The organism is Actinomadura rugatobispora, assembly GCF_055379765.1.
Genome location: NZ_AP029191.1, coordinates 9,429,780 through 9,484,613, shown reverse-complemented (window position 1 = coordinate 9,484,613; position 54,834 = coordinate 9,429,780). Strand labels below are relative to the sequence as shown.

Annotated in this window: 53 protein-coding genes (2 of these 53 running past the window's edge); 21 read left to right on the top strand and 32 right to left on the bottom strand. The window is 75.2% G+C overall.

The window, feature by feature from the left end:
- Both ACZ466_RS42710 and ACZ466_RS42705 read left to right on the top strand, forming a co-directional pair.
- Window positions 1-1,025 carry the 3' portion of a sensor histidine kinase gene (locus ACZ466_RS42710; protein WP_378282351.1) on the top strand. The gene continues 274 nt to the left of window position 1, outside the view, so the window shows 1,025 of its 1,299 coding nt (coding positions 275-1,299); its start codon lies beyond the left edge, outside the window; the stop codon is at window positions 1,023-1,025.
- Between the two features lie 41 nt (window positions 1,026-1,066).
- Window positions 1,067-1,747: a response regulator gene (locus ACZ466_RS42705; protein ID WP_378282352.1), complete on the top strand. Its 681-nt coding sequence runs from the start codon at window positions 1,067-1,069 to the stop codon at window positions 1,745-1,747.
- Between the two features lie 54 nt (window positions 1,748-1,801).
- On the opposite strand, the gene ACZ466_RS42700 is transcribed toward ACZ466_RS42705, so the two are convergent.
- Together ACZ466_RS42700 and ACZ466_RS42695 are read right to left on the bottom strand one after the other, a co-directional pair.
- Window positions 1,802-2,758, bottom strand: coding sequence for a quinone oxidoreductase family protein (locus ACZ466_RS42700; protein WP_378282353.1), 957 nt, complete (start codon window positions 2,756-2,758; stop codon window positions 1,802-1,804).
- 46 nt (window positions 2,759-2,804) lie between these two features.
- Window positions 2,805-3,551: an SDR family oxidoreductase gene (locus ACZ466_RS42695; protein WP_378282354.1), complete on the bottom strand. Its 747-nt coding sequence runs from the start codon at window positions 3,549-3,551 to the stop codon at window positions 2,805-2,807.
- A 47-nt stretch (window positions 3,552-3,598) separates the two neighbouring features.
- On the opposite strand from ACZ466_RS42695, the gene ACZ466_RS42690 reads away from it, so the two are divergent.
- From ACZ466_RS42690 to ACZ466_RS42680, 3 genes are all read left to right on the top strand, one after another.
- The gene (locus ACZ466_RS42690; RefSeq protein ID WP_378282355.1) at window positions 3,599-4,822 is read left to right on the top strand and encodes an acyl-CoA dehydrogenase family protein; all 1,224 of its coding nucleotides are present in this window, start codon (window positions 3,599-3,601) and stop codon (window positions 4,820-4,822) included.
- On the top strand, window positions 4,819-5,505 hold the full coding sequence (locus ACZ466_RS42685; protein ID WP_378282356.1) for a TetR/AcrR family transcriptional regulator: 687 nt from the start codon (window positions 4,819-4,821) through the stop codon (window positions 5,503-5,505). Before ACZ466_RS42690 ends, ACZ466_RS42685 begins: the two co-directional genes overlap by 4 nt.
- 190 nt (window positions 5,506-5,695) lie before the next feature.
- The gene (locus ACZ466_RS42680) at window positions 5,696-6,229 is read left to right on the top strand and encodes a luciferase domain-containing protein (protein ID WP_378282357.1); all 534 of its coding nucleotides are present in this window, start codon (window positions 5,696-5,698) and stop codon (window positions 6,227-6,229) included.
- Window positions 6,230-6,252: 23 nt separating this feature from the next.
- Here ACZ466_RS42680 and ACZ466_RS42675 read toward each other — a convergent pair whose 3' ends face one another.
- Both ACZ466_RS42675 and ACZ466_RS42670 read right to left on the bottom strand, forming a co-directional pair.
- Window positions 6,253-6,900, bottom strand: coding sequence for a response regulator (locus ACZ466_RS42675; RefSeq protein ID WP_378282358.1), 648 nt, complete (start codon window positions 6,898-6,900; stop codon window positions 6,253-6,255).
- Window positions 6,897-8,099 (bottom strand): sensor histidine kinase, encoded by a 1,203-nt coding sequence (locus ACZ466_RS42670; RefSeq protein WP_378282359.1) that lies wholly within the window; start codon window positions 8,097-8,099, stop codon window positions 6,897-6,899. The genes ACZ466_RS42675 and ACZ466_RS42670 overlap by 4 nt, the downstream gene beginning before the upstream one ends.
- A gap of 175 nt (window positions 8,100-8,274) precedes the next feature.
- Between ACZ466_RS42670 and ACZ466_RS42665 the strand changes: the two genes are divergently transcribed.
- Window positions 8,275-8,640, top strand: a complete 366-nt coding sequence (locus tag ACZ466_RS42665; RefSeq protein WP_378282360.1) for a hypothetical protein — start codon at window positions 8,275-8,277, stop codon at window positions 8,638-8,640.
- On the opposite strand, the gene ACZ466_RS42660 is transcribed toward ACZ466_RS42665, so the two are convergent.
- From ACZ466_RS42660 to ACZ466_RS42625, 8 genes are read right to left on the bottom strand one after another with little or no spacing between them, the layout of a single operon-like run.
- Window positions 8,607-10,139, bottom strand: a complete 1,533-nt coding sequence (locus ACZ466_RS42660; RefSeq protein ID WP_378282361.1) for a PucR family transcriptional regulator — start codon at window positions 10,137-10,139, stop codon at window positions 8,607-8,609. The genes ACZ466_RS42665 and ACZ466_RS42660 overlap by 34 nt on opposite strands.
- 52 nt (window positions 10,140-10,191) lie before the next feature.
- Window positions 10,192-11,502, bottom strand: a complete 1,311-nt coding sequence (kynU, locus tag ACZ466_RS42655; RefSeq protein WP_378282362.1) for a kynureninase — start codon at window positions 11,500-11,502, stop codon at window positions 10,192-10,194.
- The gene (locus ACZ466_RS42650; protein ID WP_378282363.1) at window positions 11,499-12,515 is read right to left on the bottom strand and encodes an amidohydrolase family protein; all 1,017 of its coding nucleotides are present in this window, start codon (window positions 12,513-12,515) and stop codon (window positions 11,499-11,501) included. Before ACZ466_RS42650 ends, kynU begins: the two co-directional genes overlap by 4 nt.
- Window positions 12,512-13,084, bottom strand: coding sequence for a 3-hydroxyanthranilate 3,4-dioxygenase (locus ACZ466_RS42645; protein WP_378282364.1), 573 nt, complete (start codon window positions 13,082-13,084; stop codon window positions 12,512-12,514). The genes ACZ466_RS42650 and ACZ466_RS42645 overlap by 4 nt, the downstream gene beginning before the upstream one ends.
- Window positions 13,081-13,557, bottom strand: a complete 477-nt coding sequence (locus tag ACZ466_RS42640) for a RidA family protein (RefSeq protein ID WP_378282365.1) — start codon at window positions 13,555-13,557, stop codon at window positions 13,081-13,083. Before ACZ466_RS42640 ends, ACZ466_RS42645 begins: the two co-directional genes overlap by 4 nt.
- Window positions 13,554-14,339 (bottom strand): 2-keto-4-pentenoate hydratase, encoded by a 786-nt coding sequence (locus ACZ466_RS42635; RefSeq protein WP_464041903.1) that lies wholly within the window; start codon window positions 14,337-14,339, stop codon window positions 13,554-13,556. The genes ACZ466_RS42640 and ACZ466_RS42635 overlap by 4 nt, the downstream gene beginning before the upstream one ends.
- Window positions 14,336-15,127 carry a 2-keto-4-pentenoate hydratase gene (locus tag ACZ466_RS42630; RefSeq protein ID WP_378282367.1) on the bottom strand — a complete coding sequence of 264 codons (792 nt, stop codon included), beginning with the start codon at window positions 15,125-15,127 and terminating at the stop codon, window positions 14,336-14,338. The genes ACZ466_RS42635 and ACZ466_RS42630 overlap by 4 nt, the downstream gene beginning before the upstream one ends.
- Window positions 15,128-15,134: 7 nt before the next feature.
- The gene (locus ACZ466_RS42625; RefSeq protein WP_378282368.1) at window positions 15,135-16,583 is read right to left on the bottom strand and encodes a 2-hydroxymuconic semialdehyde dehydrogenase; all 1,449 of its coding nucleotides are present in this window, start codon (window positions 16,581-16,583) and stop codon (window positions 15,135-15,137) included.
- Between the two features lie 129 nt (window positions 16,584-16,712).
- Here ACZ466_RS42625 and ACZ466_RS42620 point away from each other — a divergent pair, with 129 nt between their 5' ends.
- The gene (locus ACZ466_RS42620; RefSeq protein WP_378282369.1) at window positions 16,713-17,696 is read left to right on the top strand and encodes a LysR substrate-binding domain-containing protein; all 984 of its coding nucleotides are present in this window, start codon (window positions 16,713-16,715) and stop codon (window positions 17,694-17,696) included.
- Here the strand turns inward: ACZ466_RS42620 and ACZ466_RS42615 are convergent.
- The gene (locus ACZ466_RS42615; RefSeq protein WP_378282370.1) at window positions 17,652-18,542 is read right to left on the bottom strand and encodes an alpha/beta hydrolase; all 891 of its coding nucleotides are present in this window, start codon (window positions 18,540-18,542) and stop codon (window positions 17,652-17,654) included. The genes ACZ466_RS42620 and ACZ466_RS42615 overlap by 45 nt on opposite strands.
- A 26-nt stretch (window positions 18,543-18,568) precedes the next feature.
- Window positions 18,569-20,170 (bottom strand): ABC-F family ATP-binding cassette domain-containing protein, encoded by a 1,602-nt coding sequence (locus ACZ466_RS42610; protein ID WP_378282371.1) that lies wholly within the window; start codon window positions 20,168-20,170, stop codon window positions 18,569-18,571.
- A 76-nt stretch (window positions 20,171-20,246) separates the two neighbouring features.
- Here ACZ466_RS42610 and ACZ466_RS42605 point away from each other — a divergent pair, with 76 nt between their 5' ends.
- Window positions 20,247-20,930, top strand: coding sequence for a TetR/AcrR family transcriptional regulator (locus ACZ466_RS42605; protein WP_378282372.1), 684 nt, complete (start codon window positions 20,247-20,249; stop codon window positions 20,928-20,930).
- Here the strand turns inward: ACZ466_RS42605 and ACZ466_RS42600 are convergent.
- The gene (locus ACZ466_RS42600; RefSeq protein ID WP_378282373.1) at window positions 20,920-21,558 is read right to left on the bottom strand and encodes a LuxR C-terminal-related transcriptional regulator; all 639 of its coding nucleotides are present in this window, start codon (window positions 21,556-21,558) and stop codon (window positions 20,920-20,922) included. The genes ACZ466_RS42605 and ACZ466_RS42600 overlap by 11 nt on opposite strands.
- Window positions 21,546-22,775, bottom strand: coding sequence for a sensor histidine kinase (locus ACZ466_RS42595; RefSeq protein WP_378282374.1), 1,230 nt, complete (start codon window positions 22,773-22,775; stop codon window positions 21,546-21,548). The genes ACZ466_RS42600 and ACZ466_RS42595 overlap by 13 nt, the downstream gene beginning before the upstream one ends.
- A 181-nt stretch (window positions 22,776-22,956) precedes the next feature.
- On the opposite strand from ACZ466_RS42595, the gene ACZ466_RS42590 reads away from it, so the two are divergent.
- The 4 genes from ACZ466_RS42590 to ACZ466_RS42575 all read left to right on the top strand — a co-directional run bounded on the left by ACZ466_RS42590 (window position 22,957) and on the right by ACZ466_RS42575 (window position 28,533).
- Window positions 22,957-23,682, top strand: a complete 726-nt coding sequence (locus ACZ466_RS42590; protein ID WP_378282412.1) for an ABC transporter ATP-binding protein — start codon at window positions 22,957-22,959, stop codon at window positions 23,680-23,682.
- Window positions 23,679-26,081, top strand: a complete 2,403-nt coding sequence (locus ACZ466_RS42585) for an ABC transporter permease (protein WP_378282375.1) — start codon at window positions 23,679-23,681, stop codon at window positions 26,079-26,081. Before ACZ466_RS42590 ends, ACZ466_RS42585 begins: the two co-directional genes overlap by 4 nt.
- A gap of 161 nt (window positions 26,082-26,242) precedes the next feature.
- Complete coding sequence (locus ACZ466_RS42580; protein WP_378282376.1) at window positions 26,243-27,073, top strand: DUF4253 domain-containing protein; 831 nt, start codon at window positions 26,243-26,245, stop codon at window positions 27,071-27,073.
- 257 nt (window positions 27,074-27,330) lie between these two features.
- The gene (locus ACZ466_RS42575) at window positions 27,331-28,533 is read left to right on the top strand and encodes a hypothetical protein (protein WP_378282377.1); all 1,203 of its coding nucleotides are present in this window, start codon (window positions 27,331-27,333) and stop codon (window positions 28,531-28,533) included.
- 27 nt (window positions 28,534-28,560) lie between these two features.
- Here the strand turns inward: ACZ466_RS42575 and ACZ466_RS42570 are convergent, their stop codons facing one another.
- From ACZ466_RS42570 to ACZ466_RS42540, 7 genes are all read right to left on the bottom strand, one after another.
- Window positions 28,561-30,564: an ATP-binding SpoIIE family protein phosphatase gene (locus ACZ466_RS42570; protein WP_378282378.1), complete on the bottom strand. Its 2,004-nt coding sequence runs from the start codon at window positions 30,562-30,564 to the stop codon at window positions 28,561-28,563.
- Window positions 30,565-30,951: 387 nt separating this feature from the next.
- The gene (locus ACZ466_RS42565) at window positions 30,952-31,851 is read right to left on the bottom strand and encodes a spermidine synthase (protein WP_378282379.1); all 900 of its coding nucleotides are present in this window, start codon (window positions 31,849-31,851) and stop codon (window positions 30,952-30,954) included.
- Between the two features lie 38 nt (window positions 31,852-31,889).
- Window positions 31,890-32,924, bottom strand: a complete 1,035-nt coding sequence (locus ACZ466_RS42560; protein ID WP_378282380.1) for an ABC transporter ATP-binding protein — start codon at window positions 32,922-32,924, stop codon at window positions 31,890-31,892.
- Window positions 32,917-33,939: an ABC transporter ATP-binding protein gene (locus tag ACZ466_RS42555; protein WP_378282381.1), complete on the bottom strand. Its 1,023-nt coding sequence runs from the start codon at window positions 33,937-33,939 to the stop codon at window positions 32,917-32,919. Before ACZ466_RS42555 ends, ACZ466_RS42560 begins: the two co-directional genes overlap by 8 nt.
- Complete coding sequence (locus tag ACZ466_RS42550) at window positions 33,939-34,883, bottom strand: ABC transporter permease (protein WP_378282382.1); 945 nt, start codon at window positions 34,881-34,883, stop codon at window positions 33,939-33,941. Before ACZ466_RS42550 ends, ACZ466_RS42555 begins: the two co-directional genes overlap by 1 nt.
- Before the next feature lie 25 nt (window positions 34,884-34,908).
- Complete coding sequence (locus tag ACZ466_RS42545) at window positions 34,909-35,835, bottom strand: ABC transporter permease (protein ID WP_378282383.1); 927 nt, start codon at window positions 35,833-35,835, stop codon at window positions 34,909-34,911.
- Window positions 35,836-35,841: 6 nt separating this feature from the next.
- Window positions 35,842-37,458 (bottom strand): peptide ABC transporter substrate-binding protein, encoded by a 1,617-nt coding sequence (locus ACZ466_RS42540; RefSeq protein WP_378282384.1) that lies wholly within the window; start codon window positions 37,456-37,458, stop codon window positions 35,842-35,844.
- A 217-nt stretch (window positions 37,459-37,675) separates the two neighbouring features.
- Here ACZ466_RS42540 and ACZ466_RS42535 point away from each other — a divergent pair, with 217 nt between their 5' ends.
- Window positions 37,676-39,016, top strand: a complete 1,341-nt coding sequence (locus ACZ466_RS42535) for a M20/M25/M40 family metallo-hydrolase (RefSeq protein ID WP_378282385.1) — start codon at window positions 37,676-37,678, stop codon at window positions 39,014-39,016.
- Between the two features lie 40 nt (window positions 39,017-39,056).
- Here the strand turns inward: ACZ466_RS42535 and ACZ466_RS42530 are convergent, their stop codons facing one another.
- Together ACZ466_RS42530 and ACZ466_RS42525 are read right to left on the bottom strand one after the other, a co-directional pair.
- The gene (locus tag ACZ466_RS42530; RefSeq protein ID WP_464041902.1) at window positions 39,057-39,572 is read right to left on the bottom strand and encodes a hypothetical protein; all 516 of its coding nucleotides are present in this window, start codon (window positions 39,570-39,572) and stop codon (window positions 39,057-39,059) included.
- Window positions 39,573-39,675: 103 nt separating this feature from the next.
- Window positions 39,676-40,587 (bottom strand): TIGR03620 family F420-dependent LLM class oxidoreductase, encoded by a 912-nt coding sequence (locus tag ACZ466_RS42525; protein WP_378282387.1) that lies wholly within the window; start codon window positions 40,585-40,587, stop codon window positions 39,676-39,678.
- A 107-nt stretch (window positions 40,588-40,694) separates the two neighbouring features.
- Here ACZ466_RS42525 and ACZ466_RS42520 point away from each other — a divergent pair, with 107 nt between their 5' ends.
- From ACZ466_RS42520 to ACZ466_RS42510, 3 genes are all read left to right on the top strand, one after another.
- Window positions 40,695-41,264: a TetR/AcrR family transcriptional regulator gene (locus tag ACZ466_RS42520; RefSeq protein ID WP_378282388.1), complete on the top strand. Its 570-nt coding sequence runs from the start codon at window positions 40,695-40,697 to the stop codon at window positions 41,262-41,264.
- Between the two features lie 9 nt (window positions 41,265-41,273).
- Complete coding sequence (locus tag ACZ466_RS42515) at window positions 41,274-42,164, top strand: hypothetical protein (protein ID WP_378282389.1); 891 nt, start codon at window positions 41,274-41,276, stop codon at window positions 42,162-42,164.
- Between the two features lie 106 nt (window positions 42,165-42,270).
- A complete protein-coding gene (locus tag ACZ466_RS42510) occupies window positions 42,271-43,314 on the top strand; it encodes an MBL fold metallo-hydrolase (RefSeq protein ID WP_378282390.1) in 1,044 nt (347 codons plus the stop codon).
- Here the strand turns inward: ACZ466_RS42510 and ACZ466_RS42505 are convergent.
- Window positions 43,296-43,964, bottom strand: coding sequence for a TIGR03086 family metal-binding protein (locus ACZ466_RS42505; RefSeq protein ID WP_378282391.1), 669 nt, complete (start codon window positions 43,962-43,964; stop codon window positions 43,296-43,298). The two genes, ACZ466_RS42510 and ACZ466_RS42505, sit on opposite strands and share 19 nt — an antisense overlap.
- A gap of 210 nt (window positions 43,965-44,174) precedes the next feature.
- Between ACZ466_RS42505 and ACZ466_RS42500 the strand changes: the two genes are divergently transcribed.
- On the top strand, window positions 44,175-45,197 hold the full coding sequence (locus ACZ466_RS42500) for an urease accessory protein UreH domain-containing protein (RefSeq protein WP_378282392.1): 1,023 nt from the start codon (window positions 44,175-44,177) through the stop codon (window positions 45,195-45,197).
- Here ACZ466_RS42500 and ACZ466_RS42495 read toward each other — a convergent pair.
- Window positions 45,184-48,162 (bottom strand): BTAD domain-containing putative transcriptional regulator, encoded by a 2,979-nt coding sequence (locus ACZ466_RS42495; RefSeq protein ID WP_378282393.1) that lies wholly within the window; start codon window positions 48,160-48,162, stop codon window positions 45,184-45,186. The two genes, ACZ466_RS42500 and ACZ466_RS42495, sit on opposite strands and share 14 nt — an antisense overlap.
- Window positions 48,163-48,254: 92 nt before the next feature.
- Between ACZ466_RS42495 and ACZ466_RS42490 the strand changes: the two genes are divergently transcribed.
- Window positions 48,255-48,866 (top strand): DUF6506 family protein, encoded by a 612-nt coding sequence (locus ACZ466_RS42490; RefSeq protein WP_378282394.1) that lies wholly within the window; start codon window positions 48,255-48,257, stop codon window positions 48,864-48,866.
- Window positions 48,867-48,882: 16 nt separating this feature from the next.
- Here the strand turns inward: ACZ466_RS42490 and ACZ466_RS42485 are convergent, their stop codons facing one another.
- On the bottom strand, window positions 48,883-49,488 hold the full coding sequence (locus ACZ466_RS42485) for a hypothetical protein (RefSeq protein WP_378282395.1): 606 nt from the start codon (window positions 49,486-49,488) through the stop codon (window positions 48,883-48,885).
- Window positions 49,489-49,654: 166 nt separating this feature from the next.
- Here ACZ466_RS42485 and ACZ466_RS42480 point away from each other — a divergent pair, with 166 nt between their 5' ends.
- Window positions 49,655-50,284, top strand: coding sequence for a pyridoxamine 5'-phosphate oxidase family protein (locus ACZ466_RS42480; protein ID WP_378282396.1), 630 nt, complete (start codon window positions 49,655-49,657; stop codon window positions 50,282-50,284).
- Window positions 50,285-50,345: 61 nt separating this feature from the next.
- On the opposite strand, the gene ACZ466_RS42475 is transcribed toward ACZ466_RS42480, so the two are convergent.
- Complete coding sequence (locus ACZ466_RS42475) at window positions 50,346-50,549, bottom strand: DUF5302 domain-containing protein (RefSeq protein WP_378282397.1); 204 nt, start codon at window positions 50,547-50,549, stop codon at window positions 50,346-50,348.
- 147 nt (window positions 50,550-50,696) lie between these two features.
- Here ACZ466_RS42475 and ACZ466_RS42470 point away from each other — a divergent pair, with 147 nt between their 5' ends.
- Entirely contained in the window at window positions 50,697-52,088 is a 1,392-nt protein-coding gene (locus ACZ466_RS42470; protein ID WP_378282398.1) for a cytochrome P450 family protein, read from the top strand.
- Between the two features lie 22 nt (window positions 52,089-52,110).
- Here ACZ466_RS42470 and ACZ466_RS42465 read toward each other — a convergent pair whose 3' ends face one another.
- Window positions 52,111-52,629: a hypothetical protein gene (locus tag ACZ466_RS42465; protein ID WP_378282399.1), complete on the bottom strand. Its 519-nt coding sequence runs from the start codon at window positions 52,627-52,629 to the stop codon at window positions 52,111-52,113.
- Between the two features lie 36 nt (window positions 52,630-52,665).
- The gene (locus tag ACZ466_RS42460) at window positions 52,666-53,574 is read right to left on the bottom strand and encodes an endonuclease/exonuclease/phosphatase family protein (RefSeq protein WP_378282400.1); all 909 of its coding nucleotides are present in this window, start codon (window positions 53,572-53,574) and stop codon (window positions 52,666-52,668) included.
- 186 nt (window positions 53,575-53,760) lie between these two features.
- Here ACZ466_RS42460 and ACZ466_RS42455 point away from each other — a divergent pair, with 186 nt between their 5' ends.
- Window positions 53,761-54,171, top strand: a complete 411-nt coding sequence (locus tag ACZ466_RS42455; protein ID WP_378282401.1) for a DUF2795 domain-containing protein — start codon at window positions 53,761-53,763, stop codon at window positions 54,169-54,171.
- A gap of 46 nt (window positions 54,172-54,217) precedes the next feature.
- Here ACZ466_RS42455 and ACZ466_RS42450 read toward each other — a convergent pair whose 3' ends face one another.
- Window positions 54,218-54,834, bottom strand: the final stretch of a protein-coding gene (locus tag ACZ466_RS42450) for an FAD-dependent monooxygenase (RefSeq protein ID WP_378282402.1). Its footprint extends 907 nt past the window's final position; the window shows 617 of its 1,524 coding nt (coding positions 908-1,524); its start codon lies beyond the right edge, outside the window; it ends in the stop codon at window positions 54,218-54,220.

Genomic DNA, 54,834 nt, shown 5'->3' with positions numbered 1-54,834 from the left:
TGTTCGGCGTGCTGCAGGCGGGCCCGCTGCTGTTCGCGGTGCGGCGGCCGCTGGCCGCCTGGCGGATCGCCGCCGGCGGGCTGCTGGCGGGGGCCCTGCTGGTGCACGACACGGCCTTCTGGCCGTGGCCGGTCACCGCGTTCCTGGCCCACCTGGTCATCCTCTTCTTCGTCGCGCTCGCCTGCGACCGCGAGACGCTGGTCGGCGTCGGCGCCGTCACCATCGCGGGGCTGATCGGGCCCGCGGTGCTGTTCGGGATGCCGGGCTGGTTCGGCGCGATCCTGGGCGGGATCGTGCTGATGGTGCTGGCCTTCGGCGACGCGGTCGGCGGGCGCCGCACCGCCGAGGCGATCCTGCGCGAGCAGGAGGAGCTGCGCCGCCAGGACCTGGCCCGCCAGGCGGTGCTGGAGGAGCGCGCCCGGATCGCGCGCGAGCTGCACGACGTGGTCGCCCACCACATGTCGGTGATCGCCATGCAGGCGGAGGCGGCCCCGTACAAGATCCCCGAACTGCCGGACGCGGCCCGGCACACCTTCGGCGTGGTGCGCGACGCCGCCCGCGAGGCGCTGACCGAGACCCGCCGGGTGGTGGGGCTGCTGCGCTCCGACGACGAGGGCGCCGAGCGCGCCCCGCAGCCGGGCCTGGACCGGATGGACGACCTGGTCGCCACCGCCCGCCGCTCCGGGCTGGCGGTCGGCGTCACCGTGGTCGGGCTGCCCCGGCCGCTGGCGGTCGGGGTTGACCTGTCGGCGTTCCGGATCGTGCAGGAGTCGCTGAGCAACGCGGCCCGGTACGCGCCCGGCGCCCGGGTGGCGATCGAGATCCGGTACGGCCATGACCGGCTGCACGTCGCCGTCACCGACGACGGCCCGCGCACCACCCCCGAGGAGTCGCACGGCGGTGGGCACGGCCTGGTGGGCATGCACGAGCGGGTGGCGATGCTCGGCGGCGCCCTGACCGCCGGGGCCCGCGCGGAGGGCGGCTGGTCGGTGGTCGCCGAACTGCCGTACGGCGACTCGGAGTGATCGCGCCGGAGCGGTGAGCGGGCCCGGCTAGTGTTCCTGTCGTGACGATTCGGGTGCTTATCGCCGACGACCAGGTGATGATCCGCGACGGGCTGGCCGCGCTGCTGTCCTCCGATCCGGAGATCGAGGTGATCGGGCAGGCGGGCAACGGCCTGGAGGCCGTGGCGATGGCCCGCGAGCTGGACCCGGACGTGATCGTGATGGACATCCGGATGCCGGAGATGGACGGCCTGGCCGCGACCGCCGAGCTGGTCGGCGAGCCGCCCGGCGACGACGTCGACCCGGCCGGGATCAGGCCGAAGGTGCTGGTGCTGACCACCTTCGACCTCGACGAGTACGTGTACGAGGCGCTGGGCTCGGGGGCCAGCGGGTTCCTGCTCAAGGACGCCTCGGCGGCCGACCTGGTCAACGGGGTGCGGGTGGTGGCCGCCGGGGACGCGCTGCTGGCCCCGTCCATCACCCGGCGGCTGATCGGCGACTTCGCCCGGCGCCGCCGCCACCAGCGGCCCAGCCCGGGCGCGACCTCGTCGCTGACCCCGCGCGAGCTGGACGTGCTGCGCCTGATCGCGCGGGGCCTGTCCAACGCCGAGATCGCGGCCGAGCTGGTGCTGGCCGAGCAGACGGTCAAGACCCACGTCGGCCATGTGCTGACCAAGCTGGCGCTGCGCGACCGCACCCAGGCGGTCGTGTACGCCTACGAGAACGGCCTGGTCGGCGGCTGACCCCGGCGGGCCCGCCCGGCGGGCCCGGGACGCGGGCGCGCCGCCGGGGGCGCATCAGCGGGCGGGGTCGAGTACGAGCTTGCCGGTGCTGCGGCGGGCGCGCAGGTCCTCGTGGGCCCGGCGGGCCTCGCTCAGGCCGTACTCGCCGCCGGAGACCACCCGCAGCCGGCCGTCGGCCACCAGGCCGAACAACTCCCGGAGGGCGGTGCCCATGACGTCGCCGGGCATCTGGAAGACGTGCGCCAGCCACATCCCGGCGATGGTGGTGGAGTGGGCCAGGAGGGTGGCGGGCTGGACGGGCGAGGGCGCCTCCCGGGAGGCCATCCCGTAGAAGGCCAGCCGCCCGAACGGGGCGAGCGCCCGCAGGCTCTGGTCGGTGACCCGGCCGCCGGTCATCTCCAGCACGATGTCCACGCGCCTGCCGCCGTTGGCCTCGATCAGGGCGGCCGTCAGGTCGGGCTCGGCGGGGTCGACCGCCACGTCGGCGCCGAGCTCCAGGGCCAGCTCGCGCTTCTCCTTGGAGGAGGCGGTGGCGATGACGCGGCCCGCCCCCCAGGCCTTGGCGATCTGGACGGCCAGCGTGCCGACCCCGCCCGCGGCGGCGTGCACGACGACCGTCTCCCCCGGCTCCAGGTGGGTGCTGCGGCGCAGCAGCACCCAGGCGGACGCGCCCTGGATGATCATGCCGAGGGCGGTGACGTCGTCGACGGCCTCGGGGACGTCCCAGGCCATGCCCGCCGCGGCCACGGCCTTCTCCGCGTACCCGCCGCTGCCGGTGAGGGCGACGACGCGGCGCCCGTCCGCGGTGCGGCCGACGACCTCGCCGCCCGGCACCAGCGGCAGCTCGGTCTTGGAAAGGTAGCTGTCCTCGGCCTGGTGGGTGTCGGCGAAGTTGACGCCGGCCCGGGACACCTCGACCAGGAGCTGCCCGGGACCGGCGACCGGGTCGGGCAGGTCGGCGACGTTCAGCACCTCGGGGCCGCCGAACTCGGTGATCTGGATCGCGCGCACGCTCTCTCCCTCGGATGGACGGTCTGGATCGGGGCGGGCCCGAGGGTCAGCGGGGACCCGGGACGCCGCGGAACTTGAACGGGCCCGGCTCGCGCCCGGGGACGACGAACCACGCCTCGCCGGAATCCTCCCCGTCGAGGATGGCCATGAACGCGCCTACCACGTCCTCGACCTCCAGGATGGGGAACCCGCGCTCCTCCAGCTCGGCCTTCATGCCGCCGAGGATGGCGGTGTCGGCGAACGAGGGGCACAGCGCGTTGACGCGGATCGCCTCGGGCGCGTAGGCGGGGCCGAGGGCGCGGACGAGGCCGATGACGGCGGCCTTGTTCGCCCCGTAGACGGGGTCGAACGGGGTGGCGGTGAGGCCGGCCATGCTGGCGGTGGCGATGATGTCGCCGCCGCCGCGGGCGCGGAGGGCGGGGAGGGCTGCGTGGACGCCGTACACGACGCCGTCGAGGTTGATGCTCATGGCCCGGCGGTACAGGTCGGGGTCGAAGCCTTCGCCGAGGTCGCCCCCGCCGACGATCCCGGCGTTGAGGAAGGCCACGTCCAGGCCGCCGAACGCCTCGACGGCGGCGGTCACGGCGGCCTGGCTGTCGGCGGGTTCGCGCACGTCGCAGCGGACGTAGCGGCCGTCGAGCTCCTCGGCGAGCGCGCCGCCCCGCTCGTCGTCGATGTCGGCGAGCACCAGCCGCGCGCCGCCGGCGGCGAGCCGGCGGGCGACCGCCGCGCCGATGCCGTTGGACCCGCCCGTGATCAGCGCCACCTTGCCCGCACCGTCGAAAGCCGCCATGTGACTGCCTTTCCCCAAGTAACTGACTCGTCAGTTACTATAGCCGAATGGACTTCGGTTTGAGCGAACGGGCCCAGGACTACCTCGCCCGGCTGCAGGACTTCATGGACTCCCACGTGTACCCCGCCGAGCCGCTCTACGCCGAGCAGCGGCGCGAGCTGCGCGCGGCCGGCCAGGAGCACACCGTCCCCCCGATCGTGGAGGAGCTCAAGGTCGAGGCGCGCAAGCGCGGCCTGTGGAACCTCTTCCTCCCCGACAGCCAGGACCCCGCCCACGGCCTGTCGGTCACCGACTACGCCAGCCTGGCCGAGGTCACCGGCCGCTCCCCCAACCTCGCCCCAGAGGCCATCAACTGCGCCGCGCCCGACACCGGCAACATGGAGGTGCTGCACCTGTTCGGGACGCCCGAGCAGAAGGAGCGGTGGCTCACCCCGCTGCTCAACGGCGAGATCCGCAGCGCGTTCGGGATGACCGAGCCGGACGTGGCCAGCTCCGACGCCACCAACATCTCCACCCGGATCGAGCGCGACGGCGACCACTACGTCATCACCGGCCGCAAGTGGTGGATCAGCGGCTCCGCCGACCCGCGCTGCAAGATCATGATCCTGATGGGCAAGACCGACCCGGACGGCCACCCCTACCGGCAGCAGTCGATGGTGCTGGTGCCGCTGGACACCCCGGGCGTGGAGATCGTCCGGCCGCTGCCCGTGTTCGGCTACTCCGACCAGCACGGCCACTGCGAGATCCACCTCAACGAGGTGCGGGTGCCGGTGGAGAACCTGGTCGGCGAGGAGGGCGGCGGGTTCGCCATCGCCCAGGCCCGCCTGGGCCCCGGCCGCATCCACCACTGCATGCGCGCCATCGGCATGGCCGAGCGGGCCTTGGAGCTGACGTGCGAGCGGGCCGCCTCGCGGGTGGCCTTCGGCAAGCCGCTGGCCCGGCAGGGCGTCGTCCAGCAGCAGATCGCCGAGTCGCGGATGGCGATCGAGCAGGCGCGGCTGCTCACTCTCAAGACCGCCTGGCTGATCGACGAGCAGGGCGTCAAGGCGGCCCGCTCCGAGGTGGCGGCGATCAAGGTGATCGCGCCCCGCGTCGCGCTGGACGTGGTCGACAAGGCCATCCAGGTGCACGGCGCCGCCGGGGTCAGCGACGACACCCCGCTGGCCGCGATGTGGGCCGGGCTGCGCACGCTGCGGCTGGCCGACGGGCCGGACGAGGTGCACGTGCGTTCCGTGGCGCGCGCCGAGCTGGGTAAGTACCTCGGCAAATGACGCGTGAGACGGGGGAGGCCGTTCCGGGTGTGCGGCGCAGGATGCCGCACGCCCAGCGCCGCGAGCAGCTGCTGAGGGTGGCGCTGGGCGAGTTCGGGCGGCGCGGCTACCACCTCACCCAGATGGAGCACGTGGCGGCGGCCGCCCAGGTCTCCAAGGCGCTGCTCTACCAGCACTTCGCGTCCAAGGAGGAGCTGTTCGCCGCGGTCACCGACTCGGTGGTCACCGACCTGACCGGGCGGCTCAACGCGACGGTGCCCGCCCGGGGCGGCTCGGGCGAGGGCATCCGCGCCATGGTGCGGGTGCTGTTCGACTACGCCACCGAGGAGCCGGACGCCTGGGCGCTGGTGATCCGGCACCTGGACAAGCCCGAGGTGGGGCTGGGGCTGCGGGAGCTGCGCGAGCTCCGCGACCGGCTCGGCACCGCGTTCGCCGACCTGCTGCTGCGGCGCCGCCGCGCCGACCCCGCGCTGTCGCCCGCCGCGCTGGCGGTCAACGAGCGGCGGGCGCGGCTGCTGGTCCCGCTGATGTACGGCTCGATGCTGTCGATGGTGTCGTGGTGGCTGGAGCATCCCGACACCGAGCGGGCGAGCGCCGAGCAGATGGCCTACGAGTTCATCTGGCTGGGCCTCGACCGGCTGCGGTCCGGGGAGCGCCTCCCGCCCCCCGGCGCCGAGGACTGAGGCGGGCGGCGAAGCGGGGCGGCGGGCCCGGCGGCGAACGCGGCGATCCGGGCGTGGCCCGTGCCGAAGCCCCTGAGGACAGTCGGTCAGAGGGCCATCGGACCGTCCGCAAGACGGTCACGGCACCATCCCGTAACGATTCCGCCTCTACCGGTTCCGCAAGCCGCCTCACCGGCGCAACGATGACGCTGTGGCAGCCGACGGAAGTGGCGGGACTTCCCATGCCGGTCGCATCGCGGACCGGCTCAGCGCCTGGCCGGGGGTCTCCAAGGTCCGGGCGGACTGCGGCATAGGGGTCGCCCTGGCCGCCAAGGGCGTCCAGGTCATCCATCTCCATACCGGCGCGGAGGCCGAGCTGCGGCTGACCCGCCCGGTGGTGGACCGGATGGGCGCGGCGCTGGCCGACTCGGGCCGGATCACGATCCAGCCCGGCGGCGAGTGGATCTCGGTGCGGCTGGACACCGGCTCGGACGTGGCGCTGGTCGTGTCGCTGGCCAGCGTCGCGATCAAGGCCGGTGTGGCGGTCGCGGGCACGCCCGCCGGGACCGCGTCCCGGGCCGCCGCGGTGCGGCTGCGGGCCCCCTGCAGCCTGGCGGCGGGCGGCCTGCCGCCGGACCGCCTGGCCGCGCTCATCACGGCGGGCGGCGGATCGCCCATGCCGCTGAGCCAGTTCCCGCTGCTGCCCAAGGGCACGCGCCACGGCCTGGCGGGCCCCGCCGACTAGCGCCGCCCGGCCTGGCCTGGCCGTCAGTCGCCGGCCAGCCCGGCGCGGACGGCGTACACGGCCAGCCGGATCCGGTTCGGGCAGCCGGTCTTGGACAGCAGCGCGGCGATGTGGGTCTTCACGGTGGTGACGCCCAGATGCAGCCGCGCGGCGATCTCCTGGTTGGACAGCCCGGCGGCGACCAGGGCCAGCACGTCCCGCTCCCGCGGCGTGAGCGGGCCGGGGTCGGGGACGCGGGCGGACTCGTCGCGGGCGCGGACGGCCCGGTCCACCAGCCGTCCGAGCACCTCCTGGCTGAAGGGGGTGCCGCCGGCGGCGGCGCGGCGCACCGCCTCCAGCAGTTCCCCGGGCGGCGCGCTCTTGACCAGGAAGCCGCACGCCCCGGCGGCCAGCGCCGGGTACAGGTGGTCGTCGTCGCCGAACGTCGTCAGCGCCAGCACCCGCGCCGCGGGCCGGGCGGCCGTGATCCGCTCGGTGGCGGCGGTGCCGTCCAGGCCGGGCATCCGCAGGTCCATGAGGATCACGTCGGGCAGGACCCGTTCCGCCTGCGCCACCGCCTCGTGGCCGTCGGCGGCCTCGCCCACGACCTCCAGATCGGGGGCGGACTCGCAGAGCATCCGCAGACCGGCCCGCACCAGGTGCTGGTCGTCGGCCACCAGGACCCGGATCACGGCCGCGCCTCCAGCCGCTCGGCCCCCGGCCGCGGGTCCGGCCGCCCGTCGAGGGGGAGCTCGGCGGACAGCTCCCAGCCGGGGCCGGCCGGGCCCGCCTCCAGCGTGCCGCCCAGCAGGCCGACGCGTTCGCGCATGCCGACCAGCCCGTACCCGGGCGGGGAGGCGGGACGGTCGCGGCCGCCGCCTCCCCCGTCGCGGATCATCAGCCGTACCGCGTCCGGGTCCACCCGTGCGGTCAGCCGGACACGGGCGCCCGGACCGGCGTGCTTGGCGGCGTTCGCCAGGCCCTCCTGCACCAGGCGCAGCACCGTGACGCCGCGGACCGGGTCCAGCCCGGCGACGGCCGGGTCGACCGACGCCTCCACCGCCAGGCCGGTGCGGCGCCCCTGCTCGACCACCCGCTCCAGCGCCGCCGGCAGGGCGGCGGGCTCGACCGGCGGCTGGTCGTCGTGGACGGTCGACGGGTCGCGCAGCACCGCCACCAGATGGCCGAGGTCTGCCAGGGCCGCGGTGCCGGTGGCGTGCAGGTCGTCCAGGACCTCGCCGACCCGCGGGCCGGAGTCGGGCAGCACGTGCCGGGCCACCCCGACCCGCAGCACCATCGAGGACACGTGGTGGGCGACCAGGTCGTGCAGCTCGCGGGCGATGGCGGTGCGCTCGGCGGCGCGGGCCGCGCGCGTCTCGGCGAGCCGGCGCCGCTCCTGCTCGGTGGCGCGCTCGCGGGCCTCCCGCGCGACGGCGCGGACCGAGCGGATGTAGGCGCCGCCGAGCAGCAGCACCGCGGCGAAGACCGCGACCCGGAACAGCGCGGGCACGACCTCGGCGGCCGGGTCGCCGATCCGGCCGCAGGCGACCGCCAGCGCGAAAGCGGCCGCGCCCGCCGACAGCTCGCGCGCCGGACGGCGGACGGCCAGCTCGAACAGGGCGATCGCGAGCATCCCCTTCACCGGCATGATGACGGCGGACGCGGCGACCTCGGCGGTGGCCAGCAGCACCGACAGCACGGCCACGGCGGGCATCGGGAGCCGGACGGCGGCGGCGTACGCGCCGTACGCGGCCAGCACCACCGCCCAGTCGCCGACGGACCCGGGACGGTGCATCAGGGCCAGGTCCCCGGCCGCGAGCACGGCGACCAGCACCAGGCGCAGCGGGGCGAACCAGCGCCCGACGAGGTTCTCCACCCGGTCGGCGAACACGTACCGATCGTAGGCCGGGCACGCGGCCCCGCCCTCCGCCGCGAGCAGGAGGCCGCCTCCTCCACCCGGCCGCCGCGCACCGTCCGGGCGGACCGGCGAGGACGGGCCGGGCGGCGGCGGCGTTCCGGCCCGCGGGCGGATACGCCGCGCCGCCCGGCCCGCTCAGATGGGACGCATGGAGCTCATCACCGCGGGCCGCGTGCTCGCCGTCATCCTCAGCACGGGCACGTTCGCGTTCCTCTTCCTGCACGACTCGTGGCGCGGCGACAACCTCTTCCTCGTGCCGGACCTCATCCTGTGCGGGCTGCTACTGGTGGCCGCCGCGCTCCCCCGGCGGCACGCCGTGCCGGCGCTGGCCTTCTCCTTCGCCATGTGCACCGGGGTGTTCACGGCGTCAGTGTCGTCGTACGCGGTGCGCGGCGAGCTGGGCGCCGCGAGCTTCGCGGGGGTGCTGGCGGCCGCGGTCATGGCCGTCCTGCTGCTGACCCGCGGGGCGTCCCGGGCCGTTCAGGACGGCGGCGGGCAGCGCAGCGCGAGGTAGAGGTCGGCGCGGCCGCTCATCGACCCCATGCTGCGCCCGGTCAGCATCTCGATCCGCCGGACGCGGTAGCGCAGCGTGTTGACGTGGACGTGCAGGAGGTCGGCCGTGCGCTGCCACGACCCGCTCGTCTCCAGGAAGAGGTCGAGCGTGCGGACCAGTTCCGAGCCGTGCCGGGCGTCGTGGTCCTCCAGCGGTCCGATGAACCGCTCCCGGTACGAGCGCCGCACGTCGTCGGGGAGGACGGCCAGCAGCAGCCGGTGCGAGCCGAGGTCGGCCTCGCGCACGACGGTCACCGGACCGGCACTGTCGCGGGCGTGCCGCAGTACGCGCCGCGCGGCCTCCACCGCCGCGGCGAGGCCGCCGGCGTCGCCCGTCGCCTCGCTCACCCCGGCGGCGACGGTGCGCCCCCGCAGGACGAGCGGGTAGCGGCCGGCCACGTCCCTCAGCGCCGCCTCGACGCGCTCCGCGCCGGCCGGCCCGTTGACCAGCGCGATCACCGTGTCGTCGCGCTCGCACAGCAGGACCCGGCCGGCCCGGTCGGGTGCCGCCGTGCGGGCCAGGGCGCCGCCGACGATCCAGGCGCGGGGCAGCGCGGCGTCGAGCGCGACCGCGACGGCCACGGTCGGCGCGCCCGGGTCGGCGCCGAGCGAGCGGAGCCCTCCCGCGACGGCCTCGTGGTCCGCGCCGCGGGCGGCGGCGTCGAGCAGGTCGCGGACGCGGCGCTGCTCGCGGCGGCGCCCCGCGTCGATCCGGTCGAGTTCGGCGCCGAGGACGGGCAGGGCCGCCCGCATCGCCCTCTCCCCGCCCGCCGCGCCCGGGGCGTCGCCGCCCGGGCACACCAGGTGCCCCTGGACGCCGCCGTCCGCCCCGCGGATCGGGCGCACGGCCAGGGCCGCGGCGGGCGGCGGCGCGGCGCCGGTCGCGTGCAGCCAGGCGCGCTCGACGTCCTCGCGGGCGGGCGGGTCGCCGGCGGAGGCCAGGACGGTCGCCAGCGGGGAGAGCACCCAGCAGTCCAGCTCCGTCTCCTCGCGCAGCAGGCGGACCACCCCGCGCACCCCTCCGGCGCCGTGCGCGGCCGCGGCCAGGCGGCGGCGCAGTCCCGCGGGCGAGTGCGCCTCGGCGACCCGTTCGGCGATGGCCGCGAACGCGCGGTCGTCGGCGGCCGCGATGAGCGGCAGCCCGCGCCGCTCGCACTCCACGACCAGGGAGACGGGCGGTCCGTCCGGCGCCGCCGGGCCCACCACCAGCGCGGCCGCGCCGCGTCCGGCCAGGGAGGCGGCGAAGGCCGCGCACTCGGCGGGGCTGCGGTACCACCGCCCGGTGGTCAGGACCAGGTCGCCGCCGCGCACCTGGGCGCCGGGGCCGGGGAGGTCGGTGACGCGCACGCGCCTGATCCGGCGGCCGAGCGAGCCGTGCCCCGCGACCAGCGAGAGCGCCAGGTCGCCCTGGGCCAGCAGGTCCGCCACGCGCAGGACGGCCGGTGCCGTTTCCGTCGCCATCTTCTCACCTCGGGAGCCGATCCAGCCCCCGGAGCAACATACGGGGAACGTATCAGCCGTCCGGCCGGTGATCGAGCACGGCCCTCAGGGCAGTGCCGGCGCGGTGGCAGTCGTGGAACGTAGAGTACAGCGGCACCGGCGCGAGCCGGACGACATCGGGTTCGCGGGTATCGGCCACGACGCCGTGCGCGGCGGCGAGCCGGCCGGCGACCGCGGCCGCGTCCGGCACCCGGACCGACAGCTGGCAGCCGCGCGCCGCGGGGTCGGCGGGCGTGACGACCTCCAGCCCGGCGACCCGTGACAGGCGCGCGGCCAGGTAGGCGGTGAGGCGCTCGCTCCTGGCGCGCAGCGCGTCCATCCCGGCCCGGTCGAAGAGCTCCAGCGAGGCCAGCACGGGCGCCAGCGCCAGGATGGGCGGGTTGGACAGCTGCCAGGCGTCGGCGGTGGCGGGCGGGCTGAACTCGGGCGCCATCCTGAAGCGGGTCGCCGGGTCTGTGCCCCACCAGCCCGCCAGCTTGGGCACCGCGGGGTCGCGCACGTGGCGCTCGTGGACGAAGCATCCGGCGACCGCGCCCGGTCCGCTGTTGAGGTACTTGTAGGAGCACCAGGCGGCGAAGTCCACGTCCCAGTCGTGCAGGCGCAGCGGGACGTTCCCCGCGGCGTGCGCGAGGTCCCAGCCGACCGCGGCGCCGGCGGCGCGGCCCGCCTCGGTGATGGCCGGCATGTCCATGAGCTGGCCGGTCAGGTAGTTGACGCCGCCGAGCATGAGCAGGGCGACGTGCCGTCCCTCACGTTCGAGGTAGCCGAGGACGTCGCCGGTGCGCAGATGCTCCTCGCCGGGACGCGGGCGCAGGCGCACGACGGTCCGCTCGGGGTCGAGCCCGTGGTGGACGGCCTGGCTGCGCACCGCGTAGGAGTCGGAGGGGAACGCGGTGTCCTCGATGACGATGCGGGTGCGTTCCCCGGCGGGCCGGTAGAAGCTGGCCATCATCAGGTGCAGGTTGACCGTCAGCGAGTTCATCGCCACGACCTCGTGCGGCAGCCCTCCCACCAGCCGGGCGAGGGGCTCGCGGGCCTGCTCGTGGTAGTCGACCCAGGGGCGGCGGCCCTGGGTGTGCCCCTCGACGGCAAGCCGCGCCCAGTCGTCCAGTTCCTCGTTCACCCAGCGGGCGGCGCTTCTGGGCTGGAGGCCGAGCGAGTTGCCCGCGAAGTAGGCGGACTCGGCGTACGGGCCTCCCGGCGCGGGCGGGATGTGGAAGTCGCCGCGCAGCGCGGGCAGCGGGTCGGTCGCGTCGAGCCGCAGGGCCTCGGCCTCCATGTCGTTCAGGCGGTCGTCCACGCCGCCGTTCACGCCGCCGTTCACGCCTCCACGTCCTCGATGTCGAAGAAGCGGCGGGCGTTCCCGCCGAGGATCGCCGCGCACTCCCGCTCGCTCAGCTGCTCGCACGCCCGGACCGTCGCGCCCGGCTCGAGCTCGCCCAGCGGGAACGGGAAGTCGGTGCCGAGCATCACCCGCTCCGCGCCCATGACCTCCACCAGCAGCCGCAGCGCGCGCGGGTCGAACACGGCCGAGTCGACGTGGAACCGGTCGGTGTAGGCCGACGGCGGACGCGGCGAGTCGCGGCGCACGATGTCGCGGTTGCGCCAGGCGTTGTCGGCCCGCCCGAGCAGGTAGGCGAACGACCCGCCGCCGTGGCAGAAGCACAGCCGCAGCGAGGCGGGCAGCCGTTCGAACGCGCCGGACAGGATCAGCGACAGGATCGACAGCTGGGTCTCGGCGGCCATCCCGACCAGCCACGGCAGCATGTACCGGCCGCCCATCCGGTCGCCGCCGAGCATGTCCCACGGGTGGACCAGCACCGGCACGCCCTCGGCGGCGCAGTGCGCCAGGAACTCCACGACGCCCGGGTCGTCGGGGTAGCGGGAGCCGACGTGGTTGCCGATGTGGACGCCGCGGTGCCCGGCCGCCGCCGCCTTGGTGACCGCCGCGCACGCCAGCTCGGCGTCCTGCAGCGGAACCTGGCACAGCGGCAGCAGCCGGCCGGGGGCCTGCGCGCAGTACTCCAGGATCCGCTGGTTGACCAGCTCGCACCAGTCGGCGGCGCGGGCGGGGTCGGCCTCGTACCCGAACATCAGCGGGGTGGAGGAGACCGCCTGCACGTCCACGCCGGAGCGGTCCATCGCGGCGACCCGCGCGGCGGCGTCCCACAGCTCGGCGCGGACCGGCCGGTACTCGGCGTCGCCGCTCATCATCATGCCGGCGCCGTCGCCGCCCTCCCGCAGCCACGGCTCGCCGGCGCCGGCGAGCACCCGCGCCTCGGCGCGGGAGATCCGGGGGAAGACGTGCGCGTGCACGTCGACGACGGGCCGGTTCACGCGCGGGCCCGCGTCCTGGGGCGGGCCTGCTCGGGCCACTCCTTGCCGGGGTGGACCGCGCCGCAGTTCCCGCACGTGCGGTCGCCGTCGTAGAAGCTCTGGAAGACCGGCGGCAGGTCGTCCACGATGGAGCCCACGTGCAGCTCGGCGCGGTGCACGCGGTGGTGGCATTCGAGGCAGTACCACTCGAACGCCTCGCGCGTCCCCTCGGGCCGGGCGATCTCCACGACCAGGCCGATGCTGCCCGGCTCGGGCCGCTGCGGGGAGTGCCGCACGTGCGGCGGCAGCAGGAAGACGTCGCCCTCGTTGATCTGCACGTCGACCGGCGGCCTGCCCTCCTCCTCCATGACGCGCAGCACCATGTTGCCTTCGAGCTGGTAGAAGAACTCCTCGATCGGGTCGTCGTGGAAGTCGGTGCGCTGGTTGGGGCCGCCGACCACCATGACGATCATGCCGGCGTCCTTCCACACCTGGACGTTGCCGACCGGCGGCCTGAGCAGGTCGCGGTGCTCGTCGACCCAGCGGGAGAGGTTGAAGGAGCGCCCGAAGGACAGCTTCGGCAGGCTCATGGCGATCCGGCCCCTTTCGTTGGCTCGCCCGGAATGTGCGCCACGCAGGCGATCTCGATGAGCAGGTGCGGGTGGGGGAGCTGGTGGACGGCCACGGTGGTGCGGGCCGGGCCGGTCTCGTCGAAGTACTCGCCGTAGACCTCGTTGTAGCCGCCGAAGTCGTTCATGCTGACCAGGTAGGCCGTCACGCTGACCAGGTCGTCCAGATCGCCGCCGGCGGCCCGCAGGAGGTCCCGGACGTTCTCGATGACGGCGCGGGTCTGCTCGCGGATGTCCAGGTCGGTCACGCCCATGGGGTCGGCCGACGCGCCGGCGAAGGTGCCGTCGGGGCGGCGCGAGCTGGTGCCGGACACGAAGAGCAGGTCGCCGGCCCGCTTCACGTGCGGGAACCGTCCCCGGGGCCTGGCCTTCCCCTCGACCAGCAGCGCGTCCCGGCGGCCGCCGGTCATGTCGCCGGTGATGTCGCCGGTCATGTCGTCACCTCCACCGAGCCCAGCCGGGAGGCCGTCACCCTGACGTGGGCGCCCGCGGGCAGCGGCACGGCCGCCGTCGCGGCGCCCGCCAGCACCACCCAGCCCGGCTCCAGCACGATCCCGGCCTCCTCGGCGAGCCGGGCGGCGGCGCGCAGCGACCGCGCCGGGTCGCCGAGGATCGCGGCCGACGAGCCGGTCTGCACGGCCCGGCCGTCGATCTCCATCAGCATCCCGAGGTTGGCCGTGCTCCCGACGCGGCTCGGGTCGTGCCAGGCGCCGACGCCGTAGCCGGACGCCGAGGCGTTGTCGGCGACCACGTCGGGGAGCGTGAACGAGAAGTCCCGGTAGCGCGAGTCGAGCACCTCGAAGCCGACCGCGACACCGGCGACGGCGGCGTCCACGTCGGCCGCGGAGCGCACCGGGCGGCCGATCAGGTAGGCGATCTCCGGCTCGATCCGCGGGTGGATCAGCCGCCCGGCGTCCACCGCCGACTCGACCAGCATGGCGTCGGTCAGCAGCCCCCAGATGACGTCGTCCACGCCCATCTGGACCATCTTGGCGCGGCTGGTGAAGCCCATCTTGACCCCGGCGAGCCGTTCGCCGCCGGCCAGCCGCAGATCGATCCCGGCGCGCTGCACCCGGTAGGCGGTGTCCACGTCCAGGTCGGCGCCGTCGGTCAGGCGCGGGATCGCGCGGGCCTCCGCCCTGGCCCGCTCCAGCGTCTCGGCCAGCGCGCCGGCGTCCACGTCCGCCGCGCCGCCCGCCGCCTGCCGCTCGCTCACGCGTCCTCCCCGCTCTCGCGGTCCTCGGCGAAGGCGACGCGGACGTCGCCGAGCCCTTCGATGCGCGCCTCCAGCACCTCGCCCGGGACCGCCGGGACCATCGGGCCGAGCGCGCCGGTCAGCACGATGTCGCCGGCGCGCAGCGGGTCACCGGCGCGGGCCAGGGTGTCGGCGAGCCAGAGCGCGGCGTTCAGCGGGTGGCCGAGGCAGGCTGCGCCGGTGCCGGTGGACAGCTGCTCGCCGCGCCGCTCCAGCACCATGCCGCACAGCCGCAGGTCCACTTCCGCCAGCGGGACGGGGCGGTTGCCCAGCACGAACATCCCGGACGAGGCGTTGTCGGCGACGGTGTCGGCCAGCGTGATGTCCCAGTCGCGGATCCGGCTGCCCGCCACCTCGATCGCCGGGAGCGCGAACGCGGTCGCCCGGATCAGGTCGGCGGCGGTGTGCCGCTCGTGCGGCAGGTCCCGCTCCAGGACGAGCGCGACCTCCGCCTCCGCCCGGCCCTGCAGCACCGCGCCCGCGGGGATCTCGGCGCCGTCGGGCACCGCCATGTCGGCGTAGAGCGTGCCGAAGTCGGGGCTGTCCACGCCGAGCTGGGCCTGGACGGCGGCCGAGGTCAGCCCGATCTTGCGGCCGACCGGGCGGCGGCCCTCGGCGGCCCAGTGCCGGGCGAGGTGCCGCTGCACGTCGTACGCCTCGTCCGGGCCGATCAGGTCGCGGACGGGCGCGCACGGGACGCCGGTCGCGTACGCCTCCAGGATGCGCCGGGCGGCGGTCTCGATGGCCATGTGCCTCTCAGATCTGGACGCAGATGTTGACGGGCTCGGAGAAGAAGTCCAGGGAGTACTCCCCGCCCTCGCGCCCGATCCCGGACGCCTTGACCCCGCCGAACGGGGTCCGCAGGTCGCGCAGGTTCCAGCAGTTCACCCACACGATGCCGGTCCGCACGCGCGGCGCCACCCGGTGCGCCCTCGACAGGTCGGTGGTCCACAGGGTGGCGGCCAGGCCGTACGGGCTGTCGTTGGCCAGCCGCACCGCCTCCTCCTCGGTGTCGAAGGGGGCGACGTGGCAGACCGGCCCGAAGATCTCCTCGCGGACGGTGCGGGCGGTCTCCGGCAGCCCGGTGAGCACGGTCGGCTCCACGTAGAAGCCGCCGTCGCGGGCGTCGCCGAACCGCGGCGCGCCGCCGCCCGCGACGACCGCGGCGCCCTCCTCCCGGGCCAGCCGGTAGTACGACAGCACCTTGTCGCGGTGCTCCGCCGAGATCATCGGGCCGTAGCCGGCGAGGGCGCGGGCCCGCTCGCCCAGCGCCGCCACGAACTCCTCGAAGACCGGGCGCTGCACGTACACGCGCTCGGTGCACAGGCAGATCTGGCCGGAGTGGGTGAAGGAGGACCGGGCCGTGCCGTCCACGGCGCCCGCCAGGTCGGCGTCGGCGAACACCAGCGCGGGGTTCTTGCCGCCGAGCTCGAACGAGACGGGCGTGACGTGGTCGGCGGCGTTGCGCATGATCGCGGCACCGGTCGCCGACTCGCCGGTGAACGCGATCGCGTCCACCCCCGGGTGCCCGGTGAGGAACTCCCCCGCCGCGCCCGCGCCGTGCCCGTGCACGAGGTTGAACGCCCCGGCGGGCAGCCCGGCCTCGTCGATCACCGAGGCGAGCAGGGTGGCGGTGGAGGGGGTCTCCTCCGAGGGCTTGGCGACCACCGCGTTGCCGGCGGCCAGCGCCGGGGCGACCTTCCAGGTCAGCAGGAGCAGCGGCAGGTTCCACGGGGAGACGACCGCGACGACGCCGAGCGGGCGGCGGACGGTGTAGTTGAGCGCCCGGCCGCCCGCGCCCGCGGACCAGCCGGGGATCTCGGTGGTGTACGCGCGCTCGGGCCGCCCGTACAGCAGGTCGGCGTAGGCGCGGAAGTTGCCGGCGGCGCGCGGGACGTCGACGGTGGCGGCCAGCTCGCGCGGCTTGCCGGTGTCGGCGGTCTCGGCGTCGACGAACTCCTCGAACCGCGCCTCGACGCCGTCGGCGATCCGGCGCAGCGCGGCGGCCCGCCCGGTGTCGCCGGTCGCGCCCCAAGCGCCCTCCAGCGCGCCGCGCGCGGCCCGGACGGCGGCGTCGACGGTCTCCCGGGCGGCCTCGGGGACGCGCCCGCGCTCGCTGCCGTCGCACGGGTCGAGCAGCGCGAAGGTCTCCGCGCCGGGCTCCTCCGCGAGGAAGGCCCCGCCGACGTAGTGGGCCGGCTTCATGAACCCCTCACCACGCCACGTCCTCTCTCGTCCGCTCGCCGCCCGTACGATCATCTTCATCCCGTGCGCTATACCTGTCCAATACCTCCTGCCATCAGAGATATCGCAAAGTCGTTATAGGGTGCGGCCATGCGGCCGATCGACCTGCTCAACGGGCGGCTCAAGCTCCGCCACCTGGTCCTGGTGGTGGCCGTCGCCGACCAGGGCAGCGTGCTGCGCGCCGCCGAGCACCTGCGGCTGGCCCAGCCCGCGGTCACCCGCAGCCTGCGGGAGGTCGAGCAGATCCTCGGCGTCGAGCTCTTCGCGCGGGGGCCGCGCGGGATGACGCCGACGCTGTTCGGGGAGGCGTTCGTCGAGCACGCCCGCGCGGTGCTGGCCGAGCTGCGCCGGGCCGGCGAGCGGATCACCGGGCTGGCCGACGGCGAGGTCGGCACCGTCACCATCGGCACCCTGCTGGCCGGGTCCAACGTGCTGCTGCCGCGGGCGATCGCGGCGCTCAAGCGGGACCGGCCGCGGATCACCGTGATCGTCCAGGAGGCCACGTTCGACGCCCAGGTCCCGCGGCTGATGGACGGCGAGATCGATCTCATCCTGGGCCGTCTCAACCCGATCGGCGGCACCCCGGAGCTGCGCCAGATCGGCCTCTACAGCGAGCCGGTGCGGCTGGTCGCGCGGGCCGGCCACCCCGTCCGGTCCCGGCCGGATCCGGGCCTGGCCGACCTGCTCGGCTACCCGTGGGTGCTGCCGCTGCAGCGCACGGCGCTGCGGCAGGAACTGGAGGAGGTCTTCCGGGACCAGGGGCTGCCGCTGCCCGCCGACCTGGTCGAGTGCACCTCGATCCTGACCGTGCGGACGCTGGTGCGCGACACCGACGCGATCGCGGCGATGCCCGAGCTCGTGGCCCGGGCCGGCGACGGGATCGCGCCGCTGCCGGTGCCGCTGGACCCGGTACGGCGGCGGGTCGGCGTCACGCTGCCCGCGCGCCGCCCGCCGACGCCCTCGGCGCGGCTGATGCTCGACCACCTCCGCCGGGAGGCCGCCGGCCTCTCGGCGCGGCTCGCGGAGGGCTCAGAGCGAGTGGACGAGGGCGAGCAGGGCCCGGCTCACCGCTGAGCGCTCGTCGGCGAGGTCGAGCACCACGTCGAAGTGGTCCCGGTCCGGGACGACCATCAGCTCGGCCGCGCGGCCCCAGTGCCGGGCGAAGCGGCGCGACTGCTGCAGGAAGCCGGGCCCGTCGTGCTCGGCGACCGCGACCACGGCGGGGAGGCTGCGCCCGGCCGGCAGCAGCTCCGGGCTGAGCGCGGCGGCGCGCCGCACGTCCAGGCCCAGCCACTCGTTGACGTAGACCCGTGTCAGCGGCCGGAGGTCGAACAGCCCGCTGAACGGCATCGCCGCCCTGACCGCGTCGCCGGGCAGGCCGAACTCCGCCTGCCAGCCGTCCAGCATGGTCATCGCCGTCAGGTGCCCGCCGGCCGAGCTGCCGCCCACGACCACGCGCCCGGGGTCGAGGCCGTGCGCGCGGCCGTGCCGGTGCACCCAGGCGACCGCGGCCCGCACCTGCCGGACGATCTCCTCCAGCGTCGCCGCGGGCGCGAGGGTGTAGTCGGGAACGACCGTCGCCACCCCGTTGCGGTGCAGCGTCCGGGCCATGAACGCCGAGTCCGCGCGCGACAGCGCCCGCCAGTAGCCGCCGTGGAGGAAGACGAACACCGGCCGCGCCTCGCCGTCCCGCCCGGGGCCCCAGACGTCCAGGCGCTCCCCGCCGGTCTCGTCGTAGACGATCCCCGGATGCCCGGGCAGCCCTTCGACCGCCGCATCGGACATCGCGCGGTAGCGCGCCATGAGGTGCCCGAACCGCTCCTCGCCCGCCAGGGCCCGCACGTTGTAAGCCGCGTCCAGCTCCGCGTCGGTGAGCCCGTGCCCGGGCCAGTCGTCGATATCCCGTTCGTTGAGATCCATCGCCCTCCCGCCTTCCGCCTCCGCCGTCAGGATCCCCCGGCCAGGGCCTCGTCACGCCAGACGGGCTCGGCGGACTCGCGCACCCGCCCGTCCGCGCCGCAGATGAGGTAGCGGTCGAAGTCGTCGGCGAACCAGCGGTCGTGCGTGACCGCCAGGACCGTGCCCTCGTACGACTCCAGCCCCTGCTGCAGGGCTTCCGCGCTGGCCAGGTCGAGGTTGTCGGTGGGCTCGTCCAGGAGCAGCAGCGTCGCGCCCGACAGCTCCAGCAGCAGGATCTGCAGCCGGGCCTGTTGGCCGCCCGAGAGGGTCTCGAACGGCCGTGCCCCGGCGGGCGCCAGCTCGTACCGGGCCAGCGCCGCCATCGCGTCGTTGCGGACCAGCGCGTACTCGCTCATGACGATCTCGGCGGGGGTCCGCCCGTGCAGGTCGGGCCGGGTGTGCGTCTGGACGAAGAGGCCCGGCGCCACGCGCGCGCCCAGCCGCGCCACGCCCGAGTGAGAGAGGTCCTCCCCCGCCAGCAGCCTCAGGAACGACGACTTCCCCGACCCGTTGGAGCCGAGCACCGCCACCCGCTCGCCGTACCAGACCTCGAAGTCGAAGGGCCGCAGCAGGCCCGTCAGCTCCAGCGACTCGCACACCAGCGCGCGCTTGCCCGTCCGGCCTCCGCGCAGCCTCATCCGCACGTTCTGCTCCTTGGGGGCGCTGCGCGGCGGGCCCGCCTCCTCGTACCGCTTCAGCCTGGTGCGGGCGGCCTGGTAGGAGGAGGCCACCGCGTCGTTGTTGGTGGCCCGCTGCCGCAGCGTGTGGACGAGCTGTTTCAGCCTGGCGTGCTCCTCGTCCCAGCGGCGGCGCAGCTCGTGCAGGCGTTCGGTGCGCTCGCGGCGCGCCTGCGCGTAGCCGGCGAAGCCGCCGCCGTGCACCCACACGTCGCCCGACTCCACGGTGACGACGCGGTCGGCGACGTCGGCGAGGAGGCGGCGGTCGTGGGAGACCAGCAGCACGGTCTTGGGCACGCCACGCAGCCTCTCGGCCAGCCACTCCTTGCCTGGAACGTCCAGGTAGTTGTCCGGCTCGTCCAGCAGGAGCACCGCGTCGGGGCCGCGCAGCAGCGCCTCGAGCACGATCCGCTTCTGCTCGCCGCCCGACAGCGTGGTGACCGCTCGGCCCTTCACCTCGTCGTAGGGCAGCCCGAGGGCGGCCGTGGCGCAGGTGTCCCAGACGACCTCGATCTCGTAGCCGCCCGCGTCGCCGTAGTCGGCCATGGCCTGGGCGTAGGCGAGCTGCGACCGCTCGTCCTCGGCCAGCTCCCGCTCGGCCCGCGCGAGGCGTCCGGCGGCGGCGCGGACGGGGGCGGGGGCCACCGACAGGAGCAGGTCGTGCACGCTCCCGCCGTCCCGGACGCTCCCGATGAACTGCCGCATCACGCCCAGCCCGCCCGAGGTCGAGACCGTTCCCCCGGCCGCGCGCAGATCACCGGCGATCAGCCTCAGCAGCGTGGTCTTCCCGGCCCCGTTGGGCCCCACGAGGGCCGCCTTCACGCCGTCGCCGACGCGGAAGGAGACCTCGTTCAGCAGGGGCCGCCCGTCCGGCAGCGCATAGGTCAGGCGGCTCACGTCGACATGCCCCACGGCGACCTCCTCGTACAGTGTTCGAGTTTCTAGACCGACGATCCACTACCGGGCCAATGTACTAGACTCCCGCCCCATGAGCGGCAGCGTGTGGCTACGGGAGGAGCGGCCGCGGCGGGAGTCCCCGCCGCTGACCCGCGAGCGGATCGTCGGCGAGGCCGTGGCCTTCCTGGACGAGGAGGGACACGAGCGGCTGACCATGCGCCGCCTCGCCGAGCGCCTGGGCACCGGCTCCACGACCCTCTACTGGCATGTGAAGACCAAGGACGACGTGCTCGACCTGGCCCTCGACGCGATCTTCGGCGAGGCCCGGATCCCGCCGGACGGCACCGGCTGGCGGGAGGCCGTCACCGCGCTGCTCGGCGAGTGGCGCGCCGCGATGCTGCGCCACCCCTGGTCGGCGGCCCTGCTCAGCCGCCCCCTGCTGGGCCCGAACGTGCTGGCCCGCACCGAGTTCATGCACGCCACGCTGGTCGCGGCGGGCTTCCGCGGCCCGCATCTGGTCGCCGCCGCCTCCGGCCTGTCCAACTACGTGATCGGGGCGGCGCTGACGCAGGCGGGCGGCGGCGACGAGGCCGCCGAGCGCGAGGCGGCCGACGCGCTGCTGCGGCGCGAGCGCGACCGCTACCCCAGCCTCGCCGAGCACGGCCACCTCAGCGGCAGCGACTGGGACGCCGCGTTCGCGCAGGGCCTGGCCTACCTCCTGGACGGCATGGCGCCGCACGCCGCGGCCGGCGCCGGGCGCCGCCTCAGGAGTTGAGGTAGGCCAGCACCGCCAGCACGCGCCGGTGGCCCGAGTCGGTGTGCGGCAGCCCCAGCTTGGTGAAGATCGCCCCGATGTGCTTGCTCACGGACCGCTCGGTGATGACCAGCGTGCTCGCGATCGTGGCGTTGTCCAGGCCCTGGGCCATCAGCCCCAGCACTTCGCGCTCGCGCGGCGTGAGGGCGCGCAGCGGGTCGCCGCGCGTGGACATGAGCTGGGAGACGACCTCCGGGTCCAGGGCGGTGCCGCCGTCGGCCACCCGCCGCAGGGCGTCCAGGAACTCCTCGACCCGGCCGACGCGGTCCTTGAGCAGGTAGCCGATGCCCTCGGCGCCCCCGGCCAGGAGCTCGGCCGCGTAGGTCTCCTCGACGTACTGCGACAGGACCAGGACGGGCAGGCCGGGGATCTCCTTGCGGGCGGCGATGGCGGCGCGCAGGCCCTCGTCGCGGAAGCCCGGCGGCAGGCGCACGTCCAGGACGGCGACGTCGGGCCGGTGCTCCAGCAGCGCGGGCAGCACGGCCGGGCCGTCGTGGGCGACCGCCGCGACCTCGTGGCCGTCGGAGGTGAGCAGCAGCACCAGGCCCTCGCGCAGCAGGACGTTGTCCTCGGCGATCACGATCCGCACGGCAGCTCCACTTCCAGGGTCGTTCCCCGCCCGGCGGGGCTGTCGAGGCGGGTGGTCCCGTCCAGGGCCGCCACGCGGCGGCGGATCCCGGCCAGTCCGCTGCCGGCCGCGGGGTCGGCGCCGCCCTTGCCGTCGTCCCGGACGAGGACGCGCAGCGACCCCGCCGTGCGCCGGAGCGAGACCTCGGCGCGGCCCGCGCCGCTGTGCTTGGCGATGTTGGTGAGCGCTTCGGCCACGACGAAGTAGGCGGCGGCCTCGACGGCGGCGGGCGCGCGGCCCGGGTCGGGCACGTCCAGGTGGACGGGGATGTGCTGCCCGGCGGCCAGGGCCCGGATGGCGCCGGGCAGGCCGCGGTCGGACAGGATCGGCGGGTAGATGGCGCGGATCACGGTGCGGAGCTGGGTGAGGGCCTCCTCGACGCCGTCCCGGGCCTCCAGGAAGAGGGTGCGGGCCGCGTCGGGGTCGGCGTCGAAGCGGCGGTCGGCCAGGCCGAGGCGGAGCGCGACCGCGACGAGCTGGGCCTGGGTGCCGTCGTGCAGGTCGCGTTCGATGCGGCGGAGCTCGGCGCCGTGCGCCTCCAGGGCCTCGGCCCGGGTCTCGGCGAGTTCCTCGATCCGCTCGGTCAGGCTGGAGCGGCGGGTGGGGCGCAGCAGCAGCTCGGCCAGCCTGGCCTGCCCGCGCGCCAGCCTCGGCACCCCCCAGACCAGGATGGCGATCTCCACCGCGGCCTGGACGAACGGCATGGTCAGCGCCTTGGGCCAGCTGTCCAGCACGATGAACGCCGACTGCGAGCCCTCCGGCGCCGCCCACCACCAGAGCGGCTGGCTCAGCGAGTACAGCACGGCCGGCCACATGAAGATCGCCAGTACGGCCATGACCAGGCCGGTGACGCCGTGCAGCGGCATCCAGGCGAGATCGCGCCAGGTGGCGGAGGAGCGCAGCAGCCTGAGACTCTGCACCAGACCGGTGCCCCGGGTCGGCTCGTACGGCTCGGGGATCTCGCGGCCGAGCGCCTTCCCCGCGCGGCGCCGTTCGGCGCGGGCGAGGGTGCGCACGGGCCGCAGCGCGTCGGGCAGCCAGGGCAGCGCGATCAGGGTGACGGACAGGAACAGCACGACGGGCAGCGCGGCCATGCCCGCCAGCGCGGGCAGCGCGGTCCGCAGCCCGGCGGCGAGATAGCGCGTGGCGTCGCCGCTGCGTCTGAGGGCCTGTCTCACGGTTCGTCTCATCTCCCCCGAAACCGTAAGGCACGGCAGGCCCGGACGTCGCTGTCACGCACCCCCGGATCCATGGTGTAGCGGGCTACACCACCGATCCGGGGGCGCGCGCCCATGTGCCGGCACCGCCCCTCGGCCTACGTTCATGCAGGTGAGAAGGGTGGACGAGGTGATGCAGACGATGGCGGCGCGCACGGGCACGGCCTGCGCGGTCCAGTTGGAGGCGGTGACCAGGACCTACGGCGAGGTCACCGCGCTGAAGGAGGTCTCCTGGGCGTTCCCGCGCGGCGGGTTCACCGCCGTGATGGGCCCGTCGGGGTCGGGCAAGAGCACGTTCCTGCACTGCGCCTCCGGACTGGACCGGCCCACCTCGGGCACGGTCCGGATCGGCGGCGTCGACCTGGGCGCGCTGAGGGAGGCGAAGCGGACGCGGCTGCGCCGGGAGCGGATCGGGTTCGTCTTCCAGGCGTTCAACCTGATCCCGACGATGAGCGTGGCGGACAACATCACGCTGCCGCTGCGGCTGGCGGGCCGCGAGGCCGACCCGGCGCGGCTGGCCGGGATCGTGCGGCGGGTGGGGCTGTCCGACCGCGCCGCGCACCGTCCCTCGGAGCTGTCGGGCGGCCAGCAGCAGCGGGCGGCGATCGCCCGGGCCCTGATCACCGAGCCGGAGGTGGTGTTCGCCGACGAGCCGACGGGCGCGCTGGACCCGCGCACGGCGCGGGAGGTGCTGCGCCTGCTGCGGGAGGCGGTGGACGCCGCCGGGCAGACCGTCGTGCTGGTGACGCACGACCCGGTGGCGGCGTCCTGGGCGGACTCGGTGGTGTTCCTGAGCGGCGGCCGGATCGTGGACGAGCTGGCCTCGCCCACGGCCGCCGAGGTTTCGCGGCGTTGGGAGTCGCTGTGAAGACGCGTCACGGCATCTTCGTCGCGCTGGCGTTCGCGGCGGTGCTCATCGGGACGTTCGGGGTGCTCCTGGAGTCGGCGCTGCGGGCGCACGCCCCGGTCGCGCGGTACGGGGAGGCCGCGGCGGTCGTCACGGCCCCGCAGTCGGTCTCGATGCTGATCAAGCAGCCGGGGTCGGAGCCGGAGACCCAGCGGCGGCCCCTGACCGAGCGTGCGCGCGTGCCGGTCGCGGCGGCGCAGCGGCTCAGGAGCGTGCCCGGCGTCCGGGACGTGGTCGCGGACGTGTCGTTCCCCGTGGCCGCGGCGGACGGCAGGGCGTTCACCGGGCACAACTGGAGCCGCCTGGCCTCGCTGCGCACCGGACGCGCTCCCCGTACGGCCGGTGAGGTCGCCCTGGAGCAGGCGTCGGGAGCGGCGGTCGGCCGGCGCGTGATGTTGCAGGTGAACGGGGCCCCGCGGCCGTACACGGTGACCGGGCTGGTCGCCGAGGGGGCGTACTTCGCCCCGGAGACGGCGGTCGCGCTGAGCGGCCGCCCGTCCGAGGCCGACGCGCTGCTGGTCTACACGGGCGGCGGGGCGGAGACCGCCGCGCTGCGCGAGGCCGTCCCGGGATTGAAGGTCCTCACGGGCGCGGCGCGCGGGGACGCCGAGGACCTCAGTGTCGCCACGGCGCGCCCCGACGTCGTCGAGATGGGGGCCTCGCTGGGCTCCGTGGCCGTCATGACGACGCTGGTGGTGGCGGGCGGGCTGATCGCGCTGTCGATCCGCGAGCGCGCCCGCGAGTTCGCGCTGCTGCGGACGGTCGGCGCGACGCCGGGGCAGGTGCGGGCCCAGATCGTCCGGGAGAACGTGCGGGCGGCGGTCGCCGCGGGCCTGCTCGGCGGGACGCTCTCGCTCCCCGCCGGTGCCGCGATGCACGCGGCGATGGCGGGCAGGGGCGTGCTGCCCGGCGGCCTCGGCCTGTCCCTGAGCCCGCTCCCCGCGCTGGCGGCGCTGCTGATCGCGGTGCTCACGGCGGCGGTGTCCGCGCTCCTGGCGTCGCTGCGCCTGGCGCGGATCCGCCCCGTCCAGGCCCTGGGTGAGGCGGCCGTGGAGCGCCCCGGGCTGCCGCGCTGGCGGGTGGGCGCCGGCGGGCTGTTCCTGGTGCTCGGCCTGAGCGCGCTGGGCGCGTCGGCGGCGACCTCCGGCGCCACCGCCGCGGTGTCGGTGGGCGGCCTGGTGATCTCCCTGATCATCGCGACGGCGTTCCTGGGCCCGCTGATCGCCCGCATCGGCGTGCGGGTGCTCGGCGGCACGGTCCGCCGGCTCGATCCGGTCGCGGGCGGGCTGGCGGCGCACGCGGCGGGCGCGGCGGCGCTGCGGGCGGGTGCGGTGCTGACGCCGGTGGCGCTGGCGGTGGCGTTCGCGGGCGTGCAGCTGTTCGTCCAGTCCACGATGGTGCGGGCGACGGAGGTGCAGGCCCGGGAGGCCACGCGCGCGACCCAGGTCCTGGTCTCGGCCGGGCCGGGGCTGCCCGCCGAGGCCGCGGCGGCCGTGCGGGCGACGCCCGGGGTGACCGCCGCGACGGCCGTCAAGCGCACGACGGTGGTGATGGCGGTCAACGAGCTGGGAGAGAAGCAGTTGCGCTCGCTGCCCGCCCGGGGCGTCGGCGCCGGCGGGCTCGCCGCCACCACCGATCCCGGCGTGGTTTCCGGCCGCCTCGGCGAGCTGCGCGGCGAGACGGTCGCGCTCAGCCGGGACGTGGCCGGCGGGACGCGGGTCGGCGCGATCAAGCCGCTGTGGCTCGGCGACGGCACCCGGCTCAGGCCGCGCGTGGTGGCGATCTACGAGCGCGGGCTGGGCCTGGGCGACGTGCTGCTCCCCCGCGACCTGGTCGCCGCGCACGCCACGTCCCCCCTGGACGACCACGTCCTGGTGTCCGGCGAGGCCGACCTGCGGCCGGTCGCCGCCCGCTACGCCGGGGCCCGGGTCGTCACCGCCGGGGCGTTCGGCGCCCGGGTCTCCGAGGAGCTGCGCCTCCAGGGCTTCCTGAGCGGCGTGGTGGTGGCGGCGATCTGCGGGTTCATCGTCATCGGCCTGGTCACCACCCTGGCGACGGCGACGGCGGCGCGGCGCGGCGAGTTCGCGCTGCTGCGGCTGGCGGGCGCGACCCGGCGGCAGGTGCTGCGGTCGCTGCGCCTGGAGGCGGTGGTCGTGCTCGGCACGGGGCTGGCGACGGGGGCGCTGATCGCGGCGGTGACGCTGCTGGTGTTCGCGACCGCCGTCACCGGGCTGCCGCTCCCCTCGGTGCCGCCGGTCCCGGCGGCGCTGGTCCTGCTGTTGGTGGCCGGTTCCGGTGCCGCCGCGATGCTCCTGCCCGCCCGCGCGCTGCTGCGCGGGGATTCCCCCGGAACCCCCTGACCCGACCCCTCGTCCCCCGCTACCAGATCGTGATCCGCGCGGTGACCGGCGCGGCGGGCCGACCGAACCTGGCGGCTGGTCCCCCTGGCGGGGCCGACGCCGTTAACATCTCGGGAGTGCCAAGATCCCCGTTGGCACGACGCGCACCCGAACGGCGAGAGATGGACGACCTAGAGCTCCGGCCGGCCCTGCCGGGCAACCTGCCCCAGCTGTTCGCCGACGCCACCGTCGAGCGGACGCTGTCGGCGGGCCTGCCCGAGGGGGACGTGGTCTGGCCGGACCCCGGATACCCGCAGCACCAGCTGGTGCTGCGCCCCGCGTTCTGGCTCAGCGACGACCCCGTGAGCGGCGAGCTGTGGTCGCGGCTGCGGACCGAGCACCCGGGGTCGGGGCTGTGGCCGCTGCTGCTGGACGAGTCCGACCAGCCGTGGGCGGCCGGGCAGGTGGCCCCCGAGCCGGTCGCCGACATCGACAACTACGCGCCGGGCGCGTTCATGTACGAGGTGTGGGGCGACTGGGCGGAGCAGGCGTCCGAGGACGACGTCGACGACCTCGCGCCGTTCGGGCTGCACTGCCCGGGGCCCGCCGAGCCCGCCCACCTGCTGGACGACCCCGACGCGCTGGCCGACCGCCACGCGCGCGTGCTCGCGCGGCGCGGCATGTCGCTGGGGCTGGCCGCCGTGGAGCGCGGCGCCGACGCCCTGGCCGCGCTGGGGTGGCAGGGGGCGCTCAACCACAACGAGTGGACCGCTCCCCTGGCGGCGGTCGTGCGGAGCTGGGAGGAGCGGTTCGGGGCCCGTGTCATCGGGCTGGGCTTCAACACGCTGGAGCTCAGCGTGGCCGCCCCGCCGGTCACCACCCGCCAGGCGGTGCACGTCGCCGCCGAGCACTGGGCCTTCTGCCCGGACATCCTCTTCCAGGGCCCCGGCACCCTGACCGGCTACGCCGAGGAGATCCGCGGCAAGACCTGGTGGTCCTTCTGGTGGGACTGACCGGTGCGAGCGGTCCGCTGATCGGCCTCGGGTGGCGGGGCATTCGCCTCGCTGTCTAATATGCGGCGCACGGGACCGACCGCCGGCGAGCCCCTCCTCGCCGCGACCCGGCCCCCGGACGCCCCTCCCTGCCCGAAGGCGCCCTCTCGGCGATGTCCGAGGGCCGCGCTTCCCCGGTGCGGTTCGGGTGCGCGGGGGTGCCCCTGCGTGGGGCGTGGAGGGCTTGGGGGGTCGCCCCCGCGATGACAGGAGGCTGGGTGCGGACGCGCGGGTCACGAAGGGGCGGGACGGGCATCGGCGGGTCCGGGAGGAGGACGGGCAGGGCGCTGCCCACCGTGATCGGGGCGGCGCTGGCCGTCACGCTGGTCGCCGACCTGGTCGTGGTCGTCTCCAAGCGGTCCGGGGGCGACGAGCCCGCGGGCACCGACCGCCTGGTCTCCGTCACCGGCGGCGCGGCGGACCAGGCGCCTCCGGTGGCGCCCCTGACCAAGCGCTACACCCCCCATCTGCTCATCGCGGGCACCGGAACGCTCCCGCCGGACGCGGTGGAGCGGGCGAAGCGGGTGAAGGGCGTCGCGGGGGTCACCGTGGTGGACGCGGCGCGGGCCCAGGTGGCGGGGCGCCGGGTCGGGCTGCTGGGCGTGGACCCGTCGTCGTTCCGCTCGTTCGTCCCGGCGCAGTCGGCGGAGTCCGACCAGCTGTGGCAGACGATCGCGACGGGCGGGCTGGCGGTGTCGTTCTCGATGAGCCAGGACGGGTCGCTGCCGCTGGGCGGGGTCGTGAAGGCGGGGCGCAGCGACCGGCCGGGCCAGGTGCGGGTGGGCGCCTACGCGGCGATGGGCATCGGCGACGTCGACGCGGTGGTGTCCCGGTCGCAGGCCCGCGCGCTCGGCATGCCCCAGGGCAACGCGCTGGTGGTGAGCGCGCCCAAGACCGACGCCAAGGCCCTGACCAAGAAGCTGCAGCGGATCCTGCCGCGCGGCACCCGGATAGCGCAGCTCAACGCCCCGGCGAACACGCCGTCCAGGGGCGGGTCGGCGCGCCGGCAGCCGCAGGTGACGGGGCGGCCGGACGGCGTGCGCGGGACGCGGTCGCTCATCACCGGCAACCTGATGACGCCGACGATGCGCTCACTGGTGATGGAGCTGGACCAGATGTACGGCCCGTTCCCCACCATCGGCTGCTTCCGCAGCGGCGCGGACGCGCAGGACCACGCGCACGGGCGGGCGTGCGACTTCATGGAGAGCGTGGGCGGGCGGATGCCCAGTTCCAGCGCGGCGCGGCACGGCGACCAGGTCGCGCAGTACGCCGTCTCCAACGCGCGGCGCCTGGGCATCTCCTACGTGATCTGGAAGCAGCACATCTGGAACGTGCGGGGCGGCGGCTGGCGGCCGATGGCCGACCGCGGCAGCATCACCCAGAACCACTACGACCACGTGCACATCTCCGTGCTGCGCTGACCGCCCGCGCCGGCGCCCCCGGAAGGTTCAGGGCAGCTCCTGCTCGCACCACACGGCCTTGCCGCGGGCGGTGCGGCGGACGCCCCAGCGCTGCGCCAGGCGCCCCACCACGTGCAGGCCCCGGCCCGACTCGGCGGGGTCGGCGTCCTCCTGGTGGCGGATGCGGGGGCGGCCGTCGGAGGAGTCGAACACCTCGCACACCAGCCCGCCCTCCCGGACCAGGCGCAGGGTGAGCCGCCCGCCCGCGTGCCGGATGGCGTTGGTGACCAGCTCGGAGGCCAGCAGCTCGGTGGTCGGCGACAGGTCGCCCAGCCCCCACTCGCCGAGCCGCGCGCGGATCAGGCCGCGGGCGCGGCGGACGGCGGCGGGGTCGGCGGGCAGCTCCCAGGAGACGTGGTCGTCGGCCGGGATGCGGCGCAGCCGGGCGACCAGCATGGCGATGTCGTCGCGGTGCTGGTCGTCGAAGACGCCGTCGAGGGTGGCCTGGCAGAGGTCCTCCAGCGGGCGGGCCGCGGCGCCGCGCGCGAACGTGCGGCGCAGCCGGGCCAGGCCGTCGTCGATGTCGCGGGCCCGGTTCTCCACCAGCCCGTCGGTGTAGAGGAACAGCAGCGTGCCGTCCTCGACGGTGAACTCGCGGGTCACGACCGGGCCGTCGCCGACGCCCAGCGGCGGGGCGGGCGGGACGTCCAGGAACCGCGCGTCGGCGTCGGGCGGGGCCAGCAGCGGGGGCAGGTGCCCGGCGCTGGCCACCTCGCACCGCCCGCTGACGGCGTCGTACACCACGTAGGCGCAGGTGGCGAAGTGCGGTTCGCGCTCGCCGAGGGTGCGCATCAGGGAGTCGAGGCGCTCCAGCGCCTCGGCGGGCGGCAGCTCCAGCGCGGCCAGGGTGTGGATGGCGGTGCGCAGCCGGCCCATCGTGACGGCGGCCCGCACGCCGTGCCCGGCCACGTCCCCGACCACCAGCGCGACCCGGCCGCCGGGCAGCGCGATGGACTCGTACCAGTCGCCGCCGACCTCGATCAGCCGGCTGCCGGGCAGGTAGCGGTGGTGCACCTCGACCGACGACGGCGCGGACAGGCCGGTGGGGAGCATGCTGCGCTGGAGGGTGAGCGCGGTGGCGCGCTCCCGGCCGTACCGGCGGGCGCTCTCGATGAAGATCGCCGCGCGGCTGGCGAACTCCATCCCGATCTCGATGTCGTAGGCGTCGAACGGGCGGTGCGCCACGTTGCGGGTGCAGACGAAGAAGCCGAGCATCGCGCCGTCGGCGAAGATCGGCAGGATCAGCATCGAGGCGCCCTTGAGCAGGTCGGACACCGGCGGCCGGCGCCAGGCGTCGGCGATCCTGGACGCGCCCTCGCCGCCCAGCCCCACCAGCACCGGGGCGCCGGTCCGCAGGCAGCGCACGTAGGGGGTGCCCTCGGGGTAGCTGAGCACCTCGCCGGTGGGGAAGGTGGCGTCCCAGGCCTGGTCGCCGTCGTCGAACGCGACCGCCATGCGGCGCAGCGCGGGCGACCCGCCGGCCTGCTGCTGCGGCGGGTCCTCGTCGGCGTCGACGAGGCTCTCCATCAGCAGCAGCCCGCCGGAGTTGCAGAAGTGCGGGACCAGCACGCTCATCAGGCCGCGCGCCAGCAGTTCCAGGTCGAGGGTGGCGCCGAGCCGGGGCAGCGAGTCCTCCAGCAGGGCGCGCCTGATCACCGCCGGGTCCAGGAAGCGGTCGGCCAGCGGGACGGGGACGCGGATGACCGCCAGGGCGGCCGGGGCCGCGTCGCCCTGGCGGGACGGCCCGCCGGCGAGGGCCGGGCCGCCGCTCATCGGGTGCACGGTGACCACGGCGTCGTAGGTGGCGCCCTGCCGGGTCTCGACGGTGAGCATGGTGGTGCGCTCCCGCTCGAAGCGCAGCGCCTCGTCCAGCGGGTCCTGCGCGCCGGCGATGACCTCGCCCAGCCGGGCGCCCAGCAGGTCCTCGGGATTCTCGGCGAGCACGGCGGCGGCGTTGCGATCGAACTGGAGGATTTTGCCCGACGCATCCATGCCGAGAATGAGAATTCGGGTGGACGACTGCATCGCTCAATTATGGGACATTGCGCGTGTCCGCGAAGGCGGATGCGCGAAGGCGCACTCAGGTCATGACTGCGCACCCGACAGGACGTTACTCGGCCTTGGCGGGCGGCCGGGAAATCGGCCCAGGTCACCTTGCCCGCGACATGCTCGGGGGCGTCGCGGGGGCCGTCCCGGAATCCGCGTGAAACGCGTCCGGGCAGCCTGACGGCCGTTACTCTCCGGCGGCGCCCGGTCGCGTTCGGGTAGCTCCGGGCCGGTTCCAATGGGAATCGGTTCGCGGAACTGCGCGGTCCGCGGCTTACCGCACGGAATATGCGGTGGAACGGCTCATCACCGGCTCCGGACCGCCCTGCTCGGTCACGAGCGGCCGAAGACCTCCGGCGGGGGGACGGGCGCCTCGACGTCCTCGCCGTCGCTCAGCGGCGCGGCGCCCGCGCAGAACCCGGCCAGCTCGTCCCCCGCCATCACCCGGGCCCGGAAGGCGCCGCCCGCGGCCCGCCGGGTCAGCTCGGCGGCCGGCAGCGGGTGCCGGGAGGCGGCCACGATCAGGTTCCCGAACCGGCGCCCGCGCAGCACGCCGGGCTCGCCGATCAGCAGCACGTGCCGGAACACCGAGCGGACGGTCGCGACCACCCGGCGGGCGAAGGGCAGCCGGAAGCCGTCGGCCACGTTCATCAGGTAGACGCCGCCGGGCCGCAGCACCCGCGCGGCCTCCAGGGTGAACTCGCGGGTGGCGAGTTCGACCGGCATGGACGCCTCCGCGAACGCGTCCAGGACCACCAGGTCGTCGGCCGCGTCGGCCAGCGCGGCCATGCCGGTCCGCCCGTCGGTGATCCTGATCTTGACGCCGGGGACCTGCCGGAGCGGCAGCCGCTCGCGCACCAGCCGGACCAGCCGCCCGTCCGGCTCGAAGACCACCTGGCGGGAGCCGGGGCGGGTGGCGGCGATGTAGCGGGGCAGCGTGCAGCCGGCGCCGCCGATGTGCGCGGCGTCCAGCGCCCGCCGCTCCGGCCCCGGCCCGCTCCCCGGCTCGGCGTCCTCGCGGACGTCGAGGCAGTCGACGACGTCGCCCATCAACTGCATGTACTCGAAGTCGAGATAGGTCGGGTCGGACAGGTCCACGTAGGACTGCGGCACGCCGCCCACGCACAGCATCCATCCGCCGTCGCGGTCGGCGTCGCGCAGCAGCTCGGCCTCACCGCCGTCGATCTTGTGGAGATCGGAGCGGAGCCGCGCCCCCCGTGCCTTCCGTGCCATGTCTCCCCACTTTAGGGCTTTGGGAGGGTCGCCGGAGATCAGCCGGTCGTGGCCGCCCGCTCGGCGGCGAAATGGCAGGCGCTCGGGTGCGCGGAGCCCTCCCGCTCCTCCAGGGCCGGCTCCCGCTCGGCGCACACGTCCTCCGCCTTCCAGCAGCGGGTGCGGAAGCGGCACCCCGACGGCGGGTCCAGCGGCGACGGCGGGTCCCCCTCCAGGACGATCTGCCCGTCCAGGCCCGCCCGCTCGGGGTCGGGCACGGGCACCGCCGACAGCAGGGCCTGCGTGTACGGGTGGGTGGGGTGCTCGTAGATCCGGGTCTCGTCGCCCGTCTCGACGATCTTCCCGAGGTACATGACCGCGATCCGGTCCGAGATGTGCCGCACGGCGGCCAGGTCGTGGGCGATGAACACGTACGCCAGCCCCAGCTCGTCCTGCAGCTCCTCCAGCAGGTTCATCACCTGGGCCTGCACGGACACGTCCAGCGCCGACACCGGCTCGTCGCACACGATCACGTCGGGCCGCAGCGCGAGCGCCCTGGCGATCCCGACGCGCTGCCGCTGCCCGCCGGAGAACTGGTGCGGGTAGCGGTCGGCGTGGCCGGGGTCGAGGCCGACCAGCTCCAGCAGCTCCTGCACGCGGGCGCGCCGCTCCCCCTTGGGCGCGACCTCCGGGTGGACGGCGAACGGCTCGCCGACGATGTCGCCGACCGTCATCCGCGGGTTGAGGGAGGAGTAAGGGTCCTGCAGCACCATCTGGACGCGGCGGCGCAGGGCCCTCAGCTCGCGGCGCGGCAACGCGAAGATGTCGCGGTCCTCGAACCGGACCGTGCCGGAGGTGGGCCGCTCGGCGGCCAGCAGCAGCCGGGCGAGCGTGGACTTGCCGCAGCCGGACTCGCCGACCACGCCGAGGGTCTCGCCGCGGCGCAGCTCCAGGTCGACGCCGTCCACGGCCCTGACCCGGCCCACCTCCCGCTTGAACACCACGCCCTGGGTGACGGGGTAGTGCTTGACCAGGCCCTCGACCCGCAGGATCGGCGCCTCCCCGGACGGGGCTCCCGAAGGGGCGTCAGCCACCGTGCACCTCCTCGGCGAAATGGCAGGCGGCCGCGTGGCCGGGGGCGACCTCGACCAGCGGCGGGCGCTCCTCGGCGCAGACGTCCTCGGCGCGCGGGCAGCGGGGCCGGAACGGGCATCCCGGGGGCAGCGCGGCCGGGTTGGGCGGCGCCCCCTTGATCGGCACGAGGCGTTCGCCGCTGCGGTCCAGGCGCGGCACCGAGGCCAGCAGGCCCTTGGTGTACGGGTGGGCGGGCCGCGCGTACAGCGCCCCGGCCGGGGCCTGCTCGGCCACCGACCCGGCGTACATGACCACGATCCGGTCCGCGACGCCCGCGACCACGCCGAGGTCGTGGGTGATGAGGACCAGGCCCATGCGCAGCTCGTCCTGGAGGTCGGCCAGCAGCCGCATGATCTGCGCCTGGACGGTCACGTCCAGCGCGGTGGTGGGCTCGTCGGCGATCAGCACGTCGGGCTCCAGCGCCAGCGCCATCGCGATCATGATGCGCTGGCGCATGCCGCCGGAGAAGTGGTGGGGGTGGTCGCCGAGCCGCTCGCGGGGCGAGGGGATCCGCACCCGCTCCATCAGCTCGACCGCCCTGGCCTTCGCCTCCTTCCGGCGCATCCCGCGGTGCACCTGGTACATCTCGCAGATCTGGTCGCCGACGGTGAACACCGGGTTCAGCGCGGTCAGCGCGTCCTGGAAGATCATCGAGATCCGGTCGCCGCGGTACCGGCGGCGGCGCCGCTCCGGCAGGCCGAGCAGCTCCTCGCCGCGCAGCCGCACCGACCCGTGGGTGATCCGGGCCGGCGGGCTGTCGAGGATGCCCATCACCGCCTGCGCGGCCACGCTCTTGCCCGAGCCCGACTCGCCCAGGATCGCGACCGTCTCGCCCTCGGCCAGCGTGTAGGACAGCCCGTTGACGGCCCGGACGTCCTGGTCGCGGACGCGGAACCGCACGTGCAGGTCCGCCACCTCCAGCAGCGGGGCGTCTACCCCGGCGCCCGGTCCGGCTTTCTTCGGCTCGGCCATCATCACCGCAGTTTCGGGTCGAGGGCGTCCCGGACGGCGTCGCCGAGCATCAGGAAGCTCAGCACGGTCGCCGACAGGAACACCGCCGGGAAGATCAGCAGATGCGGGTGGTCGACGAAGTAGGACTGCGCCAGGTTCAGCTGCAGCCCCCACGACACCTGCGGGTACTGCAGGCCGACGCCGAGGAAGTCCAGCGTCGCCTCGCCGGAGATCACGTTGCCCACGTTCAGGGTCGCCACCACGATCACCGGGGCCAGCGCGTTCGGCAGGATGTGGCGCAGCATGATCCGCCGGTCCGAGGCGCCCAGCAGCCGGGCCGCCTGCACGTAGTCGGCGTCCCGGACGGCGATCACCTGGGCCCGCATGATCCGGATCATCGTGGTCCAGCCGAGCAGCACCAGCACCAGCGTCATCGCGCCGACGCCGTGGCCGGGGAAGGCGACCAGGATGACGGTGGCGCCCAGCACGAACGGCAGCCCGAAGAACACGTCGGTGATCCGGGCGACGACCGTGTCCAGCAGCCCGCCGTAGTAGCCGGCCAGCATCCCGAACACCATCGCGATCAGCAGCGCGAACAGCGTCACCGCGACGCCGATGAACAGCGTCGGGCGGGCGCCGTGCACCACGTGCGCGAAGTAGTCGCACCCGGCCAGGTCGGTGCCGAACGGGTGGTCGCCGCCGGGCGCCAGCCGGGCCAGGTTGGGGTCGCAGCCCTCGTTCCTGCCGCGGCCGGTGAACAGCCAGGGCGCCGCCGCCATCGCGCCGACCAGCAGCAGCACCGCGACCGCCCACCAGAACACCCAGCGGCGGCGCAGGTCCTGCCAGGCGTCGTGCCACAGCGAGGCGGGCCGGCCGCCGCCGACCGCGCCGACCACCACGGGGCCGCCCGCCACCGGGACGGCCGGCGCCGCGGCGCCCTGGGCGGGCCCGTCGTCCGCGTCCTTCATCTTCACCATCATTCGTCGCCGGCCGTCACTCGTAGCGGATCCGGGGGTCCAGCACCCCGTACAGCAGGTCCACGACCAGGTTGACCAGCAGGAAGATCAGCACCAGCACGGTGACCGCGCCGACCACCACCGGCCCCTCCTTCAGCTGGATGGACTGGAACACCTGCTGGCCGATGCCGGGCAGGTTGAAGATCCCCTCGGTGACGATGGCGCCGCCCATCAGCGTGCCGAAGTCGACGCCCAGATAGGTCACCACGGGGATCAGGGAGTTGCGCAGCGTGTGCCGTCCCACCACCCGGGCCCGGGTGAGCCCCTTGGCCCGGGCGGTGCGGACGTAGTCGGCGCGCAGGTTCTCCGCCAGGCTGGTGCGGGTCAGCCGCGCCACGTACGACAGCCCCAGCGACCCCAGCACCATGCCGGGCAGCAGATAACTGAGCGGCCAGCCGTCGTCGGTCCCGGCGGTCGGGAAGATCGACCAGTGCACGCCCAGCAGGATCTGCGCGGTGTAGCCGAGCACGAACACCGGGACGGCGATCATCAGGGTGGTGCCGCCCAGCACCAGCGTGTCGGCCAGCTTCCCGCGCCGCAGCCCGGCCCACACGCCCAGCCCGATGCCGACCACCAGCTCGAAGATCCAGGCGGTGAGGGCGAGCTGGATCGTCACGCCCCACCGCCCGCTCAGCATCTCCGAGACCTTCTGGCCGGTGTAGTTCTCGCCGAGGTCGCCCTGCAGCAGGCCCAGCATGTACTTGCCGTACTGGACCAGCAGCGGGTCGTCGAGGTTGTAGCGCTCCCGGAGGGTCTGCCGCACCGTCTCGGGGATCGGCTTGTCCCCGGCGAGCGCCTGGATCGGGTCGCCCGGCAACGCGAACACCATCGCGTAGATGAGCAGCGTGGTGCCGATGAAGACGGGGATCGCCTGCAGGAGCCGCCGGAGGACGTAACGCCACATCTGCGCTTACTTCACCGTCACTTCGTGGACGACCAGGCCGCCCGCGTACGGGGTGATGGTCACGTCGCCGACCTTGTCGGAACGGCCGCCCTGCCCTGCCCACGTCCACAGCGGGATCTGCGGCATCTCGCGGAGGGCGAGGTCCTCGGCCTGGTTGTAGAACTTCAGCGCGTCCTGCTCGTCGCCGGCGGCGTTGCCCTTGGCGATGAGCCCGTCGAACTCCTTGTTCTCGGGGGTGCCCTCCCAGCCCATCTTGTTGCCCGCGCTGCCCCACATGTTCTGCAGGTAGTTCTGGGCGCTGGGGTAGTCGGCCTCCCAGTTCTGCCGGTACGGGCCCTTCTCCTCGCGCCGCGACAGCAGCCCGAAGTAGTCGGCGGCGGGCACCTGGCGGAACTGGACGTCCTTGATCCCGAGGTTGGTCTTCAGGGAGTTGGCGACGATCTGCATCCACTGGTAGTAGGTCGGCTGGGCGTTGGAGAAGTACAGCTCCAGCGTCCCCTCGAATCCGCCGGCCTTGTCGTACAGCTTCTTGGCCTCGGCCGGGTTGAAGGTGCACGCCTCCGCGCACGCGCCCTTGCGGTACCCGGTGATGATGGACGGCAGCAGCGAGTCGGCCACGAGGTAGTCGCCGTTGTAGACGGCCTTGTTGATGCCGTTGCGGTCGATGGCCATGGAGATGGCCTTGCGCAGGTCGGGGCTGGCGAAGCGCTTGTCGAACAGCGGGAAGCCGAGGTAGTCGATGGTGCCCGTCTTGCGCGGCAGGAACCGGTCGCCCAGCAGCCGCTTGGCCTCGGGCACCTTGGCCGCGGGGATGGTCTGCTGCACGTCGACCCGGCCGGCGCGCAGGTCGGTGTAGATGGTGTCGGCGCTGGCGTAGCTCTTCCAGGTCACGCCCTTGTTCCTGGGCTTGCGCGTGCCGGTGTAGCCGCTGAACGGCACCAGCTTGACCTGGCGGTTGCGCTCCCACTTGCCGCTGATCCGGTACGGCCCGTTCCCGATCGGCGCGTCCTCGTAGGCCTTGAGGTCCTTGTAGGCGGCCTTGGGCATCGGCGCGAAGGCGGGGTAGGTGAGCAGCTGCGGGAACTGGTTGAACGGTTCCTTCAGGGTGACCTCGAGGGTGGTGTCGTCCACCACCTTCAGCCCGGACAGCTTGTCGGTCTCGGGCTTGGCCTTCTCGTCCTCGGGGTTGAGCTCGTCGTACCCCTGGATCTGGGAGAAGTAGTCGTTGGCCTCGTAGGCGTTGGGCCCGTAGGCGGCGTTGCTCCAGGCGTCGGCGAAGCTGGCCGCGGTGACCGGCTCGTCGTTGTGGAACTTCTGCCCGGCCCGGATCTTGACCGTCCAGACCTTCTGGTCCTTGGTCTCCACCGACTCGGCGGCGAGGTTGACCGGCTTGCCGTCCTTGCTCAGCCCCACCAGGTTCTCGAACAGCCCGCTCAGCACGTCGAAGGAGTAGCTGCTGGTGGTGTTGCCGGGGACGAGGTGGTCGGGCTCGCTGTGCCCGACCGTGAAGGTCCCGTCGCCGGATCCGCCGTCGCCGCCGCAGGCCGCCACCCCCGCCGTCGCCGCGAGCGCCATCGCGGCGAGCGCGGCCAGGCCCGGTCGCACACCCCTCAGGATGGTCATGATCCTCCTCAGTGTCGGGGAGCCCCGCGCCGGGCGAGGCGTCCCGGCGCGCTGCACGCAGCGTTGTACCGTTGGCGTGTTTTCGGTACGGCGACTGGCGATTCTTCATCGGATCGAGACCATGCCGGCAACGGCCATCGCCATAGCGACAGGTCAGCGCGCGTCAGAAACGAAGGAACCCTTCGGATAGCGCCGGTTCGGCGCCGAGAGGACGGGGATGGTGACCGGACCGCGGGTGCGGGAACGGGACCGGCCGGCCGCGGCCGGCGACGAGGTCGCGCGGCTGTGCGCCGACCTGATCCGCTTCGAGACGGTCAACCGCGGCGAGGGCGACGCGGACCCGGAGCGGCCCGCCGCCGAGCACGTCGCCGCGCTGCTGGACGAGGCCGGCGCCGACCCCGTCGTGGTGGAGTCCGCGCCCGGCCGGGCGAACGTGCTGGCCCGGATCCCCGGCACCGACCCGTCCGCCCCCGCGTTCCTGATGCACGGCCACCTGGACGTGGTGCCCGCCGACCCCGCCGAGTGGAGCGTGCACCCGTTCTCCGGCGAGATCGCCGGGGACGGGTGCGTGTGGGGCCGCGGAGCCGTCGACATGAAGGGCACGCTCGCGATGACGCTGGCCGTGGTGCGGCAGCGGCTGCGCGAGGGGCGGCGCACCCGCGGCGACCTCGTCCTGGCGTTCCTGGCCGACGAGGAGTGCACCGGCGACTACGGGTCCCGGTACGTGGCGCGCGAGCACCGCGACTTCTTCACCGGGTGCACCGAGGCCGTCAGCGAGTCCGGGGGGTTCAGCGTCGCCGCGGGCGGCGGCCGGCGGATCTACCCGATCGCGACCGGCGAGCGCGGCACGATGTGGATGAAGCTGACCGCGCGCGGCAAGGCCGGGCACGGCTCCAAGCCCGCGCCCGCCAACGCGGTCGCCGAGATCGCGCACGCGGTGTCCCGGCTCGCCTCCCATGAGTGGCCGGTACGGCTGACCCCGGGCGTCCGCGCCCTGCTGGACGGCCTCGCCGAGGCCCTCGGCACCGCCATCGACCACGACCGCCTGGACGAGGAGGCGCGGCGGCTGGGCGCGCCCGGGCGGCTGTTCGAGGCCACGATCCGCAACTCGGCGAACCCGACCCGCCTGGACGCCGGGTACAAGATCAACGTGGTGCCGGGGACGGCGTACGCCCAGGTCGACGGCCGCTACCTGCCCGGCACCGGCGAGGAGTTCCTGGCCACGGTCGACCGGCTGCTCGGCCCGAAGGTCACCCGCGAGTTCGTCAACTACGAGGAGGCCCCCGCGGCCGATCCCGCCGGGCCCACCTTCGCGGCGCTCGCCGCCGCGCTGCGGGCCGAGGACCCGGGGGCGCACCCCGTCCCGTACGTGATGGGCGGCGGGACCGACGCCAAGTCGTTCAACCGGATCGGCATCAGCAGTTTCGGCTTCGCCCCGCTGCTGCTCGGCCCGGAGCTGGACTACTTCGGGATGTTCCACGGCGTGGACGAGCGGGTCCCGGTCGAGGCCCTCCGGTTCGGCACCCGCGTCCTCGACCGTTTCCTGGACAGCCGCTGAGACGCCCGCCGGCGCCTGCGGGGGCGGGCGCCGGAGGCGGTCACCGACGTTCGGCGGCCGGTTCCGGGACGGCCTCCGCCGGGCCCGGGAGACCGAGCAGGGACAGCAGGTCCTCGACCACCCCGTCCGCACGGGTGCGCGGGGGCGTCCGCAGGAAGTCGGCGATCGGGCGGGCGGCGACCGCGCGGCGCGCGGCGGCGGCCCAGCACGCCGCGCGCCCGGCCATCTCCTCGACGGCGCACGGCGCGGCGCCGGGCCCGGCGGGGACCAGCGCGCGCCAGTAGCCGCCCGCACCGCTGAACCCCTCGACCGCGGCGCGCCCGGCGCTCAGGAACGACCCCAGCAGCGCCGGTGCGCGGGTCGCGGCGGCGATGTCGACCAGCAGCGCCACGCTGTCGGCCACGGCGGCGTCGGCGCCCAGCTCCCAGATCTGCCAACCGTCGCCGAGCGCCCGGTGCCCGGCGACCGCGGGCAGGAACGGGCGCAGCACGTACAGTTCCGGTAACGGCCGATCGTTCCGGCCCACGACGAGATAACCGCCCGCGCCGTCGCGCATCCCTGGAGCCCCTCCTCGCCCTTTGGTAAGGACAGCGCCGGCGGGCGGTGAAACGTCACGCGGCGGGAGGGTGAACGGAAACTTCTGGACGGCGCCGGGGCCGTCACAGCAGGACGGGGGCCAGTTCCCTCCACTGCGGCAGCGGCGGCTCGGCCGGGTCGGCGGTGAGGACCTGCACGCAGACGTGGTCGGCGCCGGCGTCCAGGTGCTCCTGGACGCGCTCGAGGATCGCGCCGGCGTCCCCGTAGGCGACGATGTCGTCCACCAGGCGGTCGCTGGGCCCGCCCGCCAGGTCGGCGTCTCCGTAGCCCAGGCGCCGCATGCTGGCCTCCTGGTGGGGCGCGAGGCCCACGTACCCGGCGACGTGCTCGCGCGCGACCTCGCGGGCGCGGGCGGTGTCGGTGTCCAGGACGACGGCCTGCTCGACGCCGAGGAAGGCGTCCGGCCCCATGATCTCCCTGGCCTGCGCGGTGTGTCGCACGGGCACGAAGTAGGGGTGGGCGCCCCAGGTGCGGCGCCCGGCCAGGTCCAGCATCCTGGGCCCGAGGGCGGCCAGGACGCGGCGCGGCGGCGTCGCGGGCGGCACGGAGTGCACCGGCACCGCGTCCATCCGGTCCAGGTAGTCGGTCATGGACGCCACGGCGCGGCCGACGACGGGCATCGTGTACCCGTCCAGTCGCATGGGGGTGTCGTCGACCCGGTGGCCGCCCAGGCCGAGCAGGTAGCGGCCGGGGAACGCCTCGCCCAGGGTGCGTTCGGCGGTGGCCATGGCGATCGGGTCGCGCACCGCGATGTTGGCGATCCCGGACGCGACGACCACCCGGCTGGTGGCCGTCAGCAGCAGCCAGGCCTGCCCGAAGGTGTCGCGGCCGAAGCTCTCCCCGAACCAGATCGCCCCGTACCCCAGGTCCTCGATCTCGGCGGCGGCGTCGCGGACCCATCCGGCGGGCCGGCCCTCCAGCGCGAACGTCCAGAGCCCGACCCGGCCCAGGGCCCGGCGTGCGTCTTCGGTCATCGGTCACTCCTCACAGCTTTCCGGAGAACCTCTCCGCTTAGTCCCGGGCTACAATACGGAGAACTTCTCCGTTTGGCCAGCCGGAGGCGGGCGCCGAGGATGGGGCGATGACCACAGCGCAGGACGGGCGGGCGCCGCGCGCCGACGCGCGGCGCAACCGGGAGCGGATCGTCGAGGCCGCCCGCGAGACCTTCGCCGCCGAGGGCCCCGGCGCGTCCCTGAACGAGATCGCGCGCCGCGCCGGGATCGGCCCCGGCACGCTCTACCGCCACTTCCCCAACCGGGCGGCGCTGCAGGCCGCCGTCCTCCAGGACCGCATCGAGCGGCTGTGCGCGCGCGCCGCGGAGCTGCGGGAGACCGCGTCGCCGGACGAGGCCCTGGCCCTCTGGCTGCGGGCCTTCCTGGCGCACGCGCGCACCGACCACGGCCTGGCCGGGCAGCTGATGGTGGACGGGCGCGGCGGTCTGGGCATCGACTGCCACCAGATGATCAGGGACGCCGCGGCGAGCGTCCTGGACCGGGCCCGGAGCGCCGGCGCGGCCCGCCCCGACGTCTCCCCCGCGGACATGATCGATCTCGTGGTCGGGGTCGCGCTGGCCGCCGGCGAGCCGGACCCGGCCGACCCGGGGCGGCCGGAGCGGCTGCTCGGACTCGTGCTGGACGCCCTGCGCGGGTAGAGATCAGGCGTGGACTTCGCCAGCGCCGCGCACGAGCTCTACGGGGTCGCCCCGGACGCGTTCATGGAGACGCGCAAGCGCCTCGTCCAGGAGGCCCGTGCGGAGGGCGAGGCCGCGCTGGCCAAGCGGATCGGGACGCTGCGCCGCCCGACGCTGTCCGCGTGGGCGGTCAACCTCCTCGGCCGGTCGGCCGGGGAGGAGCTGGGATGGCTCCTGGACGTCGGTGAGCAGTTGCGCGGGGCGTGGGCGTCGGGCGGGAGCATCGGCGGCCTGGAGCAGCGCCGCGGCGAGCTGGTGCGGCTGCTGGTGCGCAGGGCGCGGGAGCTGGCCGAAGAGGCCGGGCATCCGCTGCGCGAGCCCGCCGTGCGGGAGGTGGAGGACACCCTGCAGGCCGCCACCGTGGACGCGGACGTGGCCGAGGAGGTCCGGCAGGGCCGGCTGGCCCAGCCCCGCAGCCACGCTGGATTCGTCCTCACGGGGTTCCCGCCCCCCAGGGAAGAGGCCGAGCCCGCAGAACCCACCGTGGAGCCGGAGGAGGCACCGGCCCCGAAGAAGCGCAGGGCGGCCAAGGGCGGCGGGGCCGCGGCGGCCCGTGCCGCCGAGAAGCAGGCCGAGACTGTGCGCGCCGAGCGGGAGAAGGCGCACCGGGCGGCCCAGCGCAAGGCCGAGCAGGCCGACCGCGACCTCGCGGCCCGTGAGGCGGAGCTCGGCGAGGCCCACGATGATCTGGAGTCGGCCGACGCGGACGTGGGCAGGCTGCGCCGCGAGCTGGACCGGGCGGTCGCCCGTCAGGAGTCCGCCGCGCGGCGCGTGGACAAGGCCGAACGGCTGCGCGACAAGGCCGCGGAGGCGGCCGGCGACGCGCACCGCCGGGCCGGTGAGGCCGCCCGCGCGTGCTGAGCGTCACGTTCCCGGAACCCCTGTGTTCAGGCCCCGGTGTACGAACCGGAAACATTCATGAAGTACCGTCGGGCCGAACCTGATTCTAAAAATGGAGGGGGCAGCGGTGGCGGTACCGGCCTTGGAGCAACCGGCGGACTGGACCGAGCCGGGGGCCCACCCGGTGGCCCCCGGCGTGCACCGGATCCCCTTGAAACTGCCGATCGACAGCCTGCACTCGGTCAACGTCTACGTGATCGAGGACCCCGACGGGCTGGTCGTGGTCGACTCCGGCTGGCCGCTGCCCGACAGCAGGGCCGCGCTGTCGGCCGGACTGCGCACGCTCGGCCACCGGCTGGAGGACGTGGCCCAGTTCCTGGTCACGCACGCGCACTGGGACCACTACGGGCAGGCGCTGGCGCTGCGCGAGGCGTTCGGGGCCCGGGTGCGGATCGGGCGCGGCGAGAGCCTCTCGATCGAGGCGATGGTCGCGGCCCGCGGCCGGCCGCACCTCAGCCAGGCCCGGCTGCTGCGCGGCTGCGGCGCCCCGGCGCTGGCCGACGAGGTCGAGGCGATGGACGGCGACGGCGGGGAGGGCGTGGTGCTCGACACCGCCCCCGACGCCTGGCTGGACGACGGCGAGCGGGTCGCGCTGGGCCGGCGGGGCCTGGACGTGTTCGCCACGCCCGGCCACACCCGCGGCCACGTCGTGCTGCGCGACGCCGCGGCGGGCCTGCTGTTCGCCGGCGACCACGTGCTGCCGCACATCTCGCCCTCCATCGGGCTGGAGTCCGCGCCCGAGCCCAAGCCGCTGCGCAGCTACCTGGAGTCGCTGCGGGTGGTCCGGGACATGCCCGACACGCTGCTGCTGCCCGCGCACGGCCAGGTCACCGGCAGCGTGCACACGCGGATCGACGAGCTGATCGAGCACCACCGGGAGCGGCTGGACATCGCCGCCGCGCAGGTCCGCTCCGGCCACTCGACCGCGTTCGAGGTGGCACGTGCCATGCCGTGGACCCGGCGGCAGCGCAAGCTGGACGACCTGGACGTCTTCAGCCGCATGCTGGCCGTCCTGGAGATCGACGCCCACCTCGACGTGCTGGTCGACCAGGGGGTCCTGGACTCCCAGGTGAGCGACGGCGGCGTGCGGAGCTACGCGCCCAGGGCCTGAACGGACCGGCCGGGGTCGCGGCCCAGGAAGGCCACCAGCCGGTCGCCCGGGGCGGCGCCGTCCGGCACCGCGACCGGCGGCCGGAACAGGCCCTGGCGGGCGTGCTCCGGCACCAGCAGGGGCGCCAGGCGCAGCAGCCGTTCCGCCAGCGGGGCCGGTATCTCGCACGCGGCCCCGGACGTCCGGGCGACGTCCCAGGCGTGCACGGCCAGCTCGACCGCGCCGGTGCCCGCCACGACCCCGCCCATGACCGGGCAGCCGCCGACCATGACGACGCGGCCGTCCCGGTCGGCGTCCGACCAGGCGGCCGCCAGCCGCCGCGTCCGCTCCCGCAGCCCGGCGACCAGGCCGCCGGGCTCCCCCGCCGCCGGCGTGGCCGTGCCGGGATCGTCCAGGCGTACCGTCCCCAGGGCGACGGCCTCGTGCAGGGTGGCGAGCGAGTCGTCGAGGTGCCGCAGGAGCATCCACAGGTCCCAGCCCGCGCAGGGCGTGGGGCGGCGCAGGTCGTCGCCCGTGAACGCGGGGAGCGCGTCCAGGGTCTCCAGCGCGAATCCCGCGGCGTGCCGCAGCAGCCGCGAGCCATACCGCTGGAGCGCCTCCGCGTCCTCGGCGTTCCCGGCGTTCTCCAATGCCTTCTCCAAAGCCGTCATGGGGGTTCTCCCTTCGCCCGTACCGACCGTGGAAACGGGGCGAAGTCATCGCGCGGCGGCCCTGGAAAGACCTTCAGGACACCTTCCCCGCACGCGCGAGCGCGGCATGTGTGGCGTCTGAGTCAGTCCCGCGGGGGAAATGACTGAAGGCGGCCCCCGTGTCCGGAAGCCGTACGCCGGGGCCCACGACGACGAGGGTGGGAGACCCTGGTGGACGACGCCGCCGTGCTCTTCCTCACGGGCGCCGGGACCGGACTGCTGGCGGGGGGCGGCTCGTGCGCGGCGGTCCAGCTGGGGCTGCTGACCGGGGCGGTGCGGCACGCGCCGCGTCCCGCCGCCCCGGTCGCGGCCTTCCTGGCGGCCAAGCTGGCGGTGCACACGGCGCTCGGCGCGCTGCTGGGGATCGCGGGCGCGGCCGTCCAGCCGGGGCCGGGCGTACGGGCGGCGCTGATGGTGGCCGCCGCGGCCGTGCTGCTGGTCTTCGCGCTGGACCTGATGGGCTTCCCGCCCGCCCGCCGCCTGCTCCGGCGCCTCGGCGGCCCGGACGGCGACCACTGCGCCACCCAGGCGGACCTCGTGGACGGCACGTCCGCGACGCGTCCGCGGTACGGGCGCCTGCGGCGGCCGGCGGCGCTGGGCGCGGCGACGGTGCTGCTGCCCTGCGGCGTGACGCTGTCGGCCGAGCTGCTCGCCGTCACCTCGCGCTCCCCCGTCGCCGGGGCCGCCGTCATGGCGGGCTTCGTGCTCGGCACCGCGCCGCTCTCGGGGCTGCTCGGGGTGGGGCTGGGACGCGGCATGCGGATGCTGCGCGGGCGGCTCACCGCGCTCGTCGGCGTGGGACTGGTCGCGGTCGCGGGCTGGACGCTGATGTCGGGGCTGCGGCTGGGCGGCTGGCTGCCCGGCCCGGGAACGACGGCCACGGCCGCGACCCGCGATGTGACGCGCAACGTCACGACCGACGCGACCGGCGCCCAGGTCATCACGATCGGCGCGGCCGACCGCGGCTACCGGCCCGCGCTGGTCACGGCCCGCTCCGGGGTGCGGACGGTCCTGGTCGTCCGCACGCACGGCAACCGGGGGTGCACGCGCGCGTTCACGATCCCGTCCCGGAACCTGGAGCGGATGCTGCCCGTGACCGGCGACACCCGCATCGACCTGGGCACCCCGCGGCCGGGCCGGCTGCGCTTCACCTGCGCCGCCGGGCACTACCCGGGGGCCGTCACCTTCCGCTAGGCCCGCCGGCGGCGGCGAGGCGCGCGGCGATGCGGTCGACGTCGCCGCGCTCGGCGGGCGGCAGCGGCCTGATCGCGGACGCCTCGGCGAGGAGGCGGGCGGCCGTCCCGGTGTCGCCCTCCAGCGACAGCGCACCGGCCAGCCCCTCGGTCGCCAGCGCCACCGTGCGCGGGTCGGCGGCGTCGCGGGCCAGGGCGAGGCTCTCCTCGTGGCGGGCCCGCGCCGTGGCCGCGTCGCCGCGCAGCTCCGCGACGAAGCCGAGCTCGGCCAGCACGTAGGCGAGGCCGGACCGGTAGCCGTCCGCGCGGTGCGCCTCCTCGGCGGCGCGCAGGTGCTCCTCGGCGGCCTCGAGCCGTCCCTGCCTGCGCGCCGAGGCCCCCAGCCCCACGCGGGCGTGGACGACGCCGTGGTGGAACGACCCTTCGCGCGCCACCCGCAGCGCGCGCTCGTAGTGCGCGTCGGCGGCGGCGTGGTCCCCGGCGAGCGCGGCGAGCCTGCCCAGCTGCGAGATCTCCTCCACCACCACCGGCCACAGCTCCAGCTCCTCGGCGGAGGCCAGACCTTCCCGGTGCAGCCGCCCGGCCCGGCCGTAGTCGCCGTCCACCTCCGCCAGCACGCCCAGCAGCCGCAGGGCCCGCGACCCGCCCCAGCGGTCGCCCGTCTCGCGGAAGAGCGCCAGCGCCTCCTCGCCCTCGCGGCGCGCGGCGGGCAGGTCGCCGAGCCGGAGGGACTCCCAGCCGAGGACGCTGAGCGCCGCGGCCGTGCCCCAGCGGTCGCCGGCCCGCCGGAACTCCTCCAGCGCGGCGTTCACCAGGGCGATGGCGGCGGGGAGGTCGCCGCCGTCGGCGCGGGCGAGGCCGAGCAGCCAGCGCTCGCGGGCGGGCAGTTCGTCCGGCGGCTCCACCGGGTCGGCCGGCATCCGCTCCCACGCCTCCAGGGCCGCGCGCCAGACCAGCGCGCCGGACCGCGCCCCGCTCTCGGCGCCGCCGGCCGGACCGGCGGCGCCGAGGGCCCTGCCGAACGCGCGGTGCGCCTCGCGGTAGCGGCCGCGCAGGAACCAGTACCAGCCGAGCGCCCCGCACATCCGCAGCGCCCTCTGCCCCGCGTCCCGGTCCAGGAGGCGGTCCAGCACGGCGCGCAGGTTCCCCGTCTCGGTGTCGAGCCGCCGCAGCCATTCCCGCTGCGCGGGGCCGCGCAGATGACGGTCGGCCTCCGCCGCCACCCCCGCGAAGTGCCGGGCGTGGCGGTCGGCGCACTCCTCCGCCTCGCCCGCCTCGGCCAGGCGTTCGCGCGCGTACGCAGCGACGCTCTCCAGCATGCCGAAGCGGCGCGTCCCCGAGCCGTCCACGGAAAGCAGGGAGCGGTCGGCCAGGGCGGCCACCGCGCCCGCGACCTCCCCCGCCGCCACGCCCTCTCCCGCGGCGATCGCCTCGGCCGCGGCCAGGTCGAAGCCGCCCGCGCAGACCGACAGGCGGCCCAGGACGGCCCGCTCGCGGTCGTCGAGCAGGTCCCAGCTCCAGTCGAACGCGGCGCGCAGCGTGCGCGCGCCCGAGCCCAGCAGCCGGAACCGGTCGTCCAGCCTGGCCGCCACCTCGCCCAGCCCGAGCGTGCGCACCCGCGCGGCGGCCAGCTCGATCGCCAGCGGCAGCCCGTCCAGGCGCCGGCAGAGCGCGGCGATCTCCTCGGTGTCGCCGTCCCCGGCCTCGGCGGCGAATCCCGAAAAGGCGTCGGCGACCCGCTCGCGGAACAGCCGGACCGCAGCCTCGCGCCCCAGCGGGGGCACCGGCCACAGCCGCTCGCCGGGCACGGCCAGCGGCTCCCGCCCGGTGGCCAGGACGCGCAGCCCCGGCGCGGCCCCCAGCAGCGCCACGACGAGCCTGGAGGCCGGTGCGGCCAGATGCTCCACGGTGTCCAGGATCAGCAGCGTCCGGCGGCCGCGCAGGGCCTCCGACAGCGCGCCCCGCACGCCCAGCGCCGCAGCGATCCGCTCCGCCAGGACGGCGGGGTCGGCGCGCGCCCCGGCCGCGTCGACCCCGGCGAGCTCGACCAGCCAGGCGCCGTCGGCGGCGTCCGCCCGCGAGGCGGCCGCCTCCAGCGCCAGCCGCGTCTTGCCGACCCCGGCGGGCCCGGTCAGGGTGACGAGGCGGTGCGCGCGCAGCAGCTCCCGGACCTCCGAGACCGCCTCCTCCCGCCCGACGAGCGCGGTGAGCGGGACCGGCAGGTTGGTGGCGGGCGGCTCCGGAGGCCCGGCCAGCGCCGGGTCCTGACGCAGCACGGCCTGGTGGAGGGCGGCCAGCTCGGGGCCGGGGTCCACGCCCAGTTCCTCGGCCAGCCGCTCCCTGATCTCGCGGTAGGCCTCCAGCGCCTCGGCCTGCCGCCCGTCCAGGTAGAGGGCGCGGATCCGGACGGCGTGCAGCCGCTCGCGCAGCGGATGGGCGGCCAGCATCGCCGGGAGCTCGTCGGCCAGCGCCCGGTGTTCGCCGCGTTCGACGCGCTGCTCGGCGAGGCCCTCGAACGCGGTGACGCGCTGCTCCTCCAGCCGTTCGGCGGCGGCCCGGGCGAACGGCGTCCCGGCGTACTCCGCGAAGGCGGGCCCCCGCCACAGCGCGAGGGCCTCCTCGTAGCGCGCGCTTGCGAGCAGGTCGGCGAAGACCGCCGCGTCCACCTGGGACGGCTCGGCCCTCAGGCGGTACCCGTGCGGCGCCGTCTCCACCAGGGCGCGCGCCCCCGGCTCGGCACGCTCCAGGGCGCCGCGCAGCTGCGCCACCTTCGACTGGAGCGCCCCGGTGGCCTGCGCGGGCGGCGCCCCCTCCCACACGTCCTCGATCAACGTCCCGGCGGGGACCGTGCGCCCGTGATGGACCAGCAGGTCCGCCAGCAGCGCCCGCACCTTGGCCCCCGGCACGGCGACCTCCTCGCCCGTGTCCGTCCACACGGCCAGCGGCCCCAGCACCCCGAATCGCATGCCGCGATGGTAAGCGGACCGTCAGCCGGTCATCAGCGGGCCCCCGTAGCGTCGCCGACGTACCCGCCGAGAGCCGAACGAAGGAGCGAACGATGTCCCACACGACGCTGCCCCGGACGATCGTCATCTACCCGCGGCCGGACGCCGGCCCCGCCGGCGACCTGGTCGAGTTCGAGGGCGGCGGCCGCCGCGTGACGCTGGTCGGGGTGCCGGATCTGGACGAGGCGGCCCCGGTGGTCGAGCGGCTCGTCGGCGAGGGCGCCGGGCTGGTGGAGCTGTGCGGCGGCTTCGGCCCGGTCGGCGCCGCCCGGGTGATCGCCGCGGTCGGCGACCGGGCCCCGGTCGGGGCGATCGGCTACGACTCCGAGTCGCTGGCCGCGATCTCCCGCTTCCACCTGGCCTTCCTCGCCGGCGAGCTCCAGTCGGAGCTGTTCCTGCTGCTGGTCCCGGGCGCCGATCCCGAACGGGACCGGATCGTCCGGGAGCACGGCGGCGGCGCCCGGTTCACGGCGGTGGCGGTGCCCGACATCGCCGCCGCGGAACGGGTCGCGGCGCAGGAGAAGGTGGGCCTGATCGAGCTGTTCGGCGGGTTCGGCGCCGACGCCGCGGCCCGGGTGCACGCCGCGGCCGGCGGCGCCCCGGTGGGCACGATCGCCTTCGGGATCGAGTCGATGGACGCGGCCGCCGCGTTCCGCGCCGCCTGACGCCCGGACCGGCGGCTCAGCCCCTGCGCGCGGCCCCCGGATCGCCCCGGCCCGCCGGATCGGTCCGGGGGCGCCGCCGCGCCGCCGCGGAGGCGGCCGGGATCAGGCAGATCGACGGCTGCGTCACCGCCAGCAGCGCGCGGGCGGCCTGCCGGAGCCGTTCCCGGTCCAGCGGGGAGGCGACCAGCTCCGCCGCGACGGGGTAGCTGGTCCGCGTGCCGACGACGGACGCCGACGGGAAGGCCAGCAGCCGCTCGGGACCGCCCGGCTCGTCGCGGCACAGGTAGACGTCGACGTCCAGCGCGGTCTCCCGGATCAGGGATCCGCCGTCGCGTCCCTGCTCGGCGATGGTGCCGTCGGGGGCACCGCGCACCAGCGGGAACCCCGTCTCGTACGCGCCGCCGGGACGGGGCTCCAGCACCCAGCGCGCGAACGCGGCCAGGTGGGCGGCGCCGTCGACCAGCGGGACGCGCCCGCCGGGCAGGCTCTCGAACCACCAGCCGTCGCCGTCCCAGCCGAGCGCGAGGTGCCGCGCAAGGCCGTCCTCCGCCCAGGCGTACCGGAACACCGGCTCGGCGGCGCCGTCCGCGTCGCCCCCGCCGGTCCTCGTGTCAGCGCGCATACCGCTCCCCGTGCGGATCCGACTCCCCATGGGGACTCTGACGAACCGGACCCGCCACACGTTCCTCCGAACACATGAGCTTCCCTGACGAAAAAAATTGTCGGCATGTCACCACCGGCACGTACCGCCGCGATAATCTGGCGGTTCCCGAGCGCCGGAGGTCGCGGTGTCGCACGAGTCCACGGAGATCACATCGGAGGCCGAGCTGCGGGAGCTGCTCGGCGCGCCCATGCCCAGGGCGGTCGCCAAGGAGCGGGTGCGCCTGCACGCCTGGGACCGCGAATGGCTGGCCCGCTCGCCGTTCTGCCTGATCGCCACCAGCGACGCCGCGGGCGACTGCGACGTCTCGCCCAAGGGCGACCCGCCCGGGTTCACGCTGGTGCTGGACGAGCACACGATCGCGATCCCCGAGCGTCCCGGCAACCGGCGCGCCGACGGGTTCCGCAACATCCTGTCCAACCCGCACGTCGGGCTGATCCACCTGATCCCCGGGCGGAGCGAGACGCTGCGGATCAACGGGCGGGCGCGGCTGGTCCGGGAGGCGCCGTTCTTCGACCGGATGGTGGTCAAGGGGCACCGGCCGGTCCTGGCGCTGGTGGTCGAGATCGAGCAGATCTTCTTCCACTGCGCCAAGGCGTTCATGCGCTCGGAGCTGTGGCGGCCCGGCAGCTGGGAGCCGGACGCGCTGCCCTCGCACGCGCGCATCGTCAAGGACGTCCAGCGCGTGGAGGAGACGGTGGAGCAGTTGGAGACCTACTACGGCGACCAGTACGCCGCCAAGCTCTACGCGGGCTGACGGGCTGACGGCCGGACTCCCGTCCGGCCGTCATCCGGTCTCCCTCGCGGCGGAACCGGTGTCAGCCGCTCTTGCGGCGGAACTGGCGCTGGTGGTCGGCGCGGTCGTGGGCGCCGCGGACCTTGGAGCCCCTGCCACCGCCGCCCGCGCCCTTGGCCGCGGACGCGCCGCGCTTGCGCTCCAGCGCCTCCCGGAACCTGCGCTTCACCTCGTCCTCGGCGCCTTCCCGATCGCCGCCCGCCGGCTCTCCATCCGAGTCGCTCATGGGGACCTCCGCTCTCCTTGGGACACTCCTAGCGTCGCATGCCCGGTGGGAAGCCGCACGTCCGGTGGCCGCGGGACGGGTGTGATCTCTGTGGGATTGCACCAATCCGCGATCATGTCCGGGTCCGCTCTTCTAAAGTGCTGAAGGATGGACGCCCCCACCCCCGACGAGCACCCCCCGCTGGAATCGATCAGCGCCGAGCCCCTCCTCACCGCCGACTACCAGACCCGCCCGGCGGTGTTCTACGAGAGCCTGCGGGCCCGCTACGGCCCGGTCGTCCCCGTCGACGTCCTCGGTGTGCCGATCTGGCTCGTCCTGGGCTACGCGCAGGTGCTGGACGTGATGCGCGACCCGCGGGGCGTCTGGAGCAAGCGGGTCGAGTCCTGGCGGGCCCACGCCGAGGGCCGCGTCCCGGCCGACTGGCCGATGCTGCCCATCTACACCGCCGACAGCTCGGCGCAGCGCGACGGCGCGGAGCTGACCCGGCTGCGCAACGCGTGGAGCGTCGGCCTGCGCCCGTTCCAGGACCGCACCCGGCCGCAGGCCAAGGAGCTCGAACGGGCCGTCTCCCGGTACGCCGACGACCTCATCACCCTGATCGGCGAGGGCGGGCTTACCGGGCAGGCCGATCTGGCCACGCAGTACGCCCGGCCGCTGCCCCTGTTGATCATCAACCGGCTGCTGGGGTTCGAGGGCAGGCAGGGCGACGAGCTCGTCCAGGACCTGTGGCGGGCGCTGGACGCGGGGCCGGAGGCCGGCGCTGCGACGGCGCGGATCGCCGCCGCGGCGGCCGAGATCTGCGCGGCGCGGGCGCTCCAGCCGACCGACGACCTGGCCTCGCACATGCTGGCCGCGGCGCCCGACCTGACCCCGGAGGAGATCGCCCACGAGCTGCCGCTGGTGCTCGGGCTGCTCGGCGACCACACCGGCACCCTGATCTGCACGACGGCGGTCAAGGTGATCGGCGGGGACGTGCGGATGCGGGAGAGCCTGTCGGCCGGGATGCTCCCCGAGGTGGTCAACCGGGCGGTGATCGCCGACCCGCCGCTGGCCAACACCACCCTGCGCTGGCCGAAGACGGAGGTGCGGATGGGACGGTACCGGATCGCGGCCGGCGACCCGGTCATGCTCTCGCTCGCCGGCGCGCACACCGACCCGGCCTTCGCCGACGGCATCGACCCCGACGCCATCTACAGCTCCCGGGCGCATCTGGCCTGGGGTTCGGGGGCGCACGCCTGCCTGGGCCGGGAGCTGGCCACCACCGTCACGACCCTGGCCGTCGGGAAGCTGTTCGAGCGGTTCTCGGCGCTGCGGCTGGCGGTCCCCGAGGAGCAGCTGGGCTGGCACGCCTCACCGCTGTCGCGGTCGCTGCGCTCGCTGCCGGTGCTGTACGAGCTGCCCCCGGACGCCGCCGGGCGGCGTCCGGTCGGCCCGCCGCCCGAGCAGATCGAGGCGGAGCCGGAGGCGGGGCGGCAGGGCCCGACCGCCTCGGAGCCGTCGCTGGCACGCCGCGTGCTCCGCGCCTTCCGCAGATCCTGAGGGCCCGGCCGGGCCCGGAGGGTCAGCCCCCGGAGGTGTAGTGGCGGCGCAGACCCGCCAGCGTACGGGCGACCTCGTCGTCGTCGGGGAGGCCGTGGTCCTCGAAGAACCCGAGGAAGTCGGCACGCCGCGGGTCCCCGCCCGCCCCGACGAACGCGACCGTCTCCCCGACCCCCGCGGCGAACAGCAGCTCGCGGGGCAGCCCGAGCATGGTGTCGAAGCTGGTGGTCTTGGCGTCCCACAGCGGCCACACGTCCCGGGCCCGGCGGTGCTCGGCCACCAGCAGCGCGGCCATGCCGATGCCGTGGCCGAACCCCCAGGAGTGACGGTGCCAGAGCGCCTCCTGCTCCAGCAGGTAGAGCGGGAGGCCCGGATCGTGCCGGGCGGGCGGGCCGTCCTCGCCCAGCAGCGCCTCCAGGACGGCGCGCCGGTCGGCCGCGGCCGCGTCGTAGGGCAGCCCCTGGTCGTCGGTGCCGCCGTCGAAGGCCAGCAGCTCCCGGTGTTCGGGGTCGGCCCGCCACCAGTCCGGATCCGGGACCATCCCGCTCCTCGTCCTCAGGGTGTAGACGTCACGCGATCAGGCATTCTGCCCGATCGTGACGTGCGCGACCACCGGGTAGTGGTCGGAGGGGTAGAGGCCGCCCTGCTGGTAGGGGTCGATCTCGGTCCAGCGGGTCCGCACGGCGCCCCGCGACAGGATCCAGTCGATGCGGTCGCCGTCCGGCACCGGGGCCTTCCAGCCGCCGAAGGTGTTGTAGGCGGGGCCGCGCTTCTCCGCGGTCTTCCAGGTGTCGGCGAAGGCGTCGGCGCCGGTGAGGATCCGGTACGGCTCGGTCTTCTCCGCGGCGGCGTTGAAGTCGCCGGTCAGCACCACCGGGACCCCGGCCTCGAAGCCGCGCACCCGCTCCAGGATCAGCCCGGCGCTCTTCACGCGGGCGTTCTCCGACTGGTGGTCGAAGTGGGTGTTGACGTGGTAGAAGACCGTGCCGGTGCGGCGGTCGCGGAACTTGGCCCAGGTGACCATCCGGGTGATGGTGTTGCCCCAGGTCTTCGATCCGATCACGTGCGGGGTGTCGGACAGCCAGAAGTGGTCGAAGTCCAGCACCTCGAAGCGGTCCTTGCGATAGAAGATCGCCGAGAACTCGTCCCGGGTGCCGCCCTGGCGTCCCATTCCGACCCAGTCGTGCTCGGGCAGCGCGCCGTCCAGGTCGCGCATCTGCTGCCACAGGGCCTCCTGGACGCCCAGCAGGTCGGGGTGGTGCTTGCGCAGGACGTTCTTCATCAGGGGCAGGCGGGACGGCCAGTCCTTGGGCGGGGCGTCGGCGTTCAACCGGATGTTGTAGGACATCACGCGCAGCTTGGCGTCGCCGGCGAAGGCCGCGGGGGCGGCGACCACTCCGGCGACCACTCCGGCCACCAGGACCGCCAGCGCGATGAGCAGGTGAGGGAACCGGCGGAGCGCGCCGGACCGACCCGGGAGGGGCATGTCGATCCCTTCTCAAGATCTTCGATGACCGCCTCACGGTGACGGGCGCACATGGCGTCCCGGCGGCGTCCGGCCGAACGGCCCCGATCGGCTGCGCGACGCGCCGTGAACCGTTCCGGCTCGCGATCACGGCCCCGTTTATCCCGCGACGCTCGGGAACGACCCAGCGGGGAAGGGGGAGTGAACATGCAGCAGGACAAGAGCGACAAGCACGGCGCCCGGCTCGACGAGGAGATGGAGCACGAGACCGAGGGCATGGTCCGCGGCGGCCACTCCACGCGGGCCGAGGAGTTCAGGGAGGCCGAGCCCACCTCGGACGAGCCCGCCTGGGATCCGGCGACCGTCCCGGGCGGGCGGCGGGAGGGCTCGCCACCGGGGATGAGCCCGCAGGACGTGGAGGAGCGCAGCGCGCTGGCCCGGATCCTCACGGGCGTGCGCTACCCGGCCCGGCCGAACGAGCTGGTCGAGCACGTCTCCGGGGCCGACACACCGGAGACGGCCATCTCCGCGCTGGAGAGCCTGCCGGACCGGCCGTACGAGAACCTCGCCGACGTGGCCGACGAGCTCGGCTACGGACGGGAGGAGCGCCGCTTCTAACGGCCCGCGGCGCCGCCGCCGGGCTCGACGCGCTCAAGCGCGCCCGTCAGGCCCGCCGCTCGTGCTGCGGGAAATCGGTGGGCGCCCCGCACCAGCGGGTCAGCGCCTCCCGGATGGCGGCGGCCCGCCGGTCGGGCACGGTCTCGTCGGTCGCCCAGGCGATGTACCCGTCCGGCCTGACCAGCACGGTCGTACGGGTCGCCCCGCCCGCGACGACGCAGCGCACGCGATCGGCCCACCGTTTGGTCGCCAGATAGGTGACCGCCGGGTCGTTCGCCGCCACGACCAGGACGAACCGGCCGTCCCGCAGCGCCTCGTACAGCCTCCGGCGCGGGCCGGCCAGCCGCACGTCGGGGGCGCGGCGGCCGGCGAGCCGGTGCGCGCCGGGCGGCGCGGGGTAGGAGACGTCGATGCCGGAGATCGCCCCGGCCAGCCTCCGCTCCACCGGGCCGATCCGGGTCGCGACGCGGGCGACCGCCGTGCGGACGGCGCGCAGCAGCCGCGACTCCAGCAGCGCGCCGCGCAGCAGGGCGCCGCTGCCGCGCAGCACCGCGCGGCCGACCGGGTAGCGCTCGTCGTCGTAGCCGTCCAGCAGCCCGGGCGGCGCCCATCCGTGCAGGTCGGCGACCAGCCGCCAGCTGAGGTCGGCGGCGTCCTGCAGCC

Bases quoted from the DNA above. Each gene is read 5' to 3' on its own strand.
- ACZ466_RS42695 (WP_378282354.1), bottom strand. From the start codon at position 3,551: ATGGCGGCTTTCGACGGTGCGGGCAAGGTGGCGCTGATCACGGGCGGG.
- ACZ466_RS42690 (WP_378282355.1), top strand. From the start codon at position 3,599: ATGGACTTCGGTTTGAGCGAACGGGCCCAGGACTACCTCGCCCGGCTG.
- ACZ466_RS42685 (WP_378282356.1), top strand. From the start codon at position 4,819: ATGACGCGTGAGACGGGGGAGGCCGTTCCGGGTGTGCGGCGCAGGATG.
- ACZ466_RS42665 (WP_378282360.1), top strand. From the start codon at position 8,275: ATGGAGCTCATCACCGCGGGCCGCGTGCTCGCCGTCATCCTCAGCACG.
- ACZ466_RS42660 (WP_378282361.1), bottom strand. From the start codon at position 10,139: ATGGCGACGGAAACGGCACCGGCCGTCCTGCGCGTGGCGGACCTGCTG.
- ACZ466_RS42645 (WP_378282364.1), bottom strand. From the start codon at position 13,084: ATGAGCCTGCCGAAGCTGTCCTTCGGGCGCTCCTTCAACCTCTCCCGC.
- ACZ466_RS42640 (WP_378282365.1), bottom strand. From the start codon at position 13,557: ATGACCGGCGACATCACCGGCGACATGACCGGCGGCCGCCGGGACGCG.
- ACZ466_RS42630 (WP_378282367.1), bottom strand. From the start codon at position 15,127: ATGGCCATCGAGACCGCCGCCCGGCGCATCCTGGAGGCGTACGCGACC.
- ACZ466_RS42625 (WP_378282368.1), bottom strand. From the start codon at position 16,583: ATGAAGCCGGCCCACTACGTCGGCGGGGCCTTCCTCGCGGAGGAGCCC.
- ACZ466_RS42620 (WP_378282369.1), top strand. From the start codon at position 16,713: ATGCGGCCGATCGACCTGCTCAACGGGCGGCTCAAGCTCCGCCACCTG.
- ACZ466_RS42615 (WP_378282370.1), bottom strand. From the start codon at position 18,542: ATGGATCTCAACGAACGGGATATCGACGACTGGCCCGGGCACGGGCTC.
- ACZ466_RS42605 (WP_378282372.1), top strand. From the start codon at position 20,247: ATGAGCGGCAGCGTGTGGCTACGGGAGGAGCGGCCGCGGCGGGAGTCC.
- ACZ466_RS42590 (WP_378282412.1), top strand. From the start codon at position 22,957: ATGGCGGCGCGCACGGGCACGGCCTGCGCGGTCCAGTTGGAGGCGGTG.
- ACZ466_RS42580 (WP_378282376.1), top strand. From the start codon at position 26,243: ATGGACGACCTAGAGCTCCGGCCGGCCCTGCCGGGCAACCTGCCCCAG.
- ACZ466_RS42570 (WP_378282378.1), bottom strand. From the start codon at position 30,564: ATGGATGCGTCGGGCAAAATCCTCCAGTTCGATCGCAACGCCGCCGCC.
- ACZ466_RS42565 (WP_378282379.1), bottom strand. From the start codon at position 31,851: ATGGCACGGAAGGCACGGGGGGCGCGGCTCCGCTCCGATCTCCACAAG.
- ACZ466_RS42555 (WP_378282381.1), bottom strand. From the start codon at position 33,939: ATGATGGCCGAGCCGAAGAAAGCCGGACCGGGCGCCGGGGTAGACGCC.
- ACZ466_RS42550 (WP_378282382.1), bottom strand. From the start codon at position 34,883: ATGAAGGACGCGGACGACGGGCCCGCCCAGGGCGCCGCGGCGCCGGCC.
- ACZ466_RS42545 (WP_378282383.1), bottom strand. From the start codon at position 35,835: ATGTGGCGTTACGTCCTCCGGCGGCTCCTGCAGGCGATCCCCGTCTTC.
- ACZ466_RS42540 (WP_378282384.1), bottom strand. From the start codon at position 37,458: ATGACCATCCTGAGGGGTGTGCGACCGGGCCTGGCCGCGCTCGCCGCG.
- ACZ466_RS42535 (WP_378282385.1), top strand. From the start codon at position 37,676: ATGGTGACCGGACCGCGGGTGCGGGAACGGGACCGGCCGGCCGCGGCC.
- ACZ466_RS42530 (WP_464041902.1), bottom strand. From the start codon at position 39,572: ATGCGCGACGGCGCGGGCGGTTATCTCGTCGTGGGCCGGAACGATCGG.
- ACZ466_RS42525 (WP_378282387.1), bottom strand. From the start codon at position 40,587: ATGACCGAAGACGCACGCCGGGCCCTGGGCCGGGTCGGGCTCTGGACG.
- ACZ466_RS42520 (WP_378282388.1), top strand. From the start codon at position 40,695: ATGACCACAGCGCAGGACGGGCGGGCGCCGCGCGCCGACGCGCGGCGC.
- ACZ466_RS42505 (WP_378282391.1), bottom strand. From the start codon at position 43,964: ATGACGGCTTTGGAGAAGGCATTGGAGAACGCCGGGAACGCCGAGGAC.
- ACZ466_RS42495 (WP_378282393.1), bottom strand. From the start codon at position 48,162: ATGCGATTCGGGGTGCTGGGGCCGCTGGCCGTGTGGACGGACACGGGC.
- ACZ466_RS42490 (WP_378282394.1), top strand. From the start codon at position 48,255: ATGTCCCACACGACGCTGCCCCGGACGATCGTCATCTACCCGCGGCCG.
- ACZ466_RS42485 (WP_378282395.1), bottom strand. From the start codon at position 49,488: ATGCGCGCTGACACGAGGACCGGCGGGGGCGACGCGGACGGCGCCGCC.
- ACZ466_RS42475 (WP_378282397.1), bottom strand. From the start codon at position 50,549: ATGAGCGACTCGGATGGAGAGCCGGCGGGCGGCGATCGGGAAGGCGCC.
- ACZ466_RS42470 (WP_378282398.1), top strand. From the start codon at position 50,697: ATGGACGCCCCCACCCCCGACGAGCACCCCCCGCTGGAATCGATCAGC.
- ACZ466_RS42465 (WP_378282399.1), bottom strand. From the start codon at position 52,629: ATGGTCCCGGATCCGGACTGGTGGCGGGCCGACCCCGAACACCGGGAG.
- ACZ466_RS42460 (WP_378282400.1), bottom strand. From the start codon at position 53,574: ATGCCCCTCCCGGGTCGGTCCGGCGCGCTCCGCCGGTTCCCTCACCTG.
- ACZ466_RS42455 (WP_378282401.1), top strand. From the start codon at position 53,761: ATGCAGCAGGACAAGAGCGACAAGCACGGCGCCCGGCTCGACGAGGAG.